The organism is Pseudomonas sp. GW821-FHT07F01 (genome assembly GCF_059418825.1).
In genome coordinates this window covers 114448-172118 of record NZ_JBWKQO010000007.1, presented here as the reverse complement: position 1 = coordinate 172118, position 57671 = coordinate 114448, and the positions used below count along the sequence as shown (strand labels likewise).

At 61.1% G+C, this 57671-nt stretch carries 49 protein-coding genes, 3 tRNA genes and 1 pseudogene (1 of these 53 running past the window's edge); 12 read left to right on the top strand and 41 right to left on the bottom strand.

The genetic code is table 11. The annotated features are described in order from the left end of the window. Nucleotides 1-158 precede the first annotated feature (158 nt). The 4 genes from AC07R1_RS25855 to ptsP all read right to left on the bottom strand — a co-directional run bounded on the left by AC07R1_RS25855 (nt 159) and on the right by ptsP (nt 6675). Nucleotides 159-539, bottom strand: coding sequence for a DUF6124 family protein (locus AC07R1_RS25855; RefSeq protein ID WP_495111089.1), 381 nt, complete (start codon nt 537-539; stop codon nt 159-161). Nucleotides 540-1118: 579 nt separating this feature from the next. Further along, nucleotides 1119-2861 (bottom strand): PTS fructose-like transporter subunit IIB, encoded by a 1743-nt coding sequence (locus AC07R1_RS25850; RefSeq protein WP_495111088.1) that lies wholly within the window; start codon nt 2859-2861, stop codon nt 1119-1121. Nucleotides 2862-2872: 11 nt separating this feature from the next. Beyond that, nucleotides 2873-3814, bottom strand: coding sequence for a 1-phosphofructokinase (gene pfkB / locus AC07R1_RS25845; protein WP_093404794.1), 942 nt, complete (start codon nt 3812-3814; stop codon nt 2873-2875). Further along, nucleotides 3814-6675 (bottom strand): phosphoenolpyruvate--protein phosphotransferase, encoded by a 2862-nt coding sequence (gene ptsP, locus AC07R1_RS25840; RefSeq protein ID WP_495111087.1) that lies wholly within the window; start codon nt 6673-6675, stop codon nt 3814-3816. Before ptsP ends, pfkB begins: the two co-directional genes overlap by 1 nt. A 301-nt stretch (nt 6676-6976) precedes the next feature. Between ptsP and cra the strand changes: the two genes are divergently transcribed. Both cra and AC07R1_RS25830 read left to right on the top strand, forming a co-directional pair. After that, nucleotides 6977-7972, top strand: a complete 996-nt coding sequence (gene cra / locus AC07R1_RS25835; protein ID WP_011059214.1) for a catabolite repressor/activator — start codon at nt 6977-6979, stop codon at nt 7970-7972. Nucleotides 7973-7975: 3 nt separating this feature from the next. After that, nucleotides 7976-8767, top strand: coding sequence for a TatD family hydrolase (locus tag AC07R1_RS25830; RefSeq protein WP_220223697.1), 792 nt, complete (start codon nt 7976-7978; stop codon nt 8765-8767). Here AC07R1_RS25830 and AC07R1_RS25825 read toward each other — a convergent pair. The 6 genes and pseudogenes from AC07R1_RS25825 to AC07R1_RS25800 form a co-directional block, all read right to left on the bottom strand. After that, a complete protein-coding gene (locus AC07R1_RS25825) occupies nt 8753-9124 on the bottom strand; it encodes a hypothetical protein (protein ID WP_019095647.1) in 372 nt (123 codons plus the stop codon). The genes AC07R1_RS25830 and AC07R1_RS25825 overlap by 15 nt on opposite strands. Nucleotides 9125-9320: 196 nt before the next feature. After that, a complete protein-coding gene (locus tag AC07R1_RS25820; protein ID WP_404940408.1) occupies nt 9321-10025 on the bottom strand; it encodes a methyl-accepting chemotaxis protein in 705 nt (234 codons plus the stop codon). A gap of 153 nt (nt 10026-10178) precedes the next feature. Beyond that, a pseudogene (locus AC07R1_RS25815) lies at nt 10179-10382 on the bottom strand (HAMP domain-containing protein); the annotation flags it as partial. Nucleotides 10383-11613: 1231 nt separating this feature from the next. Then, on the bottom strand, nt 11614-12450 hold the full coding sequence (gene ampE / locus AC07R1_RS25810; protein WP_011059211.1) for a regulatory signaling modulator protein AmpE: 837 nt from the start codon (nt 12448-12450) through the stop codon (nt 11614-11616). Further along, nucleotides 12447-13007 carry a 1,6-anhydro-N-acetylmuramyl-L-alanine amidase AmpD gene (ampD, locus tag AC07R1_RS25805; protein WP_011059210.1) on the bottom strand — a complete coding sequence of 187 codons (561 nt, stop codon included), beginning with the start codon at nt 13005-13007 and terminating at the stop codon, nt 12447-12449. Before ampD ends, ampE begins: the two co-directional genes overlap by 4 nt. A gap of 63 nt (nt 13008-13070) precedes the next feature. Then, nucleotides 13071-15299, bottom strand: coding sequence for a DUF1631 domain-containing protein (locus AC07R1_RS25800; RefSeq protein WP_053149016.1), 2229 nt, complete (start codon nt 15297-15299; stop codon nt 13071-13073). Nucleotides 15300-15662: 363 nt separating this feature from the next. Between AC07R1_RS25800 and nadC the strand changes: the two genes are divergently transcribed. Further along, nucleotides 15663-16511, top strand: coding sequence for a carboxylating nicotinate-nucleotide diphosphorylase (gene nadC / locus AC07R1_RS25795; protein WP_015634124.1), 849 nt, complete (start codon nt 15663-15665; stop codon nt 16509-16511). Nucleotides 16512-16551: 40 nt separating this feature from the next. Here nadC and AC07R1_RS25790 read toward each other — a convergent pair whose 3' ends face one another. From AC07R1_RS25790 to rlmE, 18 genes are all read right to left on the bottom strand, one after another. After that, nucleotides 16552-16848, bottom strand: a complete 297-nt coding sequence (locus AC07R1_RS25790) for a DUF6388 family protein (protein ID WP_015634123.1) — start codon at nt 16846-16848, stop codon at nt 16552-16554. 321 nt (nt 16849-17169) lie between these two features. Beyond that, complete coding sequence (locus AC07R1_RS25785; RefSeq protein ID WP_123430067.1) at nt 17170-17700, bottom strand: hypothetical protein; 531 nt, start codon at nt 17698-17700, stop codon at nt 17170-17172. Nucleotides 17701-18124: 424 nt separating this feature from the next. Then, a tRNA-Thr gene (locus AC07R1_RS25780) sits at nt 18125-18200 on the bottom strand. Between the two features lie 119 nt (nt 18201-18319). Continuing rightward, complete coding sequence (pnp, locus tag AC07R1_RS25775) at nt 18320-20425, bottom strand: polyribonucleotide nucleotidyltransferase (RefSeq protein ID WP_015634122.1); 2106 nt, start codon at nt 20423-20425, stop codon at nt 18320-18322. Between the two features lie 197 nt (nt 20426-20622). Next, complete coding sequence (gene rpsO / locus AC07R1_RS25770) at nt 20623-20892, bottom strand: 30S ribosomal protein S15 (RefSeq protein WP_011059205.1); 270 nt, start codon at nt 20890-20892, stop codon at nt 20623-20625. 115 nt (nt 20893-21007) lie between these two features. Continuing rightward, entirely contained in the window at nt 21008-21925 is a 918-nt protein-coding gene (truB, locus tag AC07R1_RS25765) for a tRNA pseudouridine(55) synthase TruB (protein ID WP_011059204.1), read from the bottom strand. 3 nt (nt 21926-21928) lie between these two features. Next, nucleotides 21929-22330 (bottom strand): 30S ribosome-binding factor RbfA, encoded by a 402-nt coding sequence (gene rbfA / locus AC07R1_RS25760; protein WP_011059203.1) that lies wholly within the window; start codon nt 22328-22330, stop codon nt 21929-21931. A 159-nt stretch (nt 22331-22489) separates the two neighbouring features. Then, a complete protein-coding gene (gene infB / locus AC07R1_RS25755) occupies nt 22490-25006 on the bottom strand; it encodes a translation initiation factor IF-2 (RefSeq protein ID WP_011059202.1) in 2517 nt (838 codons plus the stop codon). Nucleotides 25007-25033: 27 nt separating this feature from the next. Next, nucleotides 25034-26515, bottom strand: a complete 1482-nt coding sequence (gene nusA / locus AC07R1_RS25750; protein ID WP_011059201.1) for a transcription termination factor NusA — start codon at nt 26513-26515, stop codon at nt 25034-25036. 47 nt (nt 26516-26562) lie between these two features. Then, entirely contained in the window at nt 26563-27021 is a 459-nt protein-coding gene (gene rimP / locus AC07R1_RS25745; RefSeq protein ID WP_041120545.1) for a ribosome maturation factor RimP, read from the bottom strand. 130 nt (nt 27022-27151) lie between these two features. After that, nucleotides 27152-27228 (bottom strand) — tRNA-Met (locus AC07R1_RS25740). Nucleotides 27229-27324: 96 nt separating this feature from the next. Continuing rightward, nucleotides 27325-27410 (bottom strand) — tRNA-Leu (locus AC07R1_RS25735). A gap of 29 nt (nt 27411-27439) precedes the next feature. Next, complete coding sequence (secG, locus tag AC07R1_RS25730) at nt 27440-27823, bottom strand: preprotein translocase subunit SecG (protein ID WP_015634120.1); 384 nt, start codon at nt 27821-27823, stop codon at nt 27440-27442. 4 nt (nt 27824-27827) lie between these two features. Beyond that, nucleotides 27828-28583: a triose-phosphate isomerase gene (gene tpiA, locus AC07R1_RS25725; RefSeq protein ID WP_015634119.1), complete on the bottom strand. Its 756-nt coding sequence runs from the start codon at nt 28581-28583 to the stop codon at nt 27828-27830. 66 nt (nt 28584-28649) lie between these two features. After that, nucleotides 28650-29987, bottom strand: a complete 1338-nt coding sequence (glmM, locus tag AC07R1_RS25720; protein ID WP_019095644.1) for a phosphoglucosamine mutase — start codon at nt 29985-29987, stop codon at nt 28650-28652. A 16-nt stretch (nt 29988-30003) separates the two neighbouring features. After that, complete coding sequence (folP, locus tag AC07R1_RS25715; RefSeq protein ID WP_495111086.1) at nt 30004-30855, bottom strand: dihydropteroate synthase; 852 nt, start codon at nt 30853-30855, stop codon at nt 30004-30006. Nucleotides 30856-30863: 8 nt separating this feature from the next. Further along, the gene (gene ftsH, locus AC07R1_RS25710; RefSeq protein ID WP_011059197.1) at nt 30864-32768 is read right to left on the bottom strand and encodes an ATP-dependent zinc metalloprotease FtsH; all 1905 of its coding nucleotides are present in this window, start codon (nt 32766-32768) and stop codon (nt 30864-30866) included. A 201-nt stretch (nt 32769-32969) separates the two neighbouring features. Next, nucleotides 32970-33599, bottom strand: a complete 630-nt coding sequence (gene rlmE, locus AC07R1_RS25705) for a 23S rRNA (uridine(2552)-2'-O)-methyltransferase RlmE (RefSeq protein WP_011059196.1) — start codon at nt 33597-33599, stop codon at nt 32970-32972. 104 nt (nt 33600-33703) lie between these two features. Between rlmE and AC07R1_RS25700 the strand changes: the two genes are divergently transcribed. Beyond that, complete coding sequence (locus tag AC07R1_RS25700; RefSeq protein ID WP_015634115.1) at nt 33704-34012, top strand: YhbY family RNA-binding protein; 309 nt, start codon at nt 33704-33706, stop codon at nt 34010-34012. 12 nt (nt 34013-34024) lie between these two features. Here the strand turns inward: AC07R1_RS25700 and AC07R1_RS25695 are convergent, their stop codons facing one another. The 8 genes from AC07R1_RS25695 to grpE form a co-directional block, all read right to left on the bottom strand. Continuing rightward, entirely contained in the window at nt 34025-34429 is a 405-nt protein-coding gene (locus AC07R1_RS25695; RefSeq protein WP_011059194.1) for a hypothetical protein, read from the bottom strand. Between the two features lie 28 nt (nt 34430-34457). Beyond that, nucleotides 34458-34934 carry a transcription elongation factor GreA gene (greA, locus tag AC07R1_RS25690; protein ID WP_011059193.1) on the bottom strand — a complete coding sequence of 159 codons (477 nt, stop codon included), beginning with the start codon at nt 34932-34934 and terminating at the stop codon, nt 34458-34460. Further along, nucleotides 34931-38152, bottom strand: a complete 3222-nt coding sequence (gene carB / locus AC07R1_RS25685) for a carbamoyl-phosphate synthase large subunit (RefSeq protein WP_011059192.1) — start codon at nt 38150-38152, stop codon at nt 34931-34933. The genes greA and carB overlap by 4 nt, the downstream gene beginning before the upstream one ends. 129 nt (nt 38153-38281) lie before the next feature. Then, nucleotides 38282-39418, bottom strand: coding sequence for a glutamine-hydrolyzing carbamoyl-phosphate synthase small subunit (carA, locus tag AC07R1_RS25680; RefSeq protein ID WP_220223694.1), 1137 nt, complete (start codon nt 39416-39418; stop codon nt 38282-38284). Nucleotides 39419-39676: 258 nt separating this feature from the next. After that, entirely contained in the window at nt 39677-40483 is an 807-nt protein-coding gene (gene dapB, locus AC07R1_RS25675) for a 4-hydroxy-tetrahydrodipicolinate reductase (protein WP_011059190.1), read from the bottom strand. 10 nt (nt 40484-40493) lie between these two features. Further along, entirely contained in the window at nt 40494-41618 is a 1125-nt protein-coding gene (gene dnaJ / locus AC07R1_RS25670; protein WP_015634112.1) for a molecular chaperone DnaJ, read from the bottom strand. Between the two features lie 322 nt (nt 41619-41940). After that, a complete protein-coding gene (gene dnaK / locus AC07R1_RS25665; RefSeq protein WP_011059188.1) occupies nt 41941-43857 on the bottom strand; it encodes a molecular chaperone DnaK in 1917 nt (638 codons plus the stop codon). Nucleotides 43858-43959: 102 nt separating this feature from the next. Then, nucleotides 43960-44526 carry a nucleotide exchange factor GrpE gene (gene grpE, locus AC07R1_RS25660; protein WP_011059187.1) on the bottom strand — a complete coding sequence of 189 codons (567 nt, stop codon included), beginning with the start codon at nt 44524-44526 and terminating at the stop codon, nt 43960-43962. Nucleotides 44527-44776: 250 nt separating this feature from the next. On the opposite strand from grpE, the gene recN reads away from it, so the two are divergent. Continuing rightward, on the top strand, nt 44777-46450 hold the full coding sequence (recN, locus tag AC07R1_RS25655) for a DNA repair protein RecN (protein ID WP_093404848.1): 1674 nt from the start codon (nt 44777-44779) through the stop codon (nt 46448-46450). Nucleotides 46451-46544: 94 nt separating this feature from the next. Here recN and fur read toward each other — a convergent pair whose 3' ends face one another. Then, nucleotides 46545-46949, bottom strand: coding sequence for a ferric iron uptake transcriptional regulator (gene fur / locus AC07R1_RS25650; protein ID WP_011059185.1), 405 nt, complete (start codon nt 46947-46949; stop codon nt 46545-46547). Nucleotides 46950-47047: 98 nt separating this feature from the next. Here fur and AC07R1_RS25645 point away from each other — a divergent pair, with 98 nt between their 5' ends. Continuing rightward, entirely contained in the window at nt 47048-47575 is a 528-nt protein-coding gene (locus AC07R1_RS25645) for an outer membrane protein assembly factor BamE (protein ID WP_011059184.1), read from the top strand. Nucleotides 47576-47635: 60 nt separating this feature from the next. On the opposite strand, the gene AC07R1_RS25640 is transcribed toward AC07R1_RS25645, so the two are convergent. Genes AC07R1_RS25640 through AC07R1_RS25630 form a run of 3 tightly spaced genes read right to left on the bottom strand, consistent with a single transcriptional unit; the run spans nt 47636 to nt 49788 of the window. Then, nucleotides 47636-47950 carry an RnfH family protein gene (locus AC07R1_RS25640; protein WP_053149012.1) on the bottom strand — a complete coding sequence of 105 codons (315 nt, stop codon included), beginning with the start codon at nt 47948-47950 and terminating at the stop codon, nt 47636-47638. Then, complete coding sequence (locus AC07R1_RS25635; RefSeq protein WP_011059182.1) at nt 47943-48377, bottom strand: type II toxin-antitoxin system RatA family toxin; 435 nt, start codon at nt 48375-48377, stop codon at nt 47943-47945. Before AC07R1_RS25635 ends, AC07R1_RS25640 begins: the two co-directional genes overlap by 8 nt. 7 nt (nt 48378-48384) lie before the next feature. Further along, nucleotides 48385-49788, bottom strand: coding sequence for a sodium-dependent transporter (locus AC07R1_RS25630; protein WP_053156329.1), 1404 nt, complete (start codon nt 49786-49788; stop codon nt 48385-48387). Between the two features lie 117 nt (nt 49789-49905). On the opposite strand from AC07R1_RS25630, the gene smpB reads away from it, so the two are divergent. Beyond that, nucleotides 49906-50388 carry an SsrA-binding protein SmpB gene (gene smpB / locus AC07R1_RS25625; RefSeq protein ID WP_011059180.1) on the top strand — a complete coding sequence of 161 codons (483 nt, stop codon included), beginning with the start codon at nt 49906-49908 and terminating at the stop codon, nt 50386-50388. A gap of 81 nt (nt 50389-50469) precedes the next feature. Here the strand turns inward: smpB and AC07R1_RS25620 are convergent, their stop codons facing one another. Beyond that, a complete protein-coding gene (locus tag AC07R1_RS25620; protein WP_072451306.1) occupies nt 50470-51237 on the bottom strand; it encodes an FCD domain-containing protein in 768 nt (255 codons plus the stop codon). Nucleotides 51238-51498: 261 nt separating this feature from the next. On the opposite strand from AC07R1_RS25620, the gene AC07R1_RS25615 reads away from it, so the two are divergent. The 5 genes from AC07R1_RS25615 to AC07R1_RS25595 all read left to right on the top strand — a co-directional run. Next, entirely contained in the window at nt 51499-53193 is a 1695-nt protein-coding gene (locus AC07R1_RS25615) for a lactate permease LctP family transporter (RefSeq protein WP_373940329.1), read from the top strand. 142 nt (nt 53194-53335) lie between these two features. Beyond that, a complete protein-coding gene (locus tag AC07R1_RS25610) occupies nt 53336-54160 on the top strand; it encodes a (Fe-S)-binding protein (protein WP_060837473.1) in 825 nt (274 codons plus the stop codon). After that, the gene (locus AC07R1_RS25605; protein ID WP_495111085.1) at nt 54157-55611 is read left to right on the top strand and encodes a LutB/LldF family L-lactate oxidation iron-sulfur protein; all 1455 of its coding nucleotides are present in this window, start codon (nt 54157-54159) and stop codon (nt 55609-55611) included. Before AC07R1_RS25610 ends, AC07R1_RS25605 begins: the two co-directional genes overlap by 4 nt. Further along, complete coding sequence (locus AC07R1_RS25600) at nt 55611-56282, top strand: LutC/YkgG family protein (RefSeq protein ID WP_495111084.1); 672 nt, start codon at nt 55611-55613, stop codon at nt 56280-56282. The genes AC07R1_RS25605 and AC07R1_RS25600 overlap by 1 nt, the downstream gene beginning before the upstream one ends. Beyond that, nucleotides 56279-57671, top strand: partial view of an FAD-binding and (Fe-S)-binding domain-containing protein gene (locus AC07R1_RS25595; protein ID WP_495111083.1) — the 5' end (the start) only. Its footprint extends 1418 nt past the window's final position; the window shows 1393 of its 2811 coding nt (coding positions 1-1393); it begins with the start codon at nt 56279-56281; its stop codon lies beyond the right edge, outside the window. Before AC07R1_RS25600 ends, AC07R1_RS25595 begins: the two co-directional genes overlap by 4 nt.

Sequence of the window (57671 nt, the reverse complement as noted above, 5' to 3'; positions counted from 1 at the left end):
TCCTCCAAGAAGAGGGTCAGTCCCAAGCATCCGATCGGCAGGGTTCAGACTATAGCCTTTGAACCTATTTGGTTGAGGCCCTAGTGAGAAAAGTGATGGTGACGCAGTGACCAAGGTGGAGCGAGGGAGCGACTCCCTCGCCATAGAAATCAAACCGTTCAGCTGGAAGAACGACGATTGCCATCAAGCAAGGCATCGACCACGCCACGGGCCATTTCCACCGAATGCACCAGGGACCAGATCAGGCCACGCTCGACGCCGCTGGCCTGCTCGGTGATCTCGTCGGACACCTCTTCGGCGGCTTTGAGCAGCATGGAAACGTGGAGCAAGGCTTCCTCGGCGCTGATGCCGGGGCGGACGGTGAAGGGCGAGTCGGTGCCCGCAGGACCCGCGGCGGTGGGGTGAAGAGCCGCGATCAACGAGCCGTTTGGGCGGGTGTTGGCCAGTGCATGGCGAACGACTTCGTTGGCCAGATCATGGTCGGGATTACGACGGGAAGAAGGATGGCAAACAGGTGGATCGGGGACGATCTTTTTCATGGTGCAGCTCCTTGGGGTGGAGCCACCACCTGACGCTGCTAAACGTAAGGTGGCAGCTGTACGCGGGTTAGCAGACCGGTCCAAGGAATCCGGCGCACCCAAGGGCGCCCCACGCACAGCCGCCATAACAGAACTCGGCAGGCCAAAAGCCAACCGGGACAGGGGCAATACTTGCGTGTCTTGGAATCAGGCTGCTAAACCCGATCACTGAATATTCAGTGACGAACCGAGCCTAGTGAGCCGAGTACCCAGCCGCAAGCGCCAAGGAGTGTCTCGGAAACCCCTTACAAAAGAAAGAGACTTGGCCGACGGTCGCCGCTGGAGAAAGCAGCAATAAGCCCGGGGCGCGGCCTGCAATAGCAGGTGCGGCGAGGTTGAGCGGCGAGGAAAAAGGACGAGCCCGGCTTGAGGACGTCTTCGCCAGCCAGAACGGTGCAAGGCTTGAGGACCTCTTCGCCGGCAAGCCGGCTCCTACAGAATTGCGGTGGCGCGCCCTCCTCCGTAGGAGCTGGCTTGCCAGCGAAGGCGTCGGCCGGAACGGCGCAAGGCTCAAGGACCTATTCGCCGGCAAGCCGGCTCCTACGAAGAGGTGGGTTGCAGGGCGAGCTCCACCGCCTCAGGCCGCTTCACCAACGCGTACACCACCGCCGTCAGCAGGCTGCCCGCGACAATCGCCAGCAGGTACAGCAGGGCGTGGTTGATGGCATTCGGGATCAGCATGACGAACAGGCCGCCGTGGGGCGCCATCAGTTTGCAGCCGAAGTACATCGACAAAGCCCCGGTCAGGGCGCCGCCGGCGATGCTCGCCGGAATCACCCGCAGCGGGTCCTTGGCGGCAAACGGAATCGCCCCTTCGGAGATAAAGCACAGGCCCAATACCAGCGCCGCCTTGCCGGCCTCACGTTCGGTCTGGGCAAATTTGCGTCGGGCAATGAAGGTGGCAATGCCCAGGCCAATGGGCGGTACCATGCCCGCGGCCATGGTCGCGGCCATCGGTGCATAGCTCTGGGACGCCAGCAGCCCTACCGAGAACGCATAGGCCGCCTTGTTGATCGGCCCGCCCAGGTCGACGCACATCATGCCGCCCAGCAGTACCCCCAGCAGAATCGCGTTGGTGGTACCCATGCTGTCGAGGAAGTGGGTCAGGGCTTCGAGCATGCCCGCCACGGGTTTGCCCACCACGTAGATCATCACCAGCCCGGTGAACAGGCTGGCCAGCAGCGGGATGATCAGGATAGGTTTCAGCGCCTCCAGGCTTTGCGGCAAGCGCGCATATTTATTGATCGCCTTGGCCGCATAACCGGCGAGGAAGCCGGCGACGATGCCGCCGATAAAGCCCGCGCCCAGGGTGCTGGCGAGCATGCCACCGATCATTCCCGGCGCCAGGCCTGGGCGGTCGGCGATGGAGTACGCGATGTAACCCGCCAGCAGCGGCACCATCAGCTTGAAGGCGGTCTCGCCGCCGATCTGCATCAACGCCGCGGCCAGGGTGCCCTCCTCCTTGAAGGCGGTGATGCCGAAGACGAAGGACAGGGCAATCATCAAACCGCCCGCCACCACCATCGGCAGCATGAACGACACCCCGGTCAGCAGGTGTTTGTAGACCCCGGTCTTTTCCTGTTTAGCCGGTGTCTGGGCGCCTGCTGCGGAGGACTCCAGCCGGCCCTCGGCCAGGGCCTTGTTCAGGGTCGCCTCGGACTGTTTCAGGGCCACGCCGGTGCCGCAGCGATAAATGCGCTTGCCGGCAAAACGCTCGGTGGGCACTTCGATGTCCGCCGCCAGCAGCACCACGTCGGCCTCGGCAATGGCTTGGGCGCTCAGCGGATTGCGCGCGCCCACCGAGCCCTGGGTTTCCACTTGCAGGTCGTAGCCCAGGCGCTTGGCGGTTTGCTGCAGGGCCTCGGCGGCCATGAAGGTGTGAGCCACGCCAGTCGGGCAGGCAGTGATCGCTACCAGCCGCGGGGCGCGTTTGCCTGTTTCGAGCACCGGCTCGACACTGGCCTCGGTGGCGACATGGACCTGGGCCTCTTCAGCGCCGCGACGCAGCACTGCATCGACATCCTGCAGGGCCTGGGACGGGCTGCTGCGGTACACCCGCTTGCCGACAAAACGCGACATATCCACAGGCCCGGTGCTGACCACCAGCACCCACTCGGCGGCCTCAATGGTGGCCGCCGAGAGTTGGCGTTCCGGGTGCGCTTCATCGTGCACTTCGACGCTGGTGCTCCAGCCCTGGCGCTGCGCCGCGGCGTCCAGCAGGCGGGCGCAGAGCACGCTGGTGACCATTCCGTTGGGGCAGGCGGTAACTATGGCTAACTTCATGAGCAACCCTCTTATTGTTCTAGGAGGGGATGCACGCGCACCCCCTGCTCCAGCCGGGCCAGTTGCACCCTGTCGCTGATGCCGAAACCGATCTGGGTCACGGCCATGGCGGCAATCGCCGTGGCGGTGCGCAGGGTCTGTTCAAACGGCTGGGCGCTGAGCAGGCCGTGGAGCATGCCCGCCAGCAGCGAGTCGCCGGCGCCTACGGTGCTGACCACGCGGACCTTGGGCGGCAAGGCTTGCAGGGACGGCGCGGCGCTGAACCAGTTGACCCCCTCGGCGCCGTGGGAAATCACCACATGCTCGACGCCCTGGGCGCGCAACTGGCGCGCAGCCTCGGCCTGCCCGGCCACTGAAACCACCGGGCTGCCCAAGGCGTCCGCCAGCTCTTCGGTGTTGGGCTTGACCAGCCAGGGGCCTGCCGCCAGGCCGGCGCGCAAGGCAGCGCCGCTGGTGTCGAGGGCGACTTTAAGACCGAGGTTTTTCAAACGCAGCAGCAGGGCCTGGAACCATTCGGGGCTGACCCCACGCGGCAGGCTGCCGGCCACCACCACCGCGTCATGCCCGGGAGCGATCTGTTCCAGGCGTTCAAGCAGGGCCTGTTGCGCGGCTTCACTGACCTCGGGCCCTGGGCCGTTGATATCGGTAATGCGCCCGTCGCCTTCGGCCAGCTTGATGTTGCTGCGGGTGTCCCCGGGCACACGGATAAAGGCGTCGACAAACCCGCGCTGGGCAAACAACAGGTCGAAGGCCTGCGGATTGTTTTCCCCGAGAAAGCCGCTGACGGTCAGTTGATGGCCGAGGTCGGCCAGCACCTGGGCCACGTTCACGCCCTTGCCAGCGGCGTGGGTGTACATGGCGTCGCTGCGGTTGACCTGCCCTGCGTCCAGGCGCGCCAGCTGCACCGTCAGGTCCAGCGCCGGGTTGAGGGTCAGGGTAAGGATCTTCGCCATTACATGGCCTCCACTAGGGCGCGCACTTCGTTGGCGCTGCCGACGGCCAGGGCCTGTTGAGCAAGGGTTTGTGCCTGAGCCAGGCGCAGTTCGCGGATCCGCGCCTTGACCTCGGCGATGCTGCGTCCGGAGACGCTGAGTTCATCCACCCCCAGGCCCACCAGCACCGGCACCGCCAGCGGGTCGGCCGCCAGCTCGCCGCAGACCCCGACCCACTTGCCGTGGGCGTGGGCGGCACGCACGGTGATGTCGATCAGTTGCAGCACTGCCGGGTGCAGGCCATCGGCCTGGGCGGAAAGGGTCGGGTGGCCACGATCGATGGCCAGGGTGTATTGGGTCAGGTCGTTGGTGCCGATGCTGAAGAAGTCCACTTCCTTGGCCAGCACCGGCGCCAGCAGGGCGGCGGACGGCACTTCGATCATGATCCCCAGTTGCAGGTCGGCCACGGGGATTTCCCGGCGCAGGCGCTCGGTCATGTCCCGGGCCTGGCGCCACTCTTCGACGCTGCCGACCATGGGGAACATGATCCGCAGCGGGCGGTTGTCCGCCGAGCGCAGCAGAGCACGCAATTGCGCTTCCATGATCTGCGGCCGCTGCAGGGTCAGGCGGATGCCGCGCACGCCGAGGAAGGGGTTTTCTTCCTTGGCGATGGGCCAGTAAGGCAGCGGTTTGTCGCCGCCCACATCCAGGGTGCGCACCACCAGCGGACGCCCGGCGAGGCCGTCGAGTACACGGCGGTATTCGGCTTCCTGGGTGGCTTCGTCCGGGGCCTGGGGATGGGCCATGAAGATCAGTTCGGTGCGCAGCAGGCCGATGCCCTCGGCGCCGTTTTCCACGGCGGCGGCGACACCGGCGCTTTCACCGATATTGGCGAACACCTCGACCGCGTGACCATCGGTGGTATGGGCCGCCTGATGGCGCTGTTCGGCGGCCGCCTTGAGCCGTTGCTCGCGGTTGTCGCGCTCCTCGGCGGCCCGCTGCAGGGTGTGGCTATCGGCGTCGACATGCAGGCGCCCGCGTTGGCCGTCCAGCAACAAGGGCGTACCGGACTTGATCAGCAGCACGCTGGCCCCCGCGCCCACCAGGGCCGGAATCCCCAGGGCCCGGGCGACGATGGCGCTGTGGGCGGTGGCGCCGCCGCGGGCGGTGAGAATGCCGGCGACCCGGGTCGGATCGAGGCGTGCGACGTCCGAAGGGCCGACTTCGTCCATCACCAGGATGTAGGGCTGGTCCGGCTCGGCCGGGGTTTCAATGCCGCACAGTTGCGCCAGCACCCGGCGGCCGATGTCCCGCAGGTCGGCGGCGCGCTCGGCGAGCAGGGCATCCTGCAGGGCTTCCTGCTGTTTGGCGGCGCTTTCGATCACGGTCATCCACGCCGCTTCGGCGCTTTCGCCCTGCTTGAGGCGGGTGTCCACTTCATCGCTCAGTTCGGGGTCGTCGAGCATTTCCTGATGGGTGATGAAGATTTCGCGGATGGCCTTGGCCTGGCTGCGCTGGATCAGCCCCTGGATGTCCTCGCGGACCTCGGCCAGGGCCTGCTGCAAGCGCTGGCGCTCGATGGCGGTGGACTCGCCCCGCAGTGGGTAATCGATACTTTGCTGTACCTGGATATGGGCCGGGCCGATGGCGATGCCGGGCGCAGCGGCGATGGCCTGGATCAGGCTGCCGGAGGCCGGGGCGCTGAGCGGCTCGACGACCTCTTGTGGCGCTTGCCGAGGCGTGCTGACAGCCGGCAATGGCTCGACCTCTTCGCCCAGGCCCTCTTCGATGGCTGCCAGTAACGCGGGCAAGGCATCGGCGGCAATGCTGGGTTCAGCGATCAGTTCCAGTACCTGGCCACGCCGGGCCCCGAGGCTCAGCAGCTTGCTCAGGCTTTTGACCGAGACCGCAGAATCCTTGCCATCGACGATGCGGATGCGGATCTCGCCTTCAAAGTTTTTTGCCAGTTGCGCCAGCACCTTGGCCGGGCGCGCATGCAGGCCGTGGGCGTTGGCCAGGGCGATGCGGGCGCTGGGCCAGTCCGCAGGCAACTCGCCGCCAAGCACTTCCAGGACTGCACGGCTGCTGGTGGCGCGGCCCAATTCCTGGCCACGGCCTTCGATCAGCAGCGCACACAGGCGCTCCAGCAGGGCCTGGTGGGCTTCCCCCAGGCTGGCCAGGCAGAACAGGCCGCTGAGGGGCTGGCCCAGGTAGCGGAGGGGCTTGTCCGGGGTGACGAACGCCAGCCCCGGGCGCAGCACGGTCTGCTCGCTGTGCAGCCACCACAGGCCGTCACCCAGGGGCAGCGCCTCCACCTGTTGCAGCACCGCGGCAAAGCCGTTGCTCACGCACTCGGCCTGGCGCAGCAGGCGAGCGCCGCGCCAGACCAGCTCTTCGAAATCTTCCGCCGCCACCCCGAGGCCGATCATCTGTGCGTCCAGCGCCAGTTCCTGGGGTGCGCCCTGCAACAGCTTGAGCAGGGCCTGGGGGGAGCTGGCGCGACGCAGGGCCTGGCCCAGGTCGGTTTCACCCAGGGCGCGGGTCAGGAGTTGCAGGAGTCGCAAGTGCTCGTCGGATTTGGCCGCGATGCCGATGGCCAGGTAGACAATCTGCCCGTCGCCCCAATCCACGCCGTCGGGAAACTGCAGCAGGCGCACGCCGGTGGCAAAGACCTGGTCGCGGGTTTCCGGGGTGCCATGGGGAATGGCGATGCCTTGGCCAAGAAAGGTCGAGCCCTGGGCTTCGCGGGCCTGGAGGCCAGCCAGGTAACCCTCGGCCACCAGGCCGTCCGCCACCAGTTTGTCGGCCAGCAAGTGCAGCGCCGCGGACTTATCCACAGCCGACTGGCCCATGGATATCTGCTCTACAGTGAGCTCGAGCATGGCTTCTCCTATTTAGCGCGGCAGGGGGCGGCGCTAGGTATTGTTTTAAGTAAGCAGCGTAGGCGTCTTTACTGCCACAAACGGGACTCGGTGCCTGGCAGGGGCGTTTTCCGTTCGGGCTTGGGCCTAGAAAATACGCTTGCTGAAACGTTTAATCTAGCAAGTTTGGTACGTTACTCCATAATCTCGAGCGCTTGAAGTCCTTCTGGTCGATTGCCGGTTCCGACGTTGGTCGCCTGCCCAGATCAGGTAGGATTGGCGAAAATATCGGGGCAAGCACCAAAAACAAGGAAATCCCGGGTTGAAACTCAGTGATATCGCTCGCCTGGCCGGTGTGTCTGTGACCACCGCCAGTTACGTCATCAACGGCAAGGCCGAACAACAACGCATCAGCAACGCCACCGTGGAACGGGTGCGGGCGGTGGTGGAAGAACACGGCTTTACGCCCAACCCCCAGGCGGCCGGCTTGCGCAGCCGGCACACCCGTACCTTGGGTTTCATTCTCCCGGACCTGGAGAACCCCAGCTACGCACGCATCGCCAAGCTGCTGGAGCAAGGCGCCCGGGCCCGAGGGTATCAGCTGCTGATCGCCAGCTCCGACGACGCTCCGGACAGCGAGCGACAATTGCTCCAGCTGTTCCGCGCCCGGCGTTGCGACGCGCTATTCGTCGCCAGCTGCCTGCCGCCGGAAGACGACAGCTACCAGCAGTTGCAGGCCCAGGGCCTGCCGATCATCGCCATCGACCGGGTGATGCCGCCCGAGCTGTTCTGCTCGGTGATCAGCGATGACCTGCAAGCCAGCCTGCACCTGACCCAGAGCCTGCTTGAGCCTGAGCCCAAGCAGATCGTGCTGATCGGCGCGCGCCCGGAACTGAGCATCAGCCAGGAGCGTGCCGCCGGTTTCCGCCAGGCCCTCGAGGGTTTCGGCGGCGAGGTGCTGATCGAGCACGGCGAAGCCTTCAGTCGTGATTGCGGCCGCCAGCTGATGGAGGAATTGCTGCAGCGCCTGGGCCATCTGCCAGACGCCCTGGTGACCACCTCCTATGTCCTGCTGCAAGGGGTATTCGATGCCTTGCACGACTTCCCGCTCAAATCCCGGCCACTGCGCCTGGGCACCTTCGGTGATACCCAGTTGCTGGATTTCCTGCCGCTGCCGGTCAATGCCATGGCCCAGCAGCATCAACTGATCGCCGAAAAAGCCCTGCAACTGGCCCTGGCTGCCATTGAAGAGGCGCATTACCAGCCCGGCGTGCAGGCCATCGCGCGGACCTTCAAACAGCGCATCCAACAGGGCTGAACCGTGGAGCTGATCGACAGCCACACCCATCTGGATTTCGCGGATTTCGATGCCGATCGCGGGGCGCTGCTGGCAGACAGCCGCGCCCTGGGCGTCTCGCGAATGGTGGTGCTGGGGGTCTATCAGGCCAATTGGCAGCGGCTCTGGGATCTGGTGCAAAGCGACTCGCAGTTGTACGCGGCCTTTGGCCTGCACCCGGTGTACCTGGACGATCACCGCCCGGAACATCTCCAGCAACTGGGTGACTGGCTGACCCGGCTGGCAGGGCACCCGCAACTGTGCGCGGTGGGCGAGATCGGCCTGGACTACTTTCTTGCGCACCTGGATCGCGAGCGCCAACAGGCACTCTTCGAAGCGCAATTGCAGCTGGCGGCAGATTTTCAGTTGCCCGCCCTGCTTCATGTCCGGCGCAGCCACGCGGCGGTGATCGCCAGCCTGAAGCGCTTCAAGCTCAAGCGTGGCGGCATTATCCACGCCTTCGCCGGCAGCCGCGAGGAAGCCCGGGAATACCTCAAGCTGGGGTTCAAGCTGGGTCTGGGGGGCGCCGCGACCTGGCCGCAGGCCCTGCGCCTGCGCAAGGTGATCGCCGAGCTGCCGCTGCACGCCCTGGTGCTGGAAACCGACTCGCCGGACATGGCGCCTGCCATGTTTCCCGGCCAGCGCAACAGCCCCCAGCACCTGCCGGCCATCTGCGCCGCCCTGGCGCAGATCATCGGCATCACGCCCGAGCAACTGGCCAGCGCCAGCACCCGCAACGCCTGCGAGCTGTTCGGCTGGCCTTCAGCCGGCCTGTAGCTGCAACGGTCGGCGCTGACGCCGGCGAGCAGCCATCATCACCAACAGGTAACTCACCAGCATCAATGCCGAAACGCTCAGTTGCTGAGCCAGGCTTACCAGCCCGACCCACTCCAGCACCAGTGTCACCAATATCACCGTGGCACACAGCACGATCATGGTCGCGCGCAGGGTGGCCAGCGAGCCCAGGGACCTGAGGCGTTTGATCTGTTCGGGGCAACTGAGCTTCAGCGGTTTGTGGCAATGGTTGCAGTTGAAGGCTTCCTGCAACGCCATGGCATTGAGTTGCCAGGGTTCGAGTTCAAGGAGGGTCTGGCAATGGGCGCAACGGCCCTGGATTCCAGAAGTGGCAGTCATCAACGTATTTCCTCAGGGCCATGCTAGGCACATGGCCAACTGGTCGAACAGCCTGCGGGATCACCGGGGCTGAAAAATCAGACGCGCAGGAAAACAGGAAACACGCGACAAACAAAGCATTCATTTACTACCGATTGTATGCAAAGCAGCGAAGCCCCTGGTTTCCGGGGCCTCGCCGAGAGCCGGTGCACGTTGCTCAGACGCGGAAAGCGCCGATCAATTGCTTCAGTTGCACCACCTGGGCCGACAACTGCCGGCTGGCATCCTCGGTCTGGTGCGCGCCCTCGGCAGTGCGCTCACCGGCACGATTGATCTCGACGATGTTCTGGTCGATGTCGTGGGCCACCGCGGTCTGCTGCTCCACGGCCGCGGCGATTTGCTGGTTCTGATCGACGATCATGCCTACCGCCCCAAGGATATTTTCCAACGCCTGCTGGACCTTTTCCGACTGGTCCACCGTACCGTTGGCCATGGCGTGGCTGCTGCCCATGGCCTTGACCGCCGCGCTGACGCCACCGTGGAGCTTGCCGATCATGTCCTCGATCTCCTCGGTGGACTGCTGGGTGCGTTTGGCCAGGGTCCGCACTTCATCGGCCACCACCGCAAAGCCCCGCCCCTGCTCACCGGCGCGCGCCGCCTCGATGGCCGCGTTGAGGGCCAGCAGGTTGGTCTGCTCGGCGATGCTCTTGATCACCTCCAGGACCCGGCTGATGGACTGGCTGTCGCTGGCCAGCTGGTTGATCACCAGCACCGACTGGTCGATCTCGCTGGCCAGCCGGGCGATGCTGCCCTGCTGGGATTCCACCAGCCCGCGGCCGCTGATGGTTTCGTCATTCACGCTGTGGGCGCTGCTGACCGCCGCCGCGGCGCTGCGAGCCACTTCCTGGGAGGTGGCGGACATCTGGTTCATCGCCGTGGCCACTTGCTCGATCTGGGTGCGCTGGCCAGCCACGGCCTGATTGCTCTGGGCCGATACACTCTGCACCTGCCCGGCCTGGCGTTCCACCTCACTGACGGTGTGGCCAACCCGCTCGATCAGGTCGTGGATTTTCAGCACGGTGCCGTTGAACACACTGCCCAGTTCCCCCAGTTCGTCGCGGCTGTGGGCGGTGAAGCTGACGGTCATGTCCCCCGCCGCTACCTTGTCCATCATCGCCCCCAGGCGCCGCAGAGTGGTGCGGGTGGAAGCGTAGAAACCGCCGTACAGGTAGACGATGGAGAGAAACACCAGGGCCAGGGCCGCCACCAGCAGCACCATGTGGCGACGATTCTGCTCCAGGCGCTTTTGCAACTCGACATCCAGGAATTTCAAGGTGCCTTCATTGAGCTGGTAAGTCTGCGCCATCAGCCCGCTGACCTGGTCGTAGAAGGCCTGCCAGGGCGCATCCAGGGTATCGGCCATCACCACCTGCTCCTCGAACAGCTCGCTGGCCTGCTTGAGGCTGCCCTTGCTGGTCGTGGCCAGCGTGTCGAGAGCATCGTGGGCAGCGCGGCTGGCCCCCAGGGCATCCTGCAACTTGAGCCCGTATTCGGCCTGGAGCTTTTCGATCTGCACCAGCAATTCGTCGAAACGCGTGCTGGACGAGGAATTGAGGAACCCCTGGCCCAGGGAGTAGGCGCCCATGGCCCGGCCTTCACCGAGGAGCTGGGTAACCTGCGGGGTGACGCTGGTGATCAGCTCGCTGAGCTGGCGAATGTCACCCTGGCCATCGCGACTCAGGCCCGACTGGCTGGCGATGATCTGGCTGAACAACTGCGCGCTGCCCAGCAACTTGCCGATCAGGCCGCTTTTGTTCAGCAGCGAGCTTTCCACTTGCTGGGTCTTGAAGGCGGCAATCAGTTCATCGCGCTTGGCGTTGAAGACCTCCACCTGCTGTGGGTCCGTGGTCACCGCCTGCAAGGCCTGCAGGCGTTCCAGTACGGATTTCTCCAGAGCCACAATCTTGCCTTCCAGGTCCCCTGCCTTGCCGGACTGACCGAGGCTGGCGTTGATCTGCACCAGGTTATTGAGGGTTTCCAGGTCTCGGCGCAGGGCCAGGCTGCTGCCCAGCAGGTCGAGGCTTTGCAGTTCGACCTGGGTGCCCTGGAATTCGCGGTAGGAGTCGCGCACCAGATAGAAGTTGGTCACCAGCATGGGTAGAAAGAACAGCACGCTGATCAGGCTGAACTTCATGCCGAAGCTCAGGCGGTTCATCAGCGCGACAGCGGGATAGAGCAAGCTCTTCACAAAGAAGTCTCCCTTTTCTTTTATTGTTATTGGCAGGCAGGCGAAGGCAGCAGATAGCCACTATTCGGCGCTCCGTCTGTATAGCTCAATTTCGTGGGAGGTTTTGTAACTTAAAGTTAACCGCCAGCGCGGCATCCAGGGGACAGCTCGCGGGCTGTGGCGAGGGAGCTTGCTGCCGATCGACGGCGCAGCCGTCGCACTCTCTGCGATGCGCTGCGCCAGAAAAACCTCGGTGGGCGGTTGGGGCCAGCCCTTGCTCACCTCAGGCCAGGACGGTCCACAGGGCAAAGCCGGCGTACCAGAGCACCGCCGCCCGCAACAACAGCTCCCAGATACGATCCAGGCTGTTGATACCTTCGGGCCCGACTTCCGGCGGCGGGATTTCCGCGGCCACCAGGCCGACCTTTTCCACCAACTGCGCGGCACCGATATGCCAGTTGAGCAACTCGTGGAGCATCACCCGGCCGACTGCGACAAAGTTGCCCACCAGGGCAAAACTCGCCGCCAGCAGGCGCACCGGCAACCAGTCGAAGGCATGTCGCAACTGCCCCGCGCGTTCGACCAGGGCGGGGTTCTTGCCATGTTCGGCGGCGAGAGCCAGCAGGCGATAGCTCAGGGCCGCTACCGGCCCCAGCAGGAAGTACCAGAAGATCACCGCGAAGAAACTCTGGAAGGCCTGCCAGAGCAGGTGGCCCTGCACTCGCTCCAGCAGTTGTTCGCCATTTTCGGCGCAGATGCCCAGGTCACGTTCTGCGACATGGGCTGCCGCTTGCAGATCCTCACGCCGCCAGGCGTCACGGAACGGGCCCAGCTCACCCAGCAGATCGCCGCGACCCAGGGCGTAGATCACCACCAGCAGGTGCACCGGCAGCGCCAGCAAGCCATAGGCGATGGGCTCCAGCACCAGCAGCAACAGCCCGAGCAGCGCCACCGGCAGCAACACCATGACGATCAGCAACCACCACGGATGCCCGGCCATACGCGGGCTCGACTCCAGACGCGCCAATTCCCCCAGCCACCAGCCATCACGCTGTACCCGCTGGCGCAGGGCCGAGAACTTCTCGATCCACACCGCCAACAGCAACACCAGAAAACTCATTGTCCTTCCCCCTTCTCCAAGGCGGCACGAAAGCGTGCCCAGTCGAATCCCGGGCCCGGGTCGGTCTTGCGCCCGGGCGCGATGTCGCTATGCCCGCAGATCCTTTGTGGCGTGATGTCGCTGAAGGCCCGCCGCAGTTGCCTGCTCAGGCTGATCAACGAGTGATATTGAGCATCGCTGAAAGGCTGATCATCGGTGCCTTCCAGTTCGATGCCCAGGGAAAAGTCGTTGCACGTCTCACGCCCCTGGAAACTCGAGACACCGGCATGCCAGGCCCGATCCAGGCAGGAAACGAATTGGGTGACGGCGCCGTCACGCTCGATCAGAAAATGCGCAGAAACACGCAGATCGGCGATCCCGGCAAAATAGGGATGCTCTGTGACATCAAGGCGATTCTGGAAGAATTCCTGCACCTTGCCGGTGCCGAACTGCCCCGGCGGCAGGCTGATGTTGTGAATCACCAGCAGGGAAATCTCGCCCGCCGGACGTTCATTGAAATTGGGTGACGGGCAATGCCGTACGCCATGACACCACCCCGTGGCAGGGTCCAGCCGCATACCGATTCCTTCAACTAAAGCCTTGGGTGGCCCAGTATGCCGCGTTATCCCCTCGGGTTGCGATCACTTGCCGTGATTGAGTCGCTGCAGGTTGCCGATCACCGATTCCAGGGCGCGGTCGAACAGCAGGGTGTCATCCAGGGCGCGCACTGCGCCGCGCTGGAACTCCAGGGCCAGGCCCATGCGCGTACGCTCCAGCACTTTCATGCCGGTGCGGTTGACGAACACGTATTTGGCCACCGGATGGGGAACAATCGCCGCCAGTTTGCAGCGCAGGGTGTTGTCCTCGTCCTCCAGGAATTCGACCCAGGCCCCAAGCCGCAGTTGATCCACCCATTGCACGCTGGGGTCGTTGGCCGGCAACGCCAGCGGCGCGACTTCCAGCGGGCCCTCTTCAGCACTGGGCAGGACAATCTCTTCGGCCACCACGATCATGTGTGCAGGGTCTGCTTCCAGTACGGCACCCTGCAGTTGCGGGGCCTGAGCCTCGCGCTCGAATGCCTGCAAGTGCAGGAGCTCCAGCTGGCTGAAGAACTCGCTGGTAGCGAAAGGATCGAAAGCCGCCGCGCTCAAACCCTCGCGCAGGCCCTTGAGCAACCCCGGCACCAGCGCCAGCAAGCGCATGGCAGTATCCGGCTGTTCATGGCGCTGCACGCTCCAGATCAGCTCCAGCAGGGTCTGCTCCGCAGTTTGCCACTCTGGCGAGTCGTCGCCGTGCTTGAGGCAACTGAGCAGCATCACCTGGCTCCAGGCTTCGCGGACAAAATCCACCACCTTCTGCGGCAACACCTTGCCCAGCAGGGCGTCATTCAGGGCCTGCTCTACCCGGCGCCGGGCCAGCTCGGCCCTGGCCCGCCCTTCCTCGGCGTCACGGGTACGCTGCTCCAGCAACTCGGCGCGACGCCGCTCGTCGGCAGTGAAAGCCAGGAAGTCCGCCAGCAGCTCGGAGAAGATCGCCGGGTCATCGCTGAACTCGCTGAGCAGGCGTTGCACCACTTGCTCGATCCGCAGGTACAGACTGTCGCGCTGGTGGTCATCGCAACCGCCCCAGCCCATGGCTGCAGCGGCGATCTCATTGAGCAGGCGGCGGGCCGGGTGATTGCCGCGGCTGAAGAAACTCTTGTCCAGCACCGCCACCTTGAGCATGGGAATCTGCAGGCGGCCAATCAGCGCCTTGAGCGAGTCGGGCAGGTTGCGGTCATCGAGAATGCATTCGAAGAGCATGGCGATCAGGTTGATCACGTCTTCATCGGCCACATCCACCACCCGGGATTTGCCGCTCTTGACGCTGACCCGGGTCAGCAATTGTTCCAACTGGTTGCGCAGGTCGAAATCGTCCTGGGCGCTGGGCGCCGGCACGTATTGCTGCAGGTGCGACAGCAGGCGCATGAGGTCGCGGGTGGAAATCGGCTGGGTTTCGGCGCTGGCCTCCAGGGTCGGCGCCACGCTGCCACGCACATGAAACAGCAGGGTCTGCAGGGCGGCGAAAACTTCCTGCACGCTCTCGTCGAGCTGCGACTGGCTGGATTTCGCCGTGCCCCCCTCGGTCGCTGACGCACGGGCCTCGGCCTGGGCTCGATCGGCCGCCCGGCGGGCCGGAGCAGGCATCAGTTCCGGCAGGATCCCGGTGGCGATCAGCAGTTGGTTGGCTTCGGCATAGAGTTGTTCGGCATCGCTGAGCACATAACGCTCGAACAACTTGAGGATGATCAGCTTGACCTTGATTTCCACCCCCAGGCTGCGCCCGGCCTGGAGGAAATACTCGCAGAGCAGCGCCGGCCCCAGGGGGTTGTCCCCATCCACCAGGCGCCGTCCCAGCAGCACACTCAGGCGCTCCGTCAACTGCCCCAGGGCGAAGCCATCACGGTTGAGCACCTTGGCCACCATGGCATCCACCGCGACGGTCTTTTCCAGGTCATCGTGGGACGGATCCAGTGATGGGTCGTAGACCACGGCATGGGGAATGGCCAGGGCCGGGTCATACTGCACCAGGCAGGCAAAAGCCTGGAAGAACGCCTCCAGGAAACCGCGCTCGATGCTCTTGCGCTTCAGCCGCAGGTCGCGCATGGCTTCGAAGAGGGTGTTTTGCTCGACGTTGTTGCGGGCCCGATCGGCCATTTCGAACAGGGTGTCATCAGCGTTATCGAACAGTTCCTGCAAGCCGTGGCGCAATTGCTGGGCGGCCTTGTCTCGGACCTGAAGCAGAATCACAGGCAGGCGGGCAAGCGGCGAAGCGGTCGCCTGATCTGTAGCGGCCTTGTGCAAAGGCACTACATTCCCGTCGTTGTGCATCCAAGCCTCCTGGAAAGGTGTTTCTTCGGTTCGAGATCAAGATTCAGTCGAGCCGACGACGCTCACAGCCAGCTCTCAGCGGAGGCGCATGCACTCCACTGCACTTCATTTAGGGGGAAGCCAAAGACACGTCAAAGCTATGACGTCAATTACAAGTCATATTATCTTGTAAAAGTCCCCTCTTGCGCCAGCAGACTCTGTGGCCTCCTCCGAAATAACCCCTAGCGACTCAAGAAAAGTCACTCCTATTCATCAGACAAAGCCATCCAGGACAGGTTCGCCAATGCCTTGCAGGCATTTGCCACCTTGGGTTCGCTGATCCCCTGGCCCTATAATCGGCGCACTTTGTTTGTGGAGCCCGTTATGCCGAATCTACGCCTCGCCGACCTGACCGCCGAAATCGAAGCCAACGTGCGCCGTGCGTTGCTGGAAGACATCGGCAGCGGCGACATCACCGCGCAACTGATCCCGGCCGAACGTCTGGCCAAGGCCACCATCATTACCCGCGAAGCCGCGGTAGTCGCCGGCACCGCCTGGGTCGATGCGGTCTTTCGCCAGCTGGACCCGCGGGTCGCTGTGCACTGGCAAGTGGCCGACGGTGAGCGGGTGGTGCCCAACCAGGTGCTTTTCCACCTCGAAGGCCCAGCCCGCTCGCTGCTCACCGGCGAGCGCAGTGCCCTGAACTTTCTGCAACTGCTGTCCGGCGTGGCCACCCGCGCGCGGTACCTGGCGGACTTTGTCGCCGATACCCAGGTCAAGCTGCTGGATACCCGCAAGACCCTGCCGGGGCTGCGCCTGGCACAGAAGTACGCGGTCACCTGCGGCGGTTGCCACAACCACCGCATCGGCCTGTATGACGCCTTCCTGATCAAGGAAAACCATATCGCTGCCTGCGGCGGTATCGCCCAGGCCATCAGCGCCGCCCACAGGATCGCCCCGGGCAAGCCGGTGGAAGTGGAAGTGGAAAGCCTGGAGGAACTGAAGGAGGCCCTGGCCGCCGGAGCCGACATCATCATGCTCGACGAACTGAGCCTGGACGACATGCGCGAGGCCGTGCGCCTGAACGCCGGCAAGGCCAAGCTGGAAGCCAGTGGCGGGATCAACGAAAGCACCTTGCGCCCGATCGCCGAGACCGGGGTGGATTACATTTCCATCGGTGCCATGACCAAGGACGTGAAAGCGCTGGACCTGTCCATGCGCTTGAGCCTCTGAGCCATGAAAAACGCCAGCCTGGTTCAGGCTGGCGTCGTGCTCAACCGTCGATCTCGTTGAGCTGCAGATAGTCCTCCAGGTCCATGCCCAGCGCTTCAGCAACTTCCTGATGCACCTCCAGGCGCATGGCCTTCAGTTCCTCCGGTGTTTCTGCCACCAGATCGAGCACCAGTTCCCATGGCTCTATGCCGCGGGATTCCGCCTCGTCCTCGAACGCCCATTGCGCCTGCTGCTTCTGCTCTTCCGGGCTCAGGGCGCTGATTTCCTCTTGCAAGGAAGGCGTGGCAGCCAGGTACCTTTCAAGCGCTACGTCGATTCTTGCCTCTTTAGGAATCATCTCGTTCTCTCTGATCGTGGGAATGGAAGATGGATCTGGATCGTTGGGATCTCTCTGCCGCAAAAAACCGTTGTGAACTTCGATTTATCTGGCCTTCAGAACCATTCTGGATCATCTGAAAACAGCATGCTGGTACTCAGACAGGGACCGAATATAGGACCTTTGGTCCACGATTTATATGACCTGATGCACCCATTGGAGAAAAACTCCGGGTTTTCCAAGCCTTCAGCAGACGCCAGCCCGGCAGAACCCTCAGAGAACGAGGTTTCGCAAATGCAGCCGCAGCGATATTTCATGCCGGTGTTTCACCAGGTTACGGAGCTAGGACCCCACAGCCGTAGCTGTTCCTTTTCTCAAGCAAGCTCCTGTCTGCCCGACATCGATAAGCCTTCTTAGATTATCGAGAATATCGAACTCCTTTACTTCTCCATCCTTGGCTATGAGGATCCCGGCTCTAGTCAGCCATAGATACCCTTCCTTGCTTTGATTAGGGATGACAGTAACTACGAAATTCAATGTCGGACTCTCTGGACGACTCTCCGGCACCTTGGTCTCAGTGAAATTGAAAGTCAGTTCATTATCATCGTTTGGTGAAACGCTTTGTGCGCTGACAACAGGCAGCCGTGCCCTTGAAGCAGCAGGAAACTCAGCGGAATACAACACACTTCCACCCTGTACCTGCTTGGTTATTCTTAAGAAATATTGCTCCAGGTCTTTGGTATTCGTTGGTGTCGTGCAGTCTTCGCCTTCAGCGGCAAAATATTCCCCCTCAAACTCATAAGAGGGTCCTTTCTCACAGGCTGCAAGGGACAGCGACACTATGCCGACCAAAGCCAGCTTCCACTTCTTCACACCGGTCACTCCATGATTTGCGGGCGTCATTATGCGCAATGCCCCTGGCTGCTACCACCCGGTTCATGACCCGCACAGGTGTGAACAACTGGGCACTAACCTCGTCCAGACACAAAAACACCGAAACCAGATAACCCCAAGCAAACCGCTTAAAACTCGGTACAGGATGCTGAGTACAGGCGTGGAAAGTCTTCGTTGATAGAAGTCTCTCTGGCTGCTAAATCCGCATAAACAATGACGCGCACGTCCACAAACAACTATAGGAGCGCCAATTGAATAGCACCGGGAACCTCTGAAACTTCCACAGCACACTTTTGCGGGTGCCTCGTAGTTTCCCGCCTTTCAAGGGCGCTTATTCAAAGCCTGGCGAACTTTGTTGGGAGGGTGGGTTTAGACAGCCATAAACTGCTCTCAACCCGAAATGTGGTGCCGGAGACAGGAATCGAACCTGCGACCTTCGCGTTACGAGTGCGCTGCTCTACCGACTGAGCTACACCGGCGTGGGCTAAAACCTAGCACCAGCGCCCCGGGCCGGCAACCGAGCGGCTTTTATTGCAGATAGCAAAACGCCCCGAACCAGTCGGGGCGTCTGCTTGTTCAGCGTGAGGCTAAAGGGTGATTAAACGCCCGAAGCCTTGGCTGCTGCCACGTCTTTGATGGACAGCTTGATACGGCCGCGGTTGTCCACGTCCAGTACCAGCACTTCCACTTCCTGGCCTTCTTTCAGGATGTCGGTGACTTTCTCAACGCGAGCGTCGCTCAGCATGGAGATGTGCACCAGACCGTCCTTGCCCGGCAGGATGTTGACGAAGGCACCGAAGTCAACGATGCGCTCAACCTTGCCGACGTAGATCTTGCCGATCTCGGCTTCCGCGGTGATGCCCAGAACGCGCTGACGCGCGGCCTCTGCAGCTTCCTTGGTTTCGCCGAAGATCTTGATCGAGCCGTCGTCTTCGATGTCGATCGAAGCCTTGGTTTCTTCACAGATCGCGCGGATGGTGGCGCCGCCTTTACCGATGACGTCACGGATCTTGTCGGTGTCGATCTTCATCGCGATCATGGTCGGAGCGTTGGCCGACAGCTCGGTACGGGACTGACCGATGATCTGGTTCATCTGACCGAGGATGTTCAGGCGAGCTTCCAGGGCCTGGCCCAGGGCGATCTCCATGATCTCTTCGGTGATGCCCTTGATCTTGATGTCCATCTGCAGCGCGGTGACGCCTTTGGCGGTACCGGCGACCTTGAAGTCCATGTCGCCCAGGTGGTCTTCGTCACCCAGGATGTCGGTCAGGACTGCGAACTTCTCGCCTTCCTTGACCAGGCCCATGGCGATACCGGCAACCGGCGCCTTCATTGGTACACCAGCGTCCATCAGCGCCAGGGAAGCACCGCACACGGAAGCCATGGAGCTGGAACCGTTGGACTCGGTGATTTCCGATACTACGCGGATGGTGTAAGGGAACACGTCGGCGGCTGGCAGCATGGCCTGGACCGAACGACGGGCCAGACGGCCGTGACCGATTTCACGACGACCAGCGCCGCCCATGCGACCACACTCGCCCACCGAGAACGGAGGGAAGTTGTAGTGCAGCATGAAGGGGTCTTTCTTCTCGCCTTCCAGGGTGTCCAGCAGCTGTGCGTCACGGGCAGTACCCAGGGTCGCAACCACCAGGGCCTGGGTTTCGCCACGGGTGAACAGGGCCGAACCGTGAGTCTTGGGCAGTACGCCGACTTCAATGTTCAGCGGACGTACGGTGCGAGTGTCGCGGCCGTCGATACGTGGCTTGCCGTTGACGATGTTTTCGCGAACGGTGCGGTATTCGATCTCGCCGAAAGCGGCTTTGACGTCGGACGCCGAAGGCTGGCCTTCTTCACCGGAGAGCTTGGCGACCACCTGGTCTTTCAGCTCGCCCAGGCGAGCGTAACGGTCGGCCTTGACGGTGATGGTGTAAGCCTGGGAGATGGCTTCGCCGAACTCGGCACGGATAGCGCCCAGCAGTTCGGTGGCTTCTGGGGCAGCAGCCCAGTCCCAGGTAGGCTTGGCAGCTTCGGCGGCCAGTTCTTTGACAGCCTTGATCACCGACTGGAATTCGTCGTGGGCGAACAGTACAGCGCCCAGCATCTGGTCTTCGGTCAGCTCTTTGGCTTCCGATTCAACCATCAGTACGGCTTCTTCGGTACCGGCCACGACCATGTCCAGGCTCGAAGCAGCCAGCTGCTCGTAGGTCGGGTTCAGCAAGTAGCCGGTGCTTTCGTGGAAAGCCACACGAGCGGCGCCGATCGGGCCGTCGAAAGGAATGCCGGAGATCGCCAGGGCAGCCGAGGTACCGATCATCGCAGCGATGTCCGGATCGGTCTTCTTGCTGGTGGAAACCACGGTGCAGACAACCTGCACTTCGTTCATGAAGCCTTCTGGGAACAGAGGGCGGATCGGACGGTCGATCAGACGCGAGGTCAGGGTTTCTTTCTCGGAAGGACGGCCTTCGCGCTTGAAGAAACCGCCAGGGATCTTACCGGCAGCGTAAGTCTTTTCCTGGTAGTGAACAGACAGAGGGAAGAAGCCCTTGCCTGGATCGGCTTGCTTGGCGCCAACCACGGTCACCAATACGCTGACGTCGTCGTCAACGGTGACCAATACTGCGCCGGAGGCCTGACGGGCGATACGGCCAGTCTCGAGGGTTACGGTCGACTGACCGAACTGGAATTTTTTGATTACCGGGTTCACGGTGTCCTACCTTCTTTGTGGCTCTTGGGGAAACTTGATTCTTGCGAAATTCTTGGGCAATGCGGGGAATCGGCCCAGCCTTTATTGTCCAGGTAAAACAGTGCAGCAGATAAAACTTGAGGCTGGAAGCCTGCCATACGCCGGCGGAAAAACCGCTGACGCATGGCAAACAACCAACCTCATAGCGCAATCGCTGATTAGCGACGCAGACCCAGACGACCGATCAGGGTGCTGTAACGGCTCAGGTCCTTGCCTTTCAGGTAGTCCAGCAGCTTACGACGCTGGTTTACCATGCGGATCAGGCCACGACGGGAGTGGTGGTCTTTACCGTTGGCTTTGAAGTGACCTTGCAGTTTGTTGATGTTGGCGGTCAGCAGTGCAACTTGCACTTCTGGCGAACCAGTGTCACCAACAGCTTGCTGGTAGTCGGTTACGATCTGAGCTTTTTCTTCAACGCTGAGTGCCATGTGGGCAATCCTTATATCAGGAAACTGTTCAAGAACAGTTTCAACAGGCCAGGGACAAATCCCTGTATCTATAAATGAGTAGTGACCGTGCCTGTTAACAGCCACCCTCGTCCGGTCATTCTGACCGAATCAGTCGACGCGGCGCGATGCGCCCGTCTTCGCTCACTTCACCGATACCAATGAAGCGACCGTTGTGATCCTGTACCCGCACCATGCCGAACTTCGGTGCATCCGGGGCACGTACCGGCTGGCCATTGAGCCAGTAGAACGCGCTGTGCTCCGAGAACTGCAGCAGCGGCCAATCCAGCAGACCGCTGTCCGATGGCATCAGGAAGCGGTCTACCGCTTCGTTGCCGCCTTCGGCGTGCACTGCTTCAAGCTCTTCCAGGGTGACCGTCTGCGCCAGGCTGAAAGGTCCGGCCTGGGTCCGTCGCAGTTCTGCAACGTAGGCACCACAGCCGAGCTTTTCACCGATATCTTCCACCAGGGTGCGGATATAGGTGCCTTTGCTGCAGTCCACCGCCAGGCGAGCAGTGTCACCTTCGAAGGCGAGCAATTCCAAGCGCGCAATAGTAACAGAACGCGGTTCGCGCTCCACCACTTCCCCTGCACGAGCCAGTTTGTAGAGTGGCTGGCCATCGCGTTTGAGGGCCGAGTACATCGGCGGTATCTGCTTGATTTCGCCACGAAATTCCGGCAATACCGCCTCGATATCGGCACGACCAACGGTCACTTCGCGGGTCTGCAAAACTTCGCCTTCAGCGTCCGCGGTGGTGGTGGTCTTGCCCAACTGAGCCAGGGTTTCGTAACCCTTGTCGGAATCGAGCAGGTATTGCGAGAACTTGGTGGCCTCGCCAAAGCACAGCGGCAAAACGCCGGTGGCCAGGGGGTCGAGGCTACCGGTGTGGCCGGCCTTCTCGGCGTTGAGCAGCCAACGGACCTTCTGCAGCGCCGCGTTGGAAGTGAAGCCCAGCGGCTTGTCCAGGAGGATGATGCCGCTGACGTTACGACGGATACGCTTGACCTGAGCCACCGCTTACTCCTTGGCGTCTTCAGGGGCAGGCGCGTCGCCATGCTGGCTGTCTTCAGCCACGGCACGCTCGATCAGGGCCGACAGGTGCGCCCCGCGGGCCACGCTCTCGTCGTAATGGAAGTGCAGTTGCGGCACGCTGCGCAGCTTCATTTCCTTGGCCAATTGCATGCGCAGGAAACCTGCCGCCGAGTTCAGCACCTTGATGCTCTGGGCGATTTGCTCGGCGTTTTCCTGGCCCATCACGGTGATGAAGATCTTCGCGTGGCCGACGTCGCGGCTGACTTCCACGGCGGTGATGGTCACCAGGCCGACGCGTGGATCCTTGACTTCACGACGGATCAGTTGCGCCAGTTCGCGCTGCATCTGATCACCGATACGTTGGGTACGGCTGTATTCTTTTGCCATGTCTTGTTACCTGTTACTGCCTCACGGTGAAACCCGTGTGGTCTGAAAGCGGCAAACGCCCGGCCTGGCAGAAGCCAGACCGGGCGTTGCGTTTAGAGGCCGCCGAGGGCGCCGTGCATTTGCATGCGAGCGGCCATCAGGGCTCTTGAAGTGCGCGAGTTAGAGGCTGCGAGCAACCTGGACCTTCTCGAAGACTTCGATCTTGTCGCCGACTTTGACGTCGTTGTAGCTCTTCACGCCGATACCGCATTCCATGCCGGCACGTACTTCAGAGGCGTCATCCTTGAAGCGGCGCAGGGATTCCAGCTCGCCCTCGAAGATAACGATGTCTTCACGCAGTACGCGGATTGGACGGTTACGGTGCACGACACCTTCGATGACCATGCAACCGGCGATCGCGCCAAACTTCGGCGAGCGGAACACGTCGCGAACTTCGGCAACACCCAGGATGTTCTCCCGAACGTCGCTGCCCAGCATACCGGTCAGGGCTTTCTTGACGTCTTCGATGATGTCGTAGATCACGTTGTAGTAACGCATATCCAGACCTTCCTGCTCGACGATCTTCCGTGCGCCGGCATCGGCACGCACGTTGAAGCCGAACAGTACAGCGTTGGAGGCCAGTGCCAGGTTGGCGTCGCTTTCGGTGATACCACCGACGCCGCCACCCACTACGCGCACTTGCACTTCGTCGTTGCCCAGGCCGTTCAGAGCGCCTTGCAGAGCTTCCAGCGAACCACGGACGTCGGATTTGAGGACGATGTTGAGCGTCTTCTTCTCTTCCTGACCCATGCTTTCGAAGATGTTCTCCAGCTTGCCGGCGTGAGCACGGGCCAGCTTGACCTCGCGGAACTTGCCTTGGCGGAACAGAGCCACTTCACGGGCTTTCTTCTCGTCGGCAACCACGCTCATCTCGTCGCCAGCGTCCGGAGTACCGTCCAGGCCGAGGATCTCGACCGGAATGGAAGGACCGGCTTCCTTGATTGGCTTGCCGTTCTCGTCGAGCATGGCGCGCACGCGGCCATAGTTCGAGCCGACCAGCACCATGTCGCCTTGACGCAGCGTACCGTCCTGAACCAGCACGGTAGCTACCGGGCCGCGGCCCTTGTCGAGGCGGGACTCGACCACGACACCACGGCCCGGGGCCGAAGGAGTCGCCTTGAGTTCCAGGACTTCGGCCTGCAGCAGAACAGCTTCCAGCAGGTCGTCGACACCGGTACCCATTTTTGCGGAGACCGGTACGAATGGAGTATCACCACCCCAGTCTTCGGACGTCACGCCGTGAACCGAAAGCTCACTGCGGATACGGTCCAGGTCGGCGCCCGGCTTGTCGATCTTGTTCACCGCAACCACCAGCGGAACGCCGGCAGCTTGTGCGTGCTGAACGGCTTCAACGGTCTGCGGCATCACGCCGTCGTCCGCTGCAACCACCAGGATCACGATGTCGGTGGCCTTGGCACCACGGGCACGCATGGCGGTAAACGCGGCGTGACCTGGGGTGTCGAGGAAGGTGACCATGCCGCGCTCGGTTTCTACGTGGTAGGCACCGATGTGCTGGGTGATGCCGCCGGCCTCGCCCGCGGCCACTTTGGCGCGACGGATGTAGTCCAGCAACGAGGTCTTACCGTGGTCAACGTGGCCCATTACGGTCACGACCGGCGCACGGGCAACCGCTTCACCTTCGAACTTCAGGGACTCGGCCAGGGAATCTTCCAGGGCGGTGTCGCTGACCAGGGTCACTTTGTGGCCCAGTTCTTCAGCAACCAGCTGGGCAGTTTCCTGGTCCAGAACCTGGTTGATGGTGGCTGGAGTACCCAGCTTGAACATGAACTTGATGACTTCGGCAGCCTTGACCGACATCTGCTGGGCCAGTTCGCCCACAGTGATGGTCTCGCCGATCTGCACGTCACGTACCACTGGCCCGGTTGGGCTCTGGAAACCGTGAGCATTGCGTTTCTTCAGCTTGGCCTTGCCGCGACCACCACGACGGAAGCCATCGCTTTCTTCGTCGGTGGTACGTGGGGCAACGCGCGGAGCTGGCGCCTTTTCCTTGACCGAAGCACGATGCGGAGCATTTTTGCGCTCGCCATCGCCGCCACGACGGTTGTCGTCGTTGCGGGTCTTGTCCGGACGACGCTGTTCGTCTTTCTTGCGCGCGTCAGCTGCTGGAGCCGCAGTGGCCACCGGAGCTTCCTGCACAGGCTCGACTACAGGCGCTGGAGCAGGAGCTGCTGCTTGCGCAGCAACCGGCTCGGCAACCGGAGCAGGCTGGCGACGCGCTTCTTCTTCGGCGCGACGCTTGGCTTCTTCTTCAGCCTTCTGACGAGCAGCATTTTCTACTGCGCGACGTTCTTCCAGTTCGCGTTGACGCTCGGCTTCGATTTCTTCCGGGCTGCGCTGTACGAAGACTTTCTTCTTGCGCACTTCAACGCTGATGCTCTTGCTGCCAGCAACCCGCAGGGTGCTGGTGGTCTTGCGCTGCAAAGTAATTTTGCGTGGTTCTTCCACTTTCGCCTTGTGGCTGCTTTTCAGGTGAGTCAGCAACGACTGCTTCTCACTGTCGCTCACATGTTCCTCGGCGGCGGTGTGCGGCAGACCTGCCTCACGCATCTGCTGCAGCAGGCGCTCTACCGGTGTTTTGACCTCATCGGCCAGTTGTTTCACCGTGACTTGCGTCATGCACTTCTCTCCTCAGGCCGCGCCTAATTACTCGAACCAGTGGGCTCGGGCGGCCATGATCAACTTGCCGGCACGATCATCGTCAATGCCGTCGATGTCGAGCAGGTCGTCAATAGACTGCTCGGCCAGGTCTTCGCGGGTAATTACGCCGCGCACCGCCAGTTCCATCGCCAAATCCTTGTCCATACCCTCAAGCGAGAGCAGGTCTTCGGCCGGATGGGCGTCTGCCAGCTTTTCCTCAGTAGCGATGGCTTTAGTCAACAAGCGATCCTTGGCCCGAGCGCGAAGCTCGTTGACGATGTCTTCGTCAAAGCCGTCGATGTTGAGCATTTCTTCCAGCGGTACGTAGGCAATCTCTTCCAGGCTGGTGAAGCCTTCATCAACCAGAACCTGTGCCAGTTCTTCATCGACTTCCAGCTCGTCGATGAAATTGCGCAGGATGTCGCCGGTTTCTGCTTGCTGCTTGGCCTGGATGTCCGATTCGGTCATCACGTTCAGGGTCCAGCCAGTCAGTTGGCTGGCCAGACGCACGTTCTGACCACCACGACCGATGGCTTGAGCCAGATTGTCTGCGCCAACGGCGATGTCCATGGCATGGGCATCTTCGTCGACGATAATTGCCGCGACTTCGGCCGGCGACATGGCGTTGATCACGAACTGCGCCGGGTTCTCATCCCACAGGACGATATCCACACGCTCGCCACCCAACTCACCGGAAACGGCCTGGACGCGCGAACCGCGCATACCAATGCACGCGCCCTGCGGGTCGATGCGCTTGTCCTTGGAGCGAACTGCGATCTTGGCCCGCGAACCCGGATCACGGGAGGCGGCCATTACTTCGATCAGGCCTTCGGCAATTTCCGGCACTTCGATACGGAACAGCTCGATCAGCATTTCCGGCGCGGTACGCGACAGGATCAGCTGCGGGCCGCGGTTCTCGGTGCGGATTTCCTTGAGCAGCGCGCGCAGGCGCACGCCAACCCGGAAAGTCTCACGGGAGATGATGTCTTCACGGGCCAGCAACGCCTCGGCGTTGTTACCCAGGTCGACGATCACGTTGTCACGTGTCACTTTTTTCACGGTGCCGGAGATGATTTCCCCCAGGCGCTCGCGATAGGCATCAACTACCTGTGCGCGCTCGGCTTCGCGAACCTTCTGCACGATGACCTGCTTGGCGGTCTGGGCAGCGATGCGGCCGAACTCGATGGATTCGATCTTTTCTTCGATCACATCACCGACTTTGGCGTCGGGATGGGTTTCGCGAGCCTTGCTCAACCAGGTCTCGACCGCTGGATCATCCAGGTCGGCTTCTTCGACCACCGTCCAGCGACGGAAAGTTTCGTAGGAACCGGTGTGGCGATTGATTTCCACACGCAGGTCTACTTCGTCCTCAAAACGCTTCTTGGTAGCAGTGGCCAGGGCCAGCTCCAGCGCTTCAAAAATTACGCTTGCCGGTACACCCTTTTCATTGGATACCGACTCAACAACCAGCAGTACTTCTTTGCTCATCGTACGCCTCGCCTTTCGCAAGCCATTGGATCCGCGGGATCCGCGTCTCAGTCAAAACTGGGAATTATGTTGGCCTTGTCGATCATATCGATCGGCAACAGGAACTCATGGTCATCCACTTGCACCACGACATCCTGTTCCTCCACCCCGCGGAGAAGGCCCTGAAAATTACGCCGACCTTCGAAGGGCGAGCGCAGTTTGATCTTCACTTGCTCACCGACATACTTGGCAAACTGTTCAAGAGTGAACAGTGGGCGTTCCATGCCAGGAGAGGAAACTTCAAGGGTGTATTCAACGGAGATCGGATCTTCTACGTCGAGAACACCACTGATCTGACGGCTGACGATGGCGCAATCGTCCACCAGCACGCCGCCTTCTTTATCGATATAAACGCGCAACAATGAGTGGCGACCCTGAGCCGAAAACTCAATACCCCAGCATTCATAGCCAAGGGCCACGACCACCGGGGCCAACAAGGCCTGCAACTGTTCTAGCTTGCTCGACACCTGAACCCCCTCGTGCATGCTTGTGCAAATAAAAAATGGGCGAAGCGCCCATCCCGGAAACGCCGTTGAATAGCGGCGTTGTAAAGTGTCCAGCTAACAAAAAGCCCCTGAAAAGGGGCTCCGCTAAAACTGGTTGCGGGGGCCGGATTTGAACCGACGACCTTCGGGTTATGAGCCCGACGAGCTACCAGACTGCTCCACCCCGCGACAAAGCTGGGGCGGAAGTATACGACTGATCCCTTTTTGGGTCAATGTAACCTTCCACCTACAAGAAAGCCCGCAACAGCGGGCTCTCCTGATAATTGGTACCGAGAAGGGGACTCGAACCCCTACACCCTATGGGCACAACCACCTCAAGGTTGCGTGTCTACCAATTCCACCACCTCGGCATAGACTACGTTACTGCGTGAAACTCTTCTTACTTCTGCTCTGGAGCTGGAGGTACGTCAGTCGCGCTGTTGGCCGACTTTTGCTCTTGGAGCACCGGGACATCATCAGAAGCCGGTTTTTGCTTTGGTACTTCAAGCACTGCTGGATCTGGCAAACCTACTTGAGTCAGCTGGTGAGCTTTCTCTTTAGCAAAGTAACCTAACCCCAAGCTGGTTATGAAGAAACCGGCGGCAAGTATAGCAGTAAACTTACTAAGAAAGGTAGAGGAACCTTGGCTTCCGAACACAGTATTTGAAGCACCTGCACCGAAAGACGCGCCAGCATCCGCACCTTTACCCTGCTGCAGCAAAACCAGAGCAACTACGCCCAGGGCACCCAGCAGATGAAAAACGACTACGACTGTTTCCAGCATTTTTTCAGTTTCCCGCGGCGCGACAGATCGCACCGAACTCATCTGCATTCAGGGAAGCCCCACCAATGAGCCCCCCATCGATATCCGGCATGCCGAACAGTTCGACCGCATTGGCCGCCTTCACGCTGCCGCCGTATAGAAGCCGCACACCTCGCGCCACTTCAGAATTTTCTGCCGCCAACTGCGCGCGGATAGCTGCGTGCACATCCTGCGCCTGTTGCGGTGTCGCAGTCAGCCCGGTACCAATGGCCCAGACCGGCTCGTAAGCGATAACAGCATTGGCGAACGCACCAACACCCAACTCTTCGATGATGCTGCCCAGCTGACGCCCGACAACCTCTAGAGTCTTCCCGGCTTCGCGCTGCTCGAGGGTCTCCCCTACACACAGAACCGGCTTCAAGCCACAGGCCTGCGCCGCTGCGAACTTGCGATTGAGAGTCGCGTCACGCTCACCCATGATCAGGCGGCGCTCGGAGTGCCCAACCAGCACCAGGGAACAACCTGCATCCACCAACTGACTCGGGGCGATCTCGCCCGTCAATGCACCTTGCATGGATTCCACCGCGGAGTTCTGCGCGCCGACCTGAATCGACTTACCCTTCAAGCCATCAATCACTTGATTGATATGCAAGCAAGGCGGGAATACCGCGACATCAACACCGCTTGGCAAGGCCAGATGACGAAGGCCGTTGATCAGCTCAGCGACGCTGGCGCGGGTACCGTGCATCTTCCAGTTACCAGCTACCATAGGGCGACGCATGCTGTACCTCGTCGGTCAAAGTGGGCGCAGATGTTACCCAACCAAAACAACACTGGCAAGCCGAAATCAGGCAGAAACTTCAGCAACCAGTTTCGCCAGCTCTTCGGCGTAAGCGCGAACCTGAGCTTCGTCGTCGCCTTCAACCATCACGCGCACCAGAGGCTCAGTACCCGACTTGCGCAACAGAACCCGACCACGCCCAGCCATAGCGGCCGTGACACGCTCGCAAGCCTCTTTCACCGCAGGATGCTCGACCGGGTTCTCACCGCCGCCAAAGCGCACATTGACCAGCACCTGAGGACACTTGCGCAGCCCCTGACGGGACTGGGCCAGGCTTTCACCACGAGCCTTGAGCGCCATCAGCACCTGCAGCGCGGCAATGATCGCATCCCCGGTAGTAGCATGACGGAAGCACACGATGTGCCCGGAGTTTTCGCCACCTACCAGCCAATTGCGCTCCAGCAGCTCGGCGATCACATAACGGTCACCGACGTTGGCCCGGACAAAGGGGATACCCAAGTCCGCCAGGGCCAGTTCCAGCCCCAGGTTGCTCATGAGCGTTCCGACCACGCCGCCTTGCAGCTTGTCACGCTCATGCAGGTCGCGAGCGATGATGAACAGCAACTCATCACCATCCACGATCGCGCCAGTCTGATCGACCATCAGCACCCGGTCACCGTCGCCATCAAAGGCGATCCCCAGGTCCGCATGCTCGGCCAGGACAGCCGCCTGCAATTGGCCCATGTGGGTCGAGCCGCAGTTTTCGTTGATGTTCAAGCCATTGGGTTGCGCGGACAGCACAGTGACCTGCGCCCCCAACTCGCGGAACACGCTTGGCGCCACCTTGTAGGTCGCACCATGAGCGCAGTCGAGAACAACTTTCAAACCAGCGAAGCTGGTGCTGGAAGGCACGCTGCTTTTGCAGAATTCGATATAACGCCCTGAAGCGTCGTTGATCCGCGAAACCTTGCCGAGCTTGCTCGACTCCACCACGGTCATCGGCGCATCCAGCAACTCCTCGATCATCAGCTCGACCTCGTCAGGCAGTTTGGTGCCTTCGCCCGAGAAGAACTTGATGCCGTTGTCATCATGAGGATTGTGCGAGGCACTGATAACGATGCCCGCCTCCGCATGGAAGGTACGCGTCAGGTAAGCAATGGCCGGAGTCGGCATCGGTCCCAGGAGCATCACATCGGCACCGGCTGCAGACAACCCGGCCTCCAGTGCAGACTCGAACATGTACCCGGAGATACGCGTGTCCTTGCCCACCAGCACGCGGCAGGCGCCCATGCTGCGAAATGCCATGCCGGCGGCCCAGCCGAGCTTGAGCATGAAATCAGGAGTGATCGGGAATTCGCCTACACGGCCGCGGATGCCGTCGGTGCCAAAGTATTTTTTAGTCATAAGTACTCCATCATTCTTATTCGGCGGATTCCACTGCCGCAATCATTCGCACCACATCCACGGTCTCGGCGACATCATGGACACGGATAATTTTCGCGCCCTTGGCCACTGCCAGGGCCGCTAGCGCCAGACTGCCGTGCAATCGCTCACCTACGGGGCGATTCAAGGCCTGGCCAATCATGCTCTTGCGCGACACCCCAACCAACAACGGGTGCCCAAGTGCATGCAAGGCATCCATATGCTTGAACAGGCTCAGGTTGTGTTGCAGGGTCTTGGCAAAGCCAAAGCCCGGATCGAGCACAATCCGCTCTGGACCGATGCCCACTGACGCACACTGGGCCATGCGCTCAACCAGGAACTCGGCAACCTCTCGGGTCACGTCCTGATAATGCGGGTTGTCCTGCATATCACCGGGCTCACCCAGCATGTGCATCAGACACACCGGCAAGCCAGTGGCCGCCGCCGCATCCAGGGCACCCTCCCGGCGCAATGAACGAACGTCATTGATCAGCCCTGCGCCGAGGCGAGCGGTTTCACGCATCACCGCCGGTGTCGAGGTATCAACAGAAATGATCACATCCAACTCACGGTGGATGCGCTCGACCACAGGCGCGACTCGCTCCAACTCCTCCAGCGGCGATACCGCACGGGCACCCGGGCGAGTGGATTCGCCACCGACATCAATCAGCGTAGCACCGGCCGCAACCATGGCCTCGGCATGCTGCAAAGCCAGATCAAGCTGGCTGAAGCGGCCACCATCAGAGAAGGAGTCGGGAGTTACATTCAAGATGCCCATGACATGTGCATGGGCCAAATCAAGAACCCGGTTGCCGCAAGGCAACCGGGTGGAGGAAGGAACAGAAGTCATTTAAAACCTTAGTGGTCGGCTGCTGGGCCGCCAATGGGTGTTTCCGGACGCTCATTCTGCACTACTGGAGGAGGAGTACCCGAGCCGCCCTCCCAATCACGAGGTTCGCGTGGAGTACGCCCTGCCATGATGTCGTCGATCTGATCGGCGTCGATGGTTTCGTACTTCATCAGGGCGTCTGCCATGGCGTCCAGCTTGTCGCGGTTGTCCGTCAGGATCTGCTTGGCGGTGCCGTAGCACTGATCGATGATGCTGCGCACCTCGGAGTCGATCAGTTTCGCCGTTTCCGCAGACAGGCTCGCATGCTGGCTACCCGCGCTGCGCCCCAGGAACACCTCACCCTCTTCTTCGGCATACATCAGCGGACCAAGCTTCTCGGAAAGCCCCCATTTGGTCACCATGTTCCGCGCGATCTGGCTGGCACGCATGATGTCGTTGGAGGCGCCGGTGGTCACGCCGTCGAAGCCAAGGGTCATTTCTTCGGCGATACGACCGCCGTAGAGCGAGCAGATCTGGCTGATCAAGGCACGCTTGGAGAGGCTGTAACGATCTTCTTCCGGCAGGAACATGGTGACACCCAAGGCCCGGCCGCGAGGAATGATCGACACCTTGTAGACCGGGTCATGCTCGGGCACGACACGACCAACAATGGCGTGGCCAGCTTCGTGATAAGCCGTGTTCTGCTTCTCTTTTTCGGACATGACCATGGATTTGCGCTCCGCGCCCATCATGATCTTGTCCTTGGCCAGTTCGAATTCCTTCATTTCAACGATGCGCTTGCCGGTACGCGCCGCAAACAGCGAGGCCTCGTTGACCAGGTTCGCCAGGTCGGCACCGGAGAAACCCGGGGTACCGCGGGCGATTACCGCAGGTGCGACGTCGTCGCCCATTGGCACTTTACGCATGTGCACCTTGAGAATCTGTTCGCGACCGCGAATGTCCGGCAGGCCAACCACGACCTGACGGTCGAAACGGCCCGGACGCAGCAAGGCCGGGTCCAGTACGTCAGGACGGTTGGTCGCGGCGATCACGATGATGCCGTCGTTCATTTCGAAGCCATCCATCTCAACCAGCAACTGGTTGAGGGTCTGCTCACGCTCATCATGACCGCCGCCCATGCCGGCGCCACGGTGACGACCGACGGCGTCGATCTCGTCGATGAAGATAATGCAAGGAGCATGCTTCTTGGCTTGCTCGAACATGTCACGGACGCGGCTGGCACCCACCCCGACGAACATCTCGACGAAGTCGGAACCGGAAATGGTGAAGAACGGCACCTTGGCTTCACCAGCGATGGCTTTGGCCAGCAACGTCTTACCGGTACCTGGTGGCCCCACCATCAACACGCCGCGAGGAATACGACCGCCCAGACGCTGGAACTTGCCTGGGTCACGGAGGAATTCAACCAACTCACCTACTTCTTCCTTGGCCTCGTCGCAACCGGCAACGTCAGCCAAGGTAGTTTTCACCTGATCTTCAGACAGCAAGCGCGCCTTGCTCTTGCCGAAACTCATCGGCCCGCCCTTGCCTCCGGCACCACCCTGCATCTGGCGCATGAAGAACATGAACACCGCGATGATCACCAGGATCGGGAAGCTGGCCACCAGCAGTTGAGTCCAGATGCTTTGCTGTTCAGGCTGCTTGCCTTCGACCACCACGTGGTTGTCCACCAGGTCGCCGATCAGGCCATTGTCCTGAATGGCAGGACGAATGGTCTTGAAGCTGTCGCCATCGTTGCGCTTGCCGGTAATCACGTAGCCATCAACCGCTACGCGCTCGACCTTGCCATCCTTAACTTGCTGGATGAAGTCGGAATAGTTGAGGGTCTGCGGCTCGTTAGGGCTGGAGAAGTTGTTCATCACCGTCACCAGGACGGCGGCGATGATCAACCACAGGATCAGATTCTTTGCCATGTCGTTCAATTAACTACCCTCTGAAGCAAGCTCCGCTACTGGCGCGCGCTTCGCATGATATTCACCGGCCTAACTTACTACATTACCTACAGCTCTGGCAGGCGCTGTCTGTAACCCTATGTGAAACTTAGACTACACAATATGCGCTTAATCTGACGGGGCGAAATACGAAAATCCTATCACCCCAGTCAAAACTCTTACTTACTCACTACGACCACGGAAGCCGCGCCCCAGCAGGTATTGCTCCCGAGAACGGTCACGGGATGATGACGGTTTGCGCATCTGCACTTTCTCGAACATCTGCCGCACGCTCTTGTGGTACTCATCGAAGCCTTCCCCCTGGAAGATCTTGATCAGAAAATCACCACCTGGACGCAAGACCCGACCAGCAAGATCCAGCGCCAACTCGCACAGGAACATCGCTCGCGGCATATCCACGGCTGCTAACCCACTCATATTGGGGGCCATATCGGAAATCACAAGGTCAACTTCAGAATTTCCGACCGCCTCGAGGATCTGCGCCAGTACTGCATCCTCAGTGAAGTCCCCTTGAATAAAGGTCACATCGGGAATGCTGTCCATTTCCAGAATGTCCGAGGCAATCAGGCGCCCCTGGCCACCAATCAGACGACTGGTCACCTGCGACCAGCCACCCGGGGCGGCCCCCAGGTCGATCACACTCATGCCAGGACGGATAAGGCGGTCCTTTTCCTGGATCTCCAGCAGTTTGTAGCTGGCACGGGAACGGTACCCATCTTTTTGCGCCATTTTGACGAATGGGTCGTTGAAGTGCTCTTTCAGCCAGTTATGGCTAGTTTTGGAACGGGCCACGGGCCACCTCAAAATAAAACGGGTCGTGATTAACTGGGCGGTCCCGGACTCGCTCGGGTAAACTGGCCGCCGCTTTTTACAAGATCAGACGCAGGGGTCAGATTATGCCGCTCACTCAAGAGCAGAAGAAACAGTACAAATCCATTGGCCACCATCTGAAACCAGTATTGACTGTGGCTGACAACGGTTTGACCGAAGGTGTATTAGCCGAACTTGAACGCGCCTTGAGCGATCACGAGCTGATCAAGATCAAGCTCAACATCCTCGAGCGCGAGTCGCGCCTGGAAGCCATTGCCCAATTGTGCAAGGCCGGCAAAGCGGATCTGGTGCAGGTCATCGGCAAGATGGCGCTGATCTACCGCAAGAACGCCAAGGTAAACAAGCAATTGTCGAACGTCCATCGTTTCCACTGACGTCGACTCGGGTCAAGGGTGTGCCTGGCGCACCCTGCCACCCCATCCTGGCACTGGCTGCAACACCAGTACCAGCCCGGAAAAACCCAGGACCAGATAGCTGAACAACTGCCAGCGCTGAGCTTCCGGCAACAAGATGCGTACGACGAAATACATCGCACACGCATACATCGCCATCAATAGCAGTTGCCCCCGAATATCCCGCCACAAGCTCCTCAGCCCTTCGGACTGGATCAATACCAGTATCTGCAGGACCAGGCACGCCGCCGAAAAACCTACCAGCAACGCACTGAGCAGTGACGAGATTTCTTCGATCAGCAAGGGGGCAAGGCCAATCTGCCCCAGGGCGGGCAGCAAGCCGAGATGCAACAACCACAAGCCGCCGACCCACAACATCTGGGCCAGCTGCCAAAGCATGGCGCCCGCGTGCAGCGGGCGCCTTCTTTCAGATGTGACGGACTTCGACAATCTCGTACTCGATAACGCCACCAGGCGTTTTGACCGCCACCACATCACCCTCTTCCTTGGCAATCAAGGCGCGAGCGATCGGTGAGCCGACGGAAATTTTACCGAGTTTGATGTCAGCCTCGTCCTCACCCACGATCTGGTAGGTGACGCTTTCGTCAGTTTCGACGTTGGCGATTTCCACCGTGGTGCCAAAGATCACCTTGCCGGTATGGGGAATGGTCGTGACATCGATGACCACCGAGTTCTGCAGGCGGCCTTCAATATCGCGGATCCGCGCCTCTACCATGCCCTGCTGTTCGCGAGCGGCATGGTATTCGGCGTTTTCCTTCAGGTCACCCAACTCGCGGGCCGTACCGATGTCCTGGCTGAGCTTCGGACGCACGACCTTGGTCAGGTGAGCATGCTCTTCTTCCAGGGCGCGCGCGCCCTGGACGGTCATTGGGTATTTATTCATGCCTTCAATCCTGCGTGTAGATCCTGCAAGCGACGCACGGTCTTTTCCGGACCGAACTTCAACGCTTCACAGATAGCTTCGCCAGCAGCAATGGTGGTGGTGCAGTAGATCTTGTGCTGCAAGGCGTTACGACGAATGGAATAAGAGTCAGCAATCGACTGACGGCCTTCGGTGGTGTTGATGATCAGAGTGACTTCGTCGTTCTTGATCATATCGACCACATGCGGACGACCTTCAGTCACCTTGTTCACACGACGCACTTTCAGACCGGCCGCCTCGATCAGCTTGGCGGTGCCCGCAGTAGCGACCACTTCGAAGCCCAAGTTGATCAGATCACGGGCCACGCCTGCAACCAGAGGCTTGTCATCGTCGCGCACGCTGATGAACGCAGTACCGCCGGTCGGCAGCACTTCGCTGGCACCCATCTGGGCCTTGGCAAAGGCTTCGCCGAAGGTGTCGCCCACGCCCATCACTTCACCGGTGGACTTCATCTCTGGGCCGAGGATCGGGTCGACACCCGGGAACTTGGCAAACGGGAATACCGCTTCCTTGACGCTGTAGAAGTTCGGAATGATTTCCTTGGTGAAGCCCAGCTCTTTCAGGGTCTTACCGGCCATCACACGAGCAGCGATCATCGCCAGGGAGACACCGATGCACTTGGAAACGAACGGCACGGTCCGGGAAGCGCGCGGGTTCACTTCGATGACGTAGATCTGATCGCCTTGCAGGGCCAGCTGCACGTTCATCAGGCCAACCACACCCAGTTCCAGGGCCATTTTCTTGACCTGCTCGCGCATCTCGTCCTGGATGTGCGCCGGCAGCGAGTACGGCGGCAGCGAGCACGCAGAGTCACCGGAGTGAACGCCAGCCTGCTCGATGTGCTGCATGATGGCGCCGATCACTACGTCGGTGCCGTCGCAGACCGCATCCACGTCCATTTCAATGGCGCAGTTGAGGAAGTGATCCAGCAGCACCGGGCTGTCGTTGGACACTTGCACCGCTTCGCGCAGGTAGCGCTTGAGCTCATCTTCCTCGTAGACGATTTCCATCGCCCGGCCGCCCAGCACGTAGGACGGACGCACCACCAGCGGGTAACCGATCTTGGCGGCGGCACGAATTGCTTCGTCTTCGCTGCGCACGGTAGCGTTTGGTGGCTGACGCAGGTTCAGGCGTTCGACCATCTGCTGGAAGCGCTCACGGTCTTCGGCGCGGTCGATAGCGTCTGGGCTGGTGCCGATGATCGGCACGCCGGCGGCTTCCAGGGCACGAGCCAGTTTCAGCGGAGTCTGGCCGCCGTACTGCACGATCACGCCTTTTGGCTTCTCGACACGGACAATTTCCAGCACGTCTTCCAGGGTCACTGGCTCGAAGTACAGGCGATCCGAAGTGTCGTAGTCGGTGGAAACGGTTTCCGGGTTGCAGTTGACCATGATGGTTTCGTAACCATCGTCGCGCAGCGCCAGGGCGGCGTGTACGCAGCAGTAGTCGAACTCGATGCCCTGGCCGATACGGTTTGGACCACCACCCAGAATCATGATCTTGTCACGGGTCGAAGGTGCGGCTTCGCACTCTTCTTCATAAGTCGAGTACAGGTACGCGGTGTCGGTGGCGAACTCGGCGGCGCAGGTGTCGACGCGCTTGTAGACCGGGAACACTTCCAGCTTCTGACGATGTGTGCGCAGGTTCTTCTCGGTCACGCCCAGCAGCTTGGCCAGACGCTGGTCGGAGAAGCCTTTGCGCTTGAGGCGGAACATCAGGTCGCGGTCGATGGCCGACAGGCCCAGGGTCTTGACCTTCTCTTCTTCCTTGATCAGGTCTTCGATCTGCACCAGGAACCAAGGATCGATCATGTTCATGCCGAAGATCTGCTCGACGGTCATGCCGGCACGGAAGGCATCAGCCACGTACCAGATACGCTCGGCGCCGGGCACGGTCAGCTCGCGCTTGAGCACGTTCATGCTTTCCGGATTGCTCAGGTCGAGCTTGGGATCCAGGCCGCAAACGCCCACTTCCAGACCACGCAGGGCTTTCTGCAGGGATTCCTGGAAGGTCCGACCGATGGCCATGACCTCACCCACCGACTTCATCTGGGTGGTCAGGCGCGCGTCGGCCTTGGAGAACTTCTCGAAGGCGAAGCGTGGCAGCTTGGTCACGACGTAGTCGATGGACGGCTCGAAGGACGCCGGGGTCTTGCCGCCGGTAATATCGTTGGACAGCTCGTCCAGGGTGTAGCCGACAGCCAGCTTGGCCGCGACCTTGGCGATCGGGAAACCGGTGGCTTTCGAAGCCAGCGCCGAGGAACGGGATACCCGCGGGTTCATCTCGATCACGACCATGCGGCCTGTGTTCGGGCAGATACCGAACTGCACGTTGGAACCGCCAGTTTCCACACCGATCTCGCGCAGCACCGCCAGGGAGGCGTTACGCAGGATCTGGTATTCCTTGTCGGTCAGGGTCTGTGCCGGAGCCACGGTGATGGAGTCACCGGTGTGCACGCCCATCGGGTCGAAGTTCTCGATGGAGCAGACGATGATGCAGTTGTCCTTCTTATCGCGGACCACCTCCATCTCGTACTCTTTCCAGCCGATCAGGGATTCGTCGATCAGCAGTTCCTTGGTCGGCGACAGGTCCAGACCACGGGCGCAGATCTCTTCGAACTCTTCGCGGTTGTAGGCGATGCCACCACCGGTGCCACCCATGGTGAAGGATGGACGGATGATGCAAGGGAAGCCCAGCTTGTCGAGGACCGCATTGGCCTCTTCCATGCTGTGGGCAATACCGGAGCGCGGGCACGCCAGGCCGATGGACTTCATGGCAGCGTCGAAGCGCGAACGGTCTTCAGCCTTGTCGATGGTGTCGGCGTTGGCGCCGATCATCTCTACGCCGAACTTCTCCAGGACGCCTTCACGCTCCAGGTCCAGGGCGCAGTTCAGCGCAGTCTGGCCGCCCATGGTCGGCAGCAGCGCGTCCGGACGCTCTTTCTCGATGATCTTGGCAACGGTCTGCCACTTGATCGGCTCGATGTAGGTGGCGTCGGCCATGGCCGGGTCGGTCATGATGGTGGCCGGGTTGGAGTTCACCAGGATGACCCGGTAACCCTCTTCGCGCAGGGCCTTGCAAGCCTGGGCGCCGGAGTAGTCGAATTCGCAGGCCTGGCCGATCACGATCGGGCCAGCGCCAAGAATCAGGATGCTTTTAATGTCTGTACGTTTTGGCATGGGTTGTCACTCAAATCCGCAGGTCAGTCGGCAAGCCGTCTTGAACATTCTCTGAGGCGCCCGAGGGGTTCCGCCGGATTTGCCGGGGCCGCCCTCAAGCGCTGCTCGCTACACTTTCAAGGCGAGCGCTTAGCGTCGCTTGGCCATCTCGTTGATGAAGCGGTCGAACAGCGGCGCCACATCGTTCGGGCCCGGGCTGGCTTCCGGGTGGCCCTGGAAGCTGAACGCGCTCTTGTCGGTACGCTCGATACCCTGCAGGGTGCCGTCGAACAGCGACTTGTGGATCGCCCGGACGTTGCCCGGCAGCGTAGCTTCATCCACCGCAAAACCGTGGTTCTGGCTGGTGATCATGACCACGCCGCTGTCCAGATCCTGCACCGGGTGGTTGGCACCGTGGTGGCCGTGGCCCATTTTCAGGGTCTTGGCACCAGAGGCCAGGGCCAGCAGTTGGTGACCCAGGCAGATGCCGAACACCGGAATCTCGGTTTCGAGGATTTCCTTGATCGCCTTGATGGCGTAGTCGCAAGGCTCGGGGTCACCTGGGCCGTTGGACAGGAACACACCGTCAGGCTTGAGAGCCAGCACATCGTTCGCTGGGGTCTGGGCAGGCACCACGGTGACGCGGCAACCGCGCTCCACCAGCATGCGCAGGATATTCAGCTTGACCCCGTAGTCGTAGGCAACCACGTGATACGGCAGCTCGGAAGCCTCGATGGTGGCGTGGCTGTCGGTCTTCAGATCCCAGACAGTCGAACGCCACTCGTAGCTTTCCTTGGTGCTGACGACTTTCGCCAGGTCCATGCCTTTGAGGCCAGGGAAGCCGCGCGCTGCAGCGATCGCCGCTTCTTCGGAAATGTTGTCACCGGCCATGATGCAGCCGTTCTGTGCACCTTTCTCACGCAGGATGCGGGTCAGGCGACGGGTGTCGATACCGGCGATCGCCACCACGTTGTTGGCTTTCAGGTAATCGGACAGGGACAGAGTGTTACGCCAGTTGCTGGCTACCAGCGGCAGGTCACGGATGACCAGGCCGGCCGACCACACACGGTCGGACTCGGCATCTTCCGGCGTGGTGCCGGTGTTGCCGATGTGAGGATAAGTCAGGGTAACGATTTGCTGGGCGTAGGAAGGATCGGTAAGGATTTCCTGATAGCCGGTCATTGCGGTGTTGAACACCACCTCACCAACGGTTTGACCGTCGGCTCCAATGGCTTCGCCACGAAAAATGCTGCCATCAGCAAGGGCGAGTATGGCTGGCTTAGTCAAGAAGACCTCCCGTAAATAGAGCCTGAAAGGGCGATCGCAGGTTGCAAAAAAGCGGAATGACGTATAGACACGTCACCCCGCTTCTTCGTCGAATTATCTGCGCGCTTTTAGTGGACACACTAAAGCTGTAGCTTACAGAAAAAGGCTTTTTCGGTCCACCGCTAATGAGCCCTAAAGGCAGAGGAATGCGACAGGTCATCGCTTGGCGGTTTGAAGCAGGGTCCAAGCATTGCGCTTCAACCCTGCATCAGATGCATCTCAACGCAGATCCAGCACATCCTGCATGTCGTAAAGGCCGGCCTCGCGCCCGTCCAGCCACAGCGCGGCACGCACCGCGCCCTTGGCGAAGGTCATGCGACTGGAGGCCTTGTGGGTAATCTCCAGGCGCTCACCCTCTGTGGCAAACAGCACGGTGTGATCCCCCACCACATCGCCACCACGAACCGTGGCGAAGCCGATGGTTTCACGCTCACGGGCGCCGGTATGGCCTTCACGACCATACACCGCGACCTGCTGCAGATCGCGCCCCAAGGCGCTGGCGATCACCTCACCCATGCGCAGGGCGGTGCCCGATGGCGCATCGATCTTGTGTCGGTGATGCGCCTCGATGATCTCGATATCCGCATCATCACCCAGCACCCGAGCCGCCATATCCAGCAGCTTCAGCGACAGGTTGACCCCAACACTGAAGTTGGCAGCGAAGACGATCGGAATCTCCTTGCCCGCCTCGGCCAGCAATTGCTTTTCCCTGGCACCCAGGCCAGTGGTACCGATCACCATGGCCTTGCCTGCCTTGCGGCAGAACGCCAGGTTCTTGAGCATCACTTCCGGCAAGGTGAAGTCGATCAGCACATCGAACTCATCAACCACCTTCTCCAGGCTGTCGGACATCGGCACGCCAAGACGCCCCAGGGATGCCAGCTCACCCGCATCCGCCCCCACCAGAGAACTGCCCGGACGCACGATCGCCGCGGTCAGCCCGGAGAGCGGCGAACGCAGTTGCACGGCCTCGACCAGGGTCTTGCCCATGCGCCCGGCGGCGCCCATCACTGCTATACGTCGCATGCGTTACTCCTTACAGGTCGCCGAAGAAGCGCTTGACGCCCTCGAACCAGCCGGTGGTTTTCGGCGAGTGAGAATTGTCGTCGTCCAGCGAACCACGCAACTCTTCCAGCAGCTCGCGCTGACGACGACTCAGGTTCACTGGCGTCTCCACCGCAACCCGGCACATCAGGTCGCCGGCACCGCCGCCACGCACGGGAGCAACGCCCTTGCCACGAATCCGGAACTGCTTGCCGGTCTGTGTTCCTTCGGGAATCTTCAGCTTGACCCGACCATCCAGGGTCGGAATCTCCAGCTCGCCACCCAACGCCGCATCTACGAAGCTGATGGGCACTTCACAGAACAGGTGCTTGCCGTCGCGCTGGAAGATCGCGTGCTCACGCACATTGATCACCACATACAGGTCGCCAGTCGGGCCACCCTGGGTCCCCGCCTCGCCTTCGCCGGACAGACGAATACGGTCGCCGGTATCGACACCTGCCGGCACTTTCACCGACAGCGTCTTGTACTCTTCGACCCGACCTTCGCCGTGGCAGGAATCGCACGGATCGGAAATGATCTTGCCCTGGCCATGGCAGCGCGGGCAGGTCTGCTGCACCGAGAAGAAACCCTGCTGCATGCGCACCTGACCAATACCGCCACAGGTCGGACAAGTGACAGGGGAAGACCCCTTCTTGGCGCCCGAACCATCGCATGGCTTGCAGTTGACCAGTGTCGGCACACGGATATTCACCGTGGTGCCACGCACCGCCTCTTCCAGGTTCAACTCCAGGGTGTAACGCAGGTCGCTGCCGCGTTGCGCACCGCCACGGGAACCGCCGCGACCGCCACCGAAGAAATCACTGAACACGTCACCGAAGATATCGGAGAAGTTCTGCCCGCCGAAGCCGGCACCCCCGCCACCCATGCTCGGGTCGACACCAGCGTGGCCGTACTGGTCATACGCGGCACGCTTGCTGGAATCGGACAGTACTTCGTAGGCCTCGTTGGCCTCCTTGAACATGTCTTCCGACGCTTTGTCGCCGGGATTACGGTCCGGGTGATGCTTCATCGCCAAACGACGGTAAGCCTTTTTCAGCTCCGCATCGCTGGAGCCACGCTCCACACCCAACACTTCGTAATAGTCACGCTTTGCCATAAGTCTTTGCACTCTTAAGGACGTCCGGCAAACCCTCCTGAGCTCTGCCAAACTCGCTGAGCCCCAATACAGGCCCGGACCCAACTCACGTCAATTCAACGATCCTGGTCTTGGAAAGCCAACCCGGTTGCGGGCCGACCATTGCGGTCATCACAGCCGGAAAGCAGGAGCTTCTCCGACCCGACCGCCAGCGCACAAACGGAGCTTGTACGCCGTCAAAATTTCGCTGACTCCAGACACGCCAACGCGGGAGCAAGCTCCCGCGCGGCGACATCCTACCAGTCACCGCCCGAAGGCAGTCAACCGGCCGACCAACAAGCCATTACTTGTGGTCTTTTACTTCTTCAAACTCGGCGTCGACGACATCGTCGGCTTTTTCAGCGGACTCGGCGTGCGGTGCCGCGCCTTCTGCAGGCTGGGCCTGTTCGGCGTACATCTTCTGGGCAACCGGGGCCGAGACTTTCGACAGCTCTTCGACCTTGGCGTCGATGGCGGCCTTGTCGTCGCCCTTGACGGCAGCTTCCAGGGCAACCACGGCGGCTTCGATTGCGGTTTTCTCTTCCGCGGTCACTTTGTCACCGGCGTCAGCCACCATCTTGCGAGTCGAGTGCACCAGCGCATCACCCTGGTTACGGGCGGTGGCCAGTTCTTCGAACTTGCGATCCTCTTCCGAGTTGGCTTCAGCGTCACGGATCATCTGCTGGATCTCTTCATCCGACAGACCCGAGTTGGCCTTGATCACGATCGACTGAGTCTTGCCGGTAGCCTTGTCCTTCGCACCTACGTGCAGGATGCCGTTGGCGTCGATGTCGAAGGTCACTTCGATCTGCGGCACGCCACGTGGAGCTGGTGGAATGTCGGCCAGGTCGAACTTGCCCAGGGACTTGTTCTGCGCGGCTTGCTTGCGCTCGCCCTGCAGTACGTGAATGGTCACTGCGCCCTGGTTGTCGTCGGCAGTCGAGAACACTTGGGATTTCTTGGTAGGAATCGTGGTGTTTTTCTCGATCAGCGCGGTCATCACGCCACCCATGGTTTCGATACCCAGGGTCAGCGGGCTGACGTCCAGCAGCAGTACGTCTTTCACGTCGCCGGCCAGTACCGCACCCTGGATGGCAGCACCCATGGCAACAGCTTCGTCCGGGTTGACGTCCTTGCGGGCTTCCTTACCGAAGAAGTCGGTTACTGTCTTCTGTACCAGCGGCATACGGGTCTGGCCGCCGACCAGGATCACGTCGTTGATCGAACCCACGTCGATACCGGCGTCTTTGAGCGCGATACGGCAAGGCTCGATGGTGCGCTGAACCAGGTCTTCAACCAGCGACTCCAGCTTGGCGCGGGAAATCTTCACGTTCAGGTGCTTAGGACCGGTGGCATCTGCAGTGATGTACGGCAGGTTGACGTCGGTCTGCTGGCTCGAGGACAGCTCGATCTTGGCTTTCTCGGCAGCTTCTTTCAGGCGCTGCATGGCCAGCGGGTCACCCTTGAGGTTCATGCCGCTTTCTTTCTTGAACTCATCAACCAGGTAGTCGATCAAGCGGATGTCGAAGTCTTCACCACCGAGGAAGGTATCACCGTTGGTGGCCAGCACTTCGAACTGGTGCTCGCCATCGACTTCAGCGATTTCGATCACCGAAACGTCGAAAGTACCACCGCCCAGGTCGTAAACGATCACGGTGTGATCGCCCTTGGCCTTGTCCATACCGTAGGCCAGAGCGGCTGCGGTTGGTTCGTTGATGATACGTTTGACGTCCAGGCCTGCGATGCGGCCGGCGTCTTTGGTCGCCTGGCGCTGGCTGTCGTTGAAGTAGGCCGGAACAGTGATGACCGCTTCGGTCACGGCTTCGCCGAGGTAGTCTTCGGCGGTCTTCTTCATTTTCTTGAGGATTTCAGCCGAGATCTGTGGCGGAGCCATTTTCTGGCCGTTCACTTCAACCCAGGCGTCGTTGTTGTCAGCCTTGACGATCTTGTAAGGGACCATCTGGATGTCTTTCTGCACGACTTCTTCGTCGAAGCGACGACCGATCAGACGCTTTACTGCGTACAGGGTGTTGTGCGGGTTGGTGACAGCCTGACGCTTGGCCGACTGACCTACCAGGATTTCGCCATCGTTGGCGTACGCGATGATCGACGGCGTGGTACGCGCGCCTTCAGCGTTTTCGATAACTTTTACGTTGCCATTTTCAAGAATGGAGACGCACGAGTTGGTGGTCCCCAAGTCAATACCGATAATCTTGCCCATGTTAACTCTCCCGAAACTTTGGATTTGGATGCCGCAGCTGTGGTGGCAAACTGCGGTAGCACTTAAACGCTTGACTGATAAATGGGGGCTCTACAGCCGTTTTCAAGCCTTTTCGTCAATCGAAGGCGAAACCGGTGCAGGAGCCTTGCTGACCACGACCATGGCCGGGCGCAGCAGGCGACCGTTGAGCTGGTAGCCCTTCTGGAACACTTTCAGAACACTGTTCGGCTCGACATCCGCGCTTTCCTGCATGGCCATGGCCTGATGCTGTTCAGCGTTGAAGGGTTCGCCGTGTGGATCGATGGCTTCCAGCTGATAACGCTTGAGGGTGTCGTGGAACATCTTCAAGGTCAGCTCGATGCCTTCACGCATCGGGCGGATGCTTTCGTCGTCCGGGTTGGACAGCTCCAGGCCACGCTCCAGGCTGTCGATCACCGGCAGCAGGTCGCCGGCAAACTTCTCCAGCGCGAATTTGTGAGCTTTCTCCACGTCCTGCTCGGCGCGGCGGCGGACGTTCTGCAGATCGGCAGCAACACGCAAAGCCTGATCCTGCGCGCCAGCCAGTTGCTCTTCGAGCACTTGTACACGAGCCGCCAGGTCATCACCCGATGCCTCGGGAGCCTGATTGGCGTCTAGATTTTGCGTATCCAGCGTCTGTTCGTCAGCCATGAAATTCTCCTTTCAATATCGTCTGTGAGCCGGGCTCACTCTTCTGCCCAGCTATATGGGGTCGCATTTTCAAGGTTCAAGTCCGCAGCCACAGCAAAAGTCGTTCCGACCCGATAAATCCTGTATGTGGACATTACCGAGCGCACTAAAAAGCCAGAACGACCAAGCAAATCGAGCTAAGGGAAAGCATTGTCAGCCCGAAACAAAACACTGTATAAATAACCAGACATCTAGTTTGGGAGCGGCCTTAATGCTGGTGCACCTGTCCGTACACAATTACGCCATCGTCGAACACCTGGATCTGGAACTCGATCGCGGGATGAGCGTCATTACCGGCGAGACCGGTGCCGGCAAGTCGATCATGCTCGACGCGCTCGGCCTGACCCTGGGTGATCGTGCCGACAGCGGCGTGGTACGCCCCGGAGCCGACAAGGCCGATATCCTCGCCACCTTCGATCTGGCGGATATCCCCGAGGCCCACGCCTGGCTGGCCGAGCGTGACCTGGACACCGACGGCCCGTGCATCCTGCGTCGGGTCATCACGGCAGAAGGACGTTCCCGCGGCTATATCAACGGTACGCCCTGCCCGCTCGGAGACTTGAAAGCCCTGGGCGAACTGCTGATCGATATCCACAGCCAGCATGAACACCAGTCGCTGCTCAAGACCGATACCCATAGGCGCCTGCTGGATGAGTACGCCGGCGCAACCGACCTGGCGCGCCAGGTGCAACTGGCTGCGCAGCGCTGGCGCCAGACCCGCCTGGAGCTGGAGCGCCTGTCCAACTCCGGCGACGAGCAGCGCGCTCGCCATCAACTGCTCAGCTACCAGCTCGAAGAACTGGAAAACCTGGGGCTCGGGGAAAATGAACTCGAGCAGCTGGAGCAGGAGCACAAGAACCTGACCAATGCCGAAACCCTGCTGGGCATCTGCCGCCAGGTGGTGGAGCAATGCAGCGAAAGTGATTCAGGCAATGTCCTGAACGCCCTGACTGTCAGCCTCAACCGCCTGTCGAGCATCGGCAACTCCTCGGGTTCCCTGGGCGAGGCCACCAACCTGCTGGCCAGCGCGCAGATCCAGGTCGAAGAAGCCGTGGGCGAGTTGAATCGTTTCCTTGACCACTTCGACGCTGATCCGGCACGCCTGCAACAACTCGAAGAACGCCTCGACGCCATCTATACCCTGGCGCGCAAGCATCGCATCCAGCCCTTCGAACTCGCCGCCATGCAGCAAACCCTGCTGGATGAAATAGAGACTCTGGACGCCAATGACGAATCCATCGAACGGCTGGGCGAAGAGCTGCAATCCTTCGCTCGTCATTATCAGGAAAAAGCCCAGGAACTGAGCCGGTTGCGCCAGCAGGCCGCGACCAGCCTGGCCAGCGCAGTGGAGCAGGAGATCCAGCGCCTGGGCATGCCCGGAGGGCGCTTCACCATCGAGCTGCGCGCCAACAGCAGCGATGAACTGCTGCCCAACGGCCTGGAGCAGGTGGAACTGCTGGTCAGTGCCAACCCTGGGCAACCCCTCAAGGCCCTGGCGAAAGTCGCGTCCGGCGGTGAGCTGTCACGTATCAGCCTGGCGATCCAGGTCATCACCGCGCAGACCTCGCGGGTTCCCACATTGGTATTCGACGAAGTCGACGTGGGGATTGGCGGCCCGACAGCCGAGATCGTCGGCCAGCTGCTGCGCCGCCTCGGCGAACGCGGCCAGGTATTGACCGTGACACACCTGCCGCAAGTCGCCGCCCAGGGGCATCAGCATCTGTTCGTGCACAAGGTGCGCGGCAGCGATGCCACTCATACCGCAGTATCCAAGCTGGGCAAGAATGAGAGGGTCGAGGAGGTGGCGCGGATGCTCGGCGGCATCGACCTGACCAAGGAGTCTCTGGCCCACGCCAAGAAAATGGTGGTGACCGCCAAGGCCTGAACCTTCAGCGCTTCTTTTATATAGGCACAAAACACGAAGGCGACCCTAGGGTCGCCTTCGATCGTTTCACGACGATAAACGCCGCGTGAGGGGCTTACTTCTTCTTGCGCACGTACAGCACAAGATTGTGATCCACCAACTCGAAACCGTGCTTTTCGACAATCGCCTTCTGAAGCTTTTCGATTTCTTCGTCGAAGAATTCGATCACTTCACCAGACTCCACGTTGACCATATGGTCGTGGTGACCGCCATCCGCCAGCTCGAATACAGCGTGACCGCCATCAAAATTATGGCGTACCACCAGTCCGGCTGCTTCGAATTGAGTCAGTACACGGTAAACCGTGGCCAGACCCACATCCTCACCAGCTTCCATCAGCGCCTTGTAGACATCCTCAGCGCTCATGTGCCGCTGCTCGGTGGAATCGAGCATTTGTAGAATTTTGACTCGTGGCAGAGTCACTTTGAGGCCGGCTTTACGTAGTTCGCTATTTTCAACCATGGTCAGCTTTCTCGCCGATGCTGCTTCGCAGCTTCTCTTAATGCGGGTATGATCGGGGTTTACGTTGTCCCAGCCAAGATAGTGGAAGTCGCCCACCGATGCAAAACACCAAGCTCTTGCTAACCAGTTTCACCTTCGTGGGACTGCTCGCACTCGCCGGTTGTTCATTCCCCGGGGTTTACAAAATCGACATCCAGCAGGGCAATGTCGTCACGCAGGACATGATAGACCAGTTGCGCCCCGGAATGACCCGACGGCAAGTACGGTTTATCATGGGCAACCCTCTGTTGACCGACACGTTCCATGCCGATCGCTGGGATTATCTCTACAGCCTGCAGCCTGGTGGTGGTGAACGCCAACAGGAACGCGTGAGCCTGATCTTCAACGGCAACGACCAGTTGGTCAGCTTGGCCGGTGACTTCATGCCAGGTGTAAGCCGCGACGAAGCCCTGCTGGGCAAGGACAGCGCCAACACCGTGACAGCGCCTGCCGAGAACGTCGAGAAACCAAAAGCCGAGAAACCAGCCAAGCCTGGCTCGCTGCTCGACCAGATCCAGAAGGACGTGGATGGCGTGAAAACCGTGCCAGTTCCTACGCCTGAACCACTGGATACTTCGCCGGAATAATTTGTGGCGAAATAAAAAAGCCCGGGCATGCCCGGGCTTTTTATTGCCTGTCACCATCAATCACGATTCGCGCTTGCGTGCCTCGGCCGCTTTCGCCGCCCGCAGACGCCGAACCTCTTTCGGATCGGCCAGCAATGGGCGATAGACCTCGATCCGATCCCCCGCCTGAATCACATGCTGTTCAGGGTCACTGACCTGCTTGCCGAAGATCCCCACCGGACAAGCAGCCAGATCCAGTTCGGGAAATTGCTGCCCGATGGCTGAAGCCTGCAAGGCTGCACGCAGCGTCGACCCCTGGGGCACCTGCACACTGATCAACGCCTGGCGATCGACAGCCGCGTAGGCCACCTCAATCGAAATCATCGGCTCAGCCATGCAACTGCTTGGCCCGCTGGCAGAAAGCGTCCACCAGGGTATTCGCCGCCTGGTTGAACAGCGGCCCCAAGGTCGCTCGAACCAAAGGCCCCGCATAATCGAAAGACAGATCAAGGCTGATCTTGCAGGCCTTCTCGCCCAGCGGCTTGAACACCCACACGCCATGCAACTGATTGAATGGCCCCTCCTCCAGATTCATCTCGATCGACTGCCCCGGCACCAGATTGTTGCAGGTAACGAAGCGCTGGCTCATGCCGCCCTTGGCCACCGCCAGGCTCGCGCGCATCCGCTCTTCGCTGCTTTCCAGCACCTCGGCCGACGAGCACCAGGGCAGAAACTCCGGGTACCGGGCCACGTCATTGACCAGGTCGTAAAGGAACTGCGCCGGATAGGGCAGAAGGGCCGAACGTTGAATATGGGTCGTCATGTGAGCTTCATTTCCACAACTGGGCGGCAAACACCACAAGAATGCCGACGGGCGCCACATAGCGCATCAAAAACAAGGCCAGAGCGAACAACAGCGGGCTACGTAACGACAGCTCATCACGAACTGCCTCACGGCCCATCACCCAACCTGCAAATACCACGAAGCACAAACCGCCAAGAGGCAACATGATCCGCGAGGTGAAAAAGTCGATCACACCAAAGAAGTCCAGACCGCCGGCCGCGCCCCATTGGTAGAGATGAAAAACGCCGCCTTCGTTCACGAAAAATTTGGCCTGTTGCCAGATGTTGAAAGAGAACACCGTTCCCAATCCCACGAACCAGCAACTGAACGCCAGCCAGAATGTCACCCAGCCGCGGCGGATTTTAGTCCTCTCGACGAGATAAGCCACCATCGGCTCCAACAAGGAAATGGCCGAACTCCAGGCAGCGATCGCCACCAGGATAAAGAACACTACGCCCATAAGCTGGCCGAACGCCACATTCCCGAAGGCAAACGGCAGGCTGATGAACATCAGCCCCGGCCCTTCGCTGGGGTTCAGCCCGGCGGCAAATACAATGGGGAACAGGGCCATCCCAGCCACCAGCGAAACGAAGGTATCCAGCAGCGCTACCCCGACCACGGTGCCGGCCAGGGACGAATGCTTGGGCATGTAGGCGCCGTAGATCATGATCGAGCCCACTCCCACGCTGAGGGAAAAGAACGCGTGCCCCATGGCTGGCAACAGCCCGTCCAGCAAACGCTCCAGGCTGAAGTCGAACATGAAGTGCAGGCCCTGCATGAAATGCCCGGTGGTCATGCTGTAGCCCAGCAGCACCAGCAACATCACGAACAGCAGCGGCATCATGACCCGCAGGCTGCGCTCAAGCCCGGCCACCACACCCTTGGCAATCACCAGCGCCGACAACAGCATGAACAGCGTGTGCCACAGGGTCAGGCGCCAGGGGTCGGCCGTCACCGCGGAAAAATAGGCGCCGACCTGATCCGCCGTGACACCCTGAAAATCGCCGCGCCCCATGTCGATGATGTAGTCCAGGGACCAACCACCCACCACGCTATAGAAGGAGAGGATCAGCAGCGCCGTGATCATTCCGGCAAAGGCGCCCCAGGACCACTTGGCCGAATGCCCGGCCTCCAGGGCCAGCACCTTCAGGGCATTCGCCGGGCTTTGCCGCGCGCGGCGGCCAATCAGGGTTTCCGCCAGCATCACCGGCAACCCGATCAGCGCAATACACGCCAGAAACACCAGGACAAAGGCACCACCACCATAGACGCCGACCATGTAGGGGAATTTCCAGATACTCCCCAGGCCCACGGCCGAACCAGTTGCAGCGAGTATAAAGACCCAGCGGCTTGCCCAGCCGCCGTGGACAGAGACCCTGTCTGTCGACATCGTTAACACGCCCAACCGAAAAAAAAGAGCGCGCATTGTCCGGGATTCAATCAACCTGCTCAAGCACGCTGCGTCACCGTAGCCGACGCGCGCGCAACTCCCTATAATGCCGCCCCTATGGCTAAACAGAAGAAACACCCAACAGGGACCATCGCGCAAAATAAAAAGGCGCGTCACGATTACTTCATCGAACATCGGTTCGAGGCTGGCATGGTCCTGGCCGGCTGGGAAGTAAAGAGTCTGCGTGCAGGCAAGGCACAGCTGGTGGACAGTTATGTGCTGCTCAAGGATGGTGAAGCCTGGTTGCTCGGCAGCCACTTCACGCCATTGACCACCGCCAGCACCCACGTCATTGCCGACCCTACGCGCTCGCGCAAGCTGCTGCTCAACCAGCGCGAGCTGGAAAAGCTGTTTGCCGCCGTGCAACAGAAGGGTTATGCCTGCGTATGCCTTTCGCTCTACTGGAGCAAGCACCTGGTCAAGTGTGAGATCGCACTGGGCAAGGGCAAGAAGGAATACGACAAGCGTCATACCGAACGCGAGCGCGATTCCGATCGCGAACTGCAGCGTGCGGTGCGCACCAAGGGCAAGGAAGACTGATCTTCCTGCCTTGAGGTCGCTTTCGCCGGCAAGCCGGCTCCTACAACACCCAGGTAGGAGCCGGCTTGCCGGCGATTTGCATTACATGCCCTTGCGCCGTTCGGCCCGGGCCACTCGCTGCACTTCCTGACGCACTTCTTCGAGCACCTCCTGCACATAGAGAATGTGCCGGCTGGAGATTTCCCGCGCCTCTTCGGCCCGCCCTTCGATAATTGCCTGGTACAGGTCGCGGTGCTGGCTGATCAGCATGTCGCGGGTTTCCGTGCGCTGCTTGTACATGCCACCGATGTTGGTCACCACGTTGCGTTTGAGCAGGTCGAACAGCCCGCGGATGGTGTGCAGCAGCACGGCGTTGTGGCTGGCCTCGGCAATCGCCAAGTGGAACTTGGCATCCGCCGCACCCTCCTCGGCACGACTGACATCGTCGGAACGGGAATAACAATCCTGCAACTCCTCGAAGGCTTGAGTCAGTCGCTCACGATCCACTGCCGTCGCCCGCAGCGCCGCGTAATAGGCGCAGGACGCTTCCAGCGTATGCCGGAACTCCAGCAGGTCGCGCTGGGCATCGGTGTTGTTTTCCAGCAGGTGCAGCAGAGGATCGCTGAAGGTCGAGCCCAGGGATTCCACCACGTAGTTGCCGCCACCCTGGCGGCTGATCAGCAGCCCCTTGGCCGTGAGCTTCTGGATCGCCTCGCGCAGTGAGGGCCGGGAGACACCAAACTGCTCGGCCAGGGCGCGCTCGGCCGGCAGCCGCTCGCCGGCCGTCAAGGTGCCTTCAAGAATCATCCCTTCCAGACGCTCGACGATATCGTCGGACAAACGGCGCTGGCGTATCTGATCAAACCCCATAACTCACTCTCCACCCTCCCGACCCTTCGCCGGGGGGCTCTATTCTGGCCTATTCATGGCGCGCCAACACCTGTCAGAACACGGCCATTTGCACCGATCAGATGCCCGCGCCATAGCGCATTCGACAAAAGTTTTAGGGCGGCAAATTGACACACCGAGCACAAGGCTTTTACCCTAGCCAACAGCGATTGTAAATTGGTCTTACCAATTAACCAAGACGCTAGCAGTGCCTGACCAACAACAATTAGGGGCCACCCCATTATGCAAACCTGGCAACAGCTCTATAGCCCGCTTGGCAGCCTCGGCCTGTCCGCCCTCGCCGCCGTCATCCCGATCGTGTTCTTCTTCCTGGCTCTGGCCGTGTTCCGTCTCAAAGGACACGTCGCCGGGAGTATCACCCTGGCCTTGTCGATCCTGGTGGCGATCTTCGCCTTCCAGATGCCCGCCGACATGGCCCTCGCTGCCGCTGGCTATGGATTTGCCTACGGTCTGTGGCCCATCGCCTGGATCATTGTCGCCGCCGTTTTCCTCTACAAGCTGACCGTGAAGAGCGGCCAGTTCGAAATCATTCGCAGCTCGGTGCTGTCGATCACCGACGACCAGCGCCTGCAGGTGCTGCTGATCGGTTTCTGCTTCGGTGCCTTCCTTGAAGGGGCTGCCGGCTTTGGCGCGCCAGTGGCGATCACCGCCGCCCTGCTGGTGGGCCTGGGCTTCAACCCGCTGTACGCCGCCGGCCTGTGCCTGATCGCCAACACCGCGCCAGTGGCCTTCGGCGCCCTGGGGATTCCGATCATCGTCGCCGGCCAAGTGACGGGCATCGACGCCTTCAAGATCGGCGCCATGACCGGCCGCCAGCTGCCGCTGCTGTCGCTCTTCGTGCCGTTCTGGCTGGTGTTCATGATGGACGGCATGCGTGGCGTCAAAGAGACCTGGCCGGCCGCTCTGGTGGCAGGCCTGAGCTTCGCCGTCACCCAGTACTTCACCTCGAACTTCATCGGCCCGGAACTGCCGGACATCACCTCGGCCCTGGCCAGCCTGATCTCCCTGACCCTGTTCCTGAAAATCTGGCAGCCCAAGCGCACCGCCGGCGCGCAGATTGCCGGTGCCACCTCCAGCGCGGCCATCACCGCCAGTGCCGGTGGCTTCGGCCAGCCACGCCAAACCCAGGCCTCACCCTACAGCCTGGGCCAGATCTTCAAGGCCTGGTCGCCGTTCCTGATCCTCACCGTGCTGGTGACCATCTGGACCCTCAAGCCCTTCAAGGCGATGTTCGCTGCCGGCGGCTCGATGTACGGCTGGGTGTTCAACTTCGCCATCCCGCACCTGGATCAGCTGGTGATCAAGATGGCACCGATCGTGACCACGCCAACGGCCATCCCGGCGGTGTTCAAGCTCGACCCGATCTCGGCCACCGGCACGGCGATCTTCTTCTCCGCGCTGATCTCCATGGTGGTACTGAAGATCGACTTCAAAACTGGTCTGACCACTTTGAAAGAGACCTTCTACGAGCTGCGCTGGCCGATCCTGTCCATCGGCATGGTGCTGGCGTTCGCCTTCGTCACCAACTACTCGGGCATGTCTTCGACCATGGCCCTGGTCCTGGCAGCGACTGGCGCGGCGTTCCCGTTCTTCTCGCCGTTCCTGGGCTGGCTCGGGGTGTTCCTCACCGGCTCCGATACCTCGTCCAACGCCCTGTTCAGCTCGCTGCAGGCCACCACCGCACACCAGATCGGGGTCAATGACACCCTGCTGGTCGCGGCCAACACCAGCGGCGGCGTAACCGGCAAGATGATCTCGCCGCAATCGATCGCCGTGGCCTGCGCCGCCACCGGCCTGGTGGGCAAGGAATCGGACCTGTTCCGCTTCACCCTCAAGCACAGTCTGTTCTTTGCCACTATTGTCGGTCTGATCACCCTGGCCCAGGCCTACTGGTTCACCGGCATGCTGGTGCACTAAGCAACACCGATGGAACCGACGCCGCCCTCACCCGCGGCGTCAGTCATTCACCACCCGGTCTGCAAGGCTGCTGAAAGCTTGCTGGTTTATCTTTCAGCCGCCGCAACGGACGAATAACCGGGACCACCCGGAGACACGCCTGATGAGCGAGCTTTTCTACAACGCCGTGCCCAATGCGACCCGTGTCGCGCCGCCGCTGGCCGAACCCCGGCAGTACCCCAGTGCGAAGCCGGCGCGGGTCTACCTGTTCGGCACCTGCGTGGTCGACCTGTTCTATCCCGAAGCCGGGATGGACGCGATTCACCTGCTGGAGCGCGAAGGCATTCGCGTGGATTACCCGCAAGGGCAAAGCTGCTGCGGACAACCGGCCTACACCTCGGGTTACACCGAGCAGGCGCGCACCGTGGCCCGCTCGCAACTGGCGCTGTTTGCCGGCGACTATCCGGTGGTGGTGCCGTCGGGTTCCTGCGCAGGCATGTTGCGCGAGCATTACGCGGACTTGTTCAAGGACGAGCCCGAAACGCTGAAACAGGTGCAGGCCCTGGCCGCCCGCACCTATGAACTGGCCGAGTTCCTCCTGCACGTGTGCAAGGTGCAGCTCAAGGACAGCGGCGCCCCGGTCAAGGTGGCGCTGCACACCTCCTGCTCGGCACGCCGGGAAATGAACACCCACCTGCACGGCCGTGAGTTGCTGTCACAGCTGAGCAACGTGGAACGGGTAGAACACAGCCACGAAAGCGAATGCTGTGGCTTTGGTGGGACTTTCAGCGTCCGAATGCCGGACATCTCCGGCGCCATGGTCGCGGACAAGACCCGGGCGCTGAAGGAATCCGGCGCCCACCAGGTACTGAGTGCCGACTGCGGCTGCCTGATGAACATCAACGGCGCGCTGGAGAAACAACAAGAGGCATTGCGCGGCCAGCACCTGGCGAGCTTCCTCTGGCAACGTACTGGAGGTGCGCAATGAGCACCCCAGAGCTGATTCCGACCACCAACGTGGCGGACGATTTTCGCACCCGGGCCCACCAGGCCCTAGGTGACCAACAACTGCGAAACAACTTTCGCAGTGCCATGGATTCACTCATGGCCAAGCGTGCGGCTTCGTTCAGCGATGCCCACGAAAGAGAACACCTGCGCGCCCTGGGCAATGCGATTCGCGCCCGTGCGTTGTCCAAGCTGCCCGACCTGCTCGAGCGCCTGGAACAGAACCTGACCCGCAACGGTGTGACAGTGCACTGGGCGGAAACGGTGGACGAAGCCAATGGCATCGTCCTCTCGATCATCCGCGCTCACGAGGCGCGGCAAGTGATCAAGGGCAAATCGATGGTCAGCGAAGAGATGGAAATGAACCATGTCCTCGCTGAACAAGGCATTGAATGCCTTGAGTCGGACATGGGCGAGTTCATCGTCCAGCTCGACCACGAGAAGCCTTCACACATCATTATGCCGGCGATCCACAAGAATGCCGGTCAGGTCGCGTCCTTGTTCCACGACAAACTCGGCGTGGAGTACACCAAGGACGTTGACCAACTCATTCAGATCGGTCGCAAGGTCTTGCGGCAGAAATTCTTCGAAGCCGATATCGGCGTCTCCGGCGTCAACTTCGCCGTGGCCGAGACCGGCACCCTGCTGCTGGTGGAAAACGAAGGCAACGGGCGCATGTCCACCACCGTGCCGCCGGTGCACATCGCCGTCACCGGGATCGAGAAAGTCGTCGAGAACCTGCGGGACGTGGTTCCCCTGCTTTCACTGCTGACCCGCTCGGCCCTGGGCCAGCCCATCACCACCTACGTCAACATGATCTCCGGCCCGCGCAAAGAGCATGAGCTGGACGGCCCCCAGGAAGTGCATCTGGTGCTGCTGGACAACGGCCGCAGCCAGGCGTTTGCCGACAGCGAACTGCGCCAGACCCTGAACTGCATCCGCTGCGGCGCCTGCATGAACCACTGCCCGGTCTACACCCGGGTCGGCGGCCACACTTATGGCGAGGTCTACCCGGGGCCGATCGGCAAGATCATCACCCCGCACATGGTCGGTCTGGCCAAGGTGCCGGATCATCCCAGCGCCTCGTCACTGTGCGGCGCCTGTGGCGAAGTCTGCCCGGTGAAGATCCCGATCCCGGCGCTGCTGCGCCGACTGCGGGAAGAAAACGTCAAGGCCCCGGACAGCCCACATCAAGTGATGCGCGGCCAGGGCAGCAAGTACTCGCGCAAGGAACGTTTCATCTGGAACGCCTGGGCCCGCCTCAACAGCTCGCCGACCCTGTATCGCCTGTTCACCCTGGCCGCTACCCGGCTGCGCGCCCTCACCCCGAGCAAGGTCGGCCCCTGGACGCAGAACCACAGTGCGCCAAAACCCGCCGCCCGGTCGCTGCATGACCTGGCCCGTAAGCACCTGGACAAGCAGGGAGACCGCTGATGAGCGCGAAACACAACATCCTCGCCAAGCTGCGCAACAGCCTGAGCGGCACCACGCCGATTGTGGATAACTTCGACGAGGCGCTGGTCACCGAACCTTACAGCTACAGCGCGGAACAACGCATCCCGCAACTGCGCAAACAGATGGAAGCGGTGCACACCGAAATCCACCTGAGCACCGGCGCCGGTTGGCCTGAACTGCTGGCCCGCCTGCTGCAGGAACGCCAGTTGCCCAGCCTGCTGATCGCCCCGAGCACGCCCCACGGCCAGCGGGTCACCCAGTACTGGGCCGAGCAGCCGCAACTGCCGGCGCTCAAGGCCTACGACCGCCCGGTGGAAGAATGGAAAGCCGAGCTGTTCAACGACACCCCGGCCAGCCTCACTACCACCCTGGGCGCCATCGCCGCCACCGGCAGCCTGATCCTCTGGCCGACCCGGGAAGAGCCGCGGCTGATGAGCCTGGTGCCGTCGGTGCATTTCGCCCTGCTCAAGGCCAGCGAGATCCGCGACAACTTCTATCAGGTGCAGCAACAGATGAACTGGGCCGCCGGCATGCCGACCAACGCGCTGCTGGTGTCCGGCCCATCGAAGACCGCTGATATCGAGCAAGTCCTGGCTTACGGCGCCCACGGCCCGAAAGACCTGGTGGTGCTGATCCTGGAGGACCAATGAGCCTACCGGCCGCTTTTCTGCGTGATGCCCAGCAACTGATTCCCCAGGAGCGGCGCTTCGACGACCCGCTCTCGACCCTGGCCTTCGGCACCGACGCCAGCTTCTACCGGCTGATCCCCAAGCTGGTGATCCGCGTCGAGTCCGAGGACGAAGTGGTCGCCCTGCTCCAGCTGGCCCAGCGCGACCGGGTGCCGGTGACCTTCCGTGCGGCGGGCACCAGCCTTTCCGGGCAGGCCATCAGTGACTCGGTGCTGATCGTTCTGGGGGATAACTGGAACGGCAAGGAGATTCGCCATCAGGGTACGCAGATTCGTCTGCAGCCTGGTGTGATCGGCGCCCAGGCCAATGCCTGGCTGGCACCTTTCGGGCGCAAGATCGGCCCCGATCCGGCCTCGATCAACGCCTGCAAGATCGGTGGCATCGTCGCCAACAACGCCAGCGGCATGTGCTGCGGCACCGCGCAGAACACCTATCACACCCTGGCCGGCATTCGCCTGGTACTGGCCGACGGCACGCGTCTGGATACCGAGGATGAGGCCAGCATCGCCGCCTTCCGCGCCAGCCATGGCCCGTTGCTGGAGCGCCTGGCCGAGCTGGGCCGCAGCACCCGCGCCAACAGCGAGCTGGCGGCGAAGATCCGCCACAAATACCGGCTGAAAAACACCACCGGCCTGTCCCTCAATGCCCTGGTGGATTTCGACGAGCCACTGGACATCCTCAGCCACCTGCTGGTGGGTTCCGAGGGCACCCTGGGCTTTATCAGCGCAGTGACCTACGACACGGTGATCGACCACCCGAACAAGGCCTCGGCGCTGATCGTCTTTCCCGATGTGGACACCTGCTGCAACGCGGTGACCGTGCTCAAGAGCCAGCCGGTGTCGGCGGTGGAACTGCTGGACCGCCGCAGCCTGCGCTCGGTGCAGGACAAGCCCGGCATGCCGGCCTTCGTCCAGCAACTCTCGGCCAACGCTTGCGCGCTGCTGATCGAGTCCCGCGCCGCGTCCTCATCACTGCTGCACGAGCAACTGGCGCAGATCATGAATTCCCTGGCCGCCTTCCCGGTGGAAAAGCAGGTGGACTTCACTGAAGACCCGCAGGAAAACGCCAAGCTCTGGGCGATCCGCAAGGACACCTTCCCGGCGGTGGGCGCGGTGCGCAAGACCGGCACCACGGTGATCATCGAAGACGTGACTTTCCCCGTGGAACAGCTGGCCATCGGCGTCAACCGCCTGATCGAGCTGTTCGACAAGCACCACTACGACGAAGCGATCCTGTTCGGCCACGCCCTGGAGGGCAACCTGCACTTCGTCTTCACCCAGGGCTTCAACAGCAGCGAGGAAGTGAACCGCTACCAGGCGTTCATGGACGACGTGGCGCAACTGGTGGCGG

Bases quoted from the DNA above. Each gene is read 5' to 3' on its own strand.
- AC07R1_RS25855 (WP_495111089.1), bottom strand. From the start codon at position 539: ATGAAAAAGATCGTCCCCGATCCACCTGTTTGCCATCCTTCTTCCCGT.
- AC07R1_RS25850 (WP_495111088.1), bottom strand. From the start codon at position 2,861: ATGAAGTTAGCCATAGTTACCGCCTGCCCCAACGGAATGGTCACCAGC.
- pfkB (WP_093404794.1), bottom strand. From the start codon at position 3,814: ATGGCGAAGATCCTTACCCTGACCCTCAACCCGGCGCTGGACCTGACG.
- ptsP (WP_495111087.1), bottom strand. From the start codon at position 6,675: ATGCTCGAGCTCACTGTAGAGCAGATATCCATGGGCCAGTCGGCTGTG.
- AC07R1_RS25825 (WP_019095647.1), bottom strand. From the start codon at position 9,124: ATGACTGCCACTTCTGGAATCCAGGGCCGTTGCGCCCATTGCCAGACC.
- AC07R1_RS25820 (WP_404940408.1), bottom strand. From the start codon at position 10,025: ATGTCCGCCACCTCCCAGGAAGTGGCTCGCAGCGCCGCGGCGGCGGTC.
- ampE (WP_011059211.1), bottom strand. From the start codon at position 12,450: ATGAGTTTTCTGGTGTTGCTGTTGGCGGTGTGGATCGAGAAGTTCTCG.
- ampD (WP_011059210.1), bottom strand. From the start codon at position 13,007: ATGCGGCTGGACCCTGCCACGGGGTGGTGTCATGGCGTACGGCATTGC.
- AC07R1_RS25800 (WP_053149016.1), bottom strand. From the start codon at position 15,299: ATGCACAACGACGGGAATGTAGTGCCTTTGCACAAGGCCGCTACAGAT.
- nadC (WP_015634124.1), top strand. From the start codon at position 15,663: ATGCCGAATCTACGCCTCGCCGACCTGACCGCCGAAATCGAAGCCAAC.
- AC07R1_RS25790 (WP_015634123.1), bottom strand. From the start codon at position 16,848: ATGATTCCTAAAGAGGCAAGAATCGACGTAGCGCTTGAAAGGTACCTG.
- rpsO (WP_011059205.1), bottom strand. From the start codon at position 20,892: ATGGCACTCAGCGTTGAAGAAAAAGCTCAGATCGTAACCGACTACCAG.
- rbfA (WP_011059203.1), bottom strand. From the start codon at position 22,330: ATGGCAAAAGAATACAGCCGTACCCAACGTATCGGTGATCAGATGCAG.
- infB (WP_011059202.1), bottom strand. From the start codon at position 25,006: ATGACGCAAGTCACGGTGAAACAACTGGCCGATGAGGTCAAAACACCG.
- nusA (WP_011059201.1), bottom strand. From the start codon at position 26,515: ATGAGCAAAGAAGTACTGCTGGTTGTTGAGTCGGTATCCAATGAAAAG.
- secG (WP_015634120.1), bottom strand. From the start codon at position 27,823: ATGCTGGAAACAGTCGTAGTCGTTTTTCATCTGCTGGGTGCCCTGGGC.
- tpiA (WP_015634119.1), bottom strand. From the start codon at position 28,583: ATGCGTCGCCCTATGGTAGCTGGTAACTGGAAGATGCACGGTACCCGC.
- glmM (WP_019095644.1), bottom strand. From the start codon at position 29,987: ATGACTAAAAAATACTTTGGCACCGACGGCATCCGCGGCCGTGTAGGC.
- folP (WP_495111086.1), bottom strand. From the start codon at position 30,855: ATGACTTCTGTTCCTTCCTCCACCCGGTTGCCTTGCGGCAACCGGGTT.
- ftsH (WP_011059197.1), bottom strand. From the start codon at position 32,768: ATGGCAAAGAATCTGATCCTGTGGTTGATCATCGCCGCCGTCCTGGTG.
- AC07R1_RS25700 (WP_015634115.1), top strand. From the start codon at position 33,704: ATGCCGCTCACTCAAGAGCAGAAGAAACAGTACAAATCCATTGGCCAC.
- AC07R1_RS25695 (WP_011059194.1), bottom strand. From the start codon at position 34,429: ATGCTTTGGCAGCTGGCCCAGATGTTGTGGGTCGGCGGCTTGTGGTTG.
- greA (WP_011059193.1), bottom strand. From the start codon at position 34,934: ATGAATAAATACCCAATGACCGTCCAGGGCGCGCGCGCCCTGGAAGAA.
- carB (WP_011059192.1), bottom strand. From the start codon at position 38,152: ATGCCAAAACGTACAGACATTAAAAGCATCCTGATTCTTGGCGCTGGC.
- dapB (WP_011059190.1), bottom strand. From the start codon at position 40,483: ATGCGACGTATAGCAGTGATGGGCGCCGCCGGGCGCATGGGCAAGACC.
- dnaJ (WP_015634112.1), bottom strand. From the start codon at position 41,618: ATGGCAAAGCGTGACTATTACGAAGTGTTGGGTGTGGAGCGTGGCTCC.
- dnaK (WP_011059188.1), bottom strand. From the start codon at position 43,857: ATGGGCAAGATTATCGGTATTGACTTGGGGACCACCAACTCGTGCGTC.
- grpE (WP_011059187.1), bottom strand. From the start codon at position 44,526: ATGGCTGACGAACAGACGCTGGATACGCAAAATCTAGACGCCAATCAG.
- recN (WP_093404848.1), top strand. From the start codon at position 44,777: ATGCTGGTGCACCTGTCCGTACACAATTACGCCATCGTCGAACACCTG.
- fur (WP_011059185.1), bottom strand. From the start codon at position 46,949: ATGGTTGAAAATAGCGAACTACGTAAAGCCGGCCTCAAAGTGACTCTG.
- AC07R1_RS25645 (WP_011059184.1), top strand. From the start codon at position 47,048: ATGCAAAACACCAAGCTCTTGCTAACCAGTTTCACCTTCGTGGGACTG.
- AC07R1_RS25640 (WP_053149012.1), bottom strand. From the start codon at position 47,950: ATGGCTGAGCCGATGATTTCGATTGAGGTGGCCTACGCGGCTGTCGAT.
- AC07R1_RS25635 (WP_011059182.1), bottom strand. From the start codon at position 48,377: ATGACGACCCATATTCAACGTTCGGCCCTTCTGCCCTATCCGGCGCAG.
- AC07R1_RS25630 (WP_053156329.1), bottom strand. From the start codon at position 49,788: ATGTCGACAGACAGGGTCTCTGTCCACGGCGGCTGGGCAAGCCGCTGG.
- smpB (WP_011059180.1), top strand. From the start codon at position 49,906: ATGGCTAAACAGAAGAAACACCCAACAGGGACCATCGCGCAAAATAAA.
- AC07R1_RS25620 (WP_072451306.1), bottom strand. From the start codon at position 51,237: ATGGGGTTTGATCAGATACGCCAGCGCCGTTTGTCCGACGATATCGTC.
- AC07R1_RS25615 (WP_373940329.1), top strand. From the start codon at position 51,499: ATGCAAACCTGGCAACAGCTCTATAGCCCGCTTGGCAGCCTCGGCCTG.
- AC07R1_RS25610 (WP_060837473.1), top strand. From the start codon at position 53,336: ATGAGCGAGCTTTTCTACAACGCCGTGCCCAATGCGACCCGTGTCGCG.
- AC07R1_RS25605 (WP_495111085.1), top strand. From the start codon at position 54,157: ATGAGCACCCCAGAGCTGATTCCGACCACCAACGTGGCGGACGATTTT.
- AC07R1_RS25600 (WP_495111084.1), top strand. From the start codon at position 55,611: ATGAGCGCGAAACACAACATCCTCGCCAAGCTGCGCAACAGCCTGAGC.